Source organism: Devosia sp. (assembly GCF_028290435.1).
In the GTDB taxonomy this organism is placed as follows: Bacteria; Pseudomonadota; Alphaproteobacteria; order Rhizobiales; family Devosiaceae; genus Devosia.
Genome location: NZ_JAQGJV010000024.1, coordinates 1 through 57,671 on the forward strand (window position 1 = coordinate 1; position 57,671 = coordinate 57,671).

Here is a 57,671-nt window from a genome sequence, read left to right on the forward strand (position 1 = left end):
TACCACTGGAACGGATCATAGGGTGCCGGCGACGGGAACAGGTAAGCCTGCTTCAGCGTGTCCGGAATATTGTGCAGATTGTTCTTGGCCAGGTAGTAGCCGTCGCCAGGCAGGTTGATGCCGATGACAGGGAAGTTCTCCTTGGCGATCGCCAGGATCTGCTTCATCAGCTCGCTGCGCTTGGCGGCGTCGCCCTCGGCCCGCAGCTGGGTATAGAGGTCCATCTGCTTCTTGGCCCAATCGGCCGGCTCTTCGGCGATGTCGGGCGTGGTGCCGTTATACCAGGCCTGCCAGCGGAAGGCCCAAACGCTTTCGGGGCTGTAGGGGAAGTAGTAGCGCGGCTCCTGCATGACCTCGAGGCCACCGTCGCCAGTCCATATCTGGGCGTCATAATCGCCAGTCGGCCGCTTGTCGTAATAGAGCGTGCGGTCGATGCTGTTGATCTCGAGCTTGATGCCTGCCGCAGCGAGCTGCAATTGCATCATTTCGAGCATATCCACCCATTCCGGATGCAGCGCGGCGATGGTGTCCACAGTAACCACCAAAGGCGAGCCGTCGGGCATGGTATAAAAGCCATCGGCATTCTTGGCCCCGAGCCCAGCCGCCTCGAAGCGCTTGGCAGCGTCCTCGAGATCGAGCGCGGTATATTGCGTGCTCATCTCTTCGTCATAGAACGGGGATTCGGGACGCGGCGCCACCTGCGATGGCGTGCCCTGGCCGGTAAAGGCCACGTCGACGATTTCCTGGCGGTCGATAGCCTCGGAAATGCCGATGCGGAAATCCTTGTTGCCGAAAATGGCCCGGCGCGCCGGATCGGGATGGTTCAGGTTGAACTGTAGCACCATGGAATTGGAGAACGAGGACACTTCCGTGCCCAAGTGATAGCCGCCCGCTTCCTGCCCGTCGAAAAAGATCGGCTGGTTGATGATGGTGTTGATGTGGCGATCCTGGAAATCGATCTCGCCATTGAGCGCCATCAGCGTCAGCTCTTCGAGCGAGTCCGAAACGCGCATTTCGAGCGTGTCGATGTAGGGCAACTGGTTACCCGCGGTATCGACCTTCCAATAGTAGGGATTGCGCTCGAAGGTGACGCGGGCGCTGTCGCCCTTGAGCGGCTCCTTGACCATCCACGCATTCATGAAGGGCAATTCGGGATTGGCCCAGCGGATGGTTTCAGTCGCCCAGGAGCAGCGGTCCTGCATATAGAGCTCCCAGGTGTCGAACCCAGCGGCCTTGGCATCAGCCGCGGCGTTCGGATTGGTCTTGGGATAGAACTGCCCGCAATAATCTTTGCTCAGCGACACGATGGTCAGGCCGTTGACGCTGGCCAATTCGTCGAGCAGCACGCCATTGGGCTTTTCGAAGACGAATTTGAACGTGGTGTCGTCCACCACTTCGATAGTGACGGGGTTCTGCGGGTTTTTCACGAAACCGCCGCCGCCCGCATAGGTCGCCTCATGCAGCAGGTCGACCGCGAAGGCGATGTCGGCGCTGGTGAAGGGCTTGCCGTTGTTCCACTTGAGCCCGGCGCGCAGGTGGAAGGTATAGGTCTTGGCGTCCTCGCTGATCTCCCAGCTTTCGGCCAGGTTGGGGATGACCTTGTTCCAGTCGCGGTCATAGCGGACTAGGCCATCATAGGCGATCGTGCGGGCGATCCAGGCATTGTCGCCGCCACCGCGCAGCCCCGAATGCCAGGTGCCGCCATATTTGCCGACGCTTTCCACCGGTGTCACCACCAGCGGATTGGTGGGCAGGCGTTCGGCGACCGGCGGCAGCGTGCCGTCCGCGACCAATGGATCGAGTATCGGCGATTGTTGCTGGCCCAGCGCTACGGTGCTCAGCATCAGAACGGCGGTGAGTGCGCCGGTAACGACGCGGCCGGCATATGCGCGTGGCCAAAGTCGGCTGTTCATCATGGAAATCCTCTCCCTCGTGGCCGTCTGTTCCCCGGCCCGGCGCCTTGTGGCACGCCGAGCAAGTTAGCCGCCAATTTGCGCTTTCGCAAGTATTTTGCGCAAATCACGCAATTTACGCAAATTTGCATGATTTGCGTTGAGGAGTCAGGAGGATAGGGTGTGGATGGGAATGGCGACGCGATAAAGAGAGATTCGGAAGGCGGAATTTTTGATCGGAATATTGAGCGGAAATCACCGTCTCCACGTTCGCGATGTCACCCCGGCGCAGACCGGGCCCATCTCGATTTGGCCCCCTACCCGCAAGGTGGTTGTGAGGGTACTCGAGCTGGCGGCGTGACGATTGATCTTGAGATGGGCCCCGCCCTACGCCGCGGTGGCATCGAGTGTATTTGACAGCCCAGGCAGAGTTCAGCTTTCGGCGAGGATAGTCCTCTAAACCGGAAACACCGTCTCCCCCGCCACGATCGACACCCCAACCTCAAGCTGCTGCACCGCCGCCTCGCCTTCCATATGCTGGGCCAGCAATCGCACCGCGCCCCGCCCGATGGCCTCCCGGTCGACGCGGACCGTGCTCAGCCGCGGGGTCGCCATGCCGGCGATTGGCAAGTCGTCAAACCCGATGATCGAGAAATTGGCCGGTAGTGAACTGTCGCTGCCATAAAGACCCTCCAGCATTTCCACGGCCGCGATGTCGTTCCAACTGAACAGCGCCGTCACATCGTGCTTGCCGGCCAGGATGTCGGCCAACAGGTCCGCGGTCGCCCGCTCCGCCGTGTTGACGATACTGCCCACCGCTCCCGGCGTTGCCGCAATAGCTGCCTCGAAGCCGCGCTGCCGCTGCAAAATTGTGGGCCGATATTGGTGCGTATAGTGCAAAATGCGCCGATGCCCCGCGTCCAGCAGGCGCCGCGTCGCGAGGAATGCGCCGTAAAAATTGGCCGGCGCCACCGAACTGACCCGCATCTGCGGATCGCTGCCATTGACCAGCACCACCGGCACATTGGCCTCGGCGCACCAGGCGGCCAGCCCGTCCCAGGCGTCAATCCCGGCCAGCAGCACGCCATTGGCATCGGCCTGCGCGATCTGGCGCTTGATCAGGTCGAGCGTCACCACCGACTCATTGACCAGCCGCACGTCCAGCATCATGCCGGCGTCGGCCGCCGCCGTCTTCATGCCTTCCAGGATACCGAAATAGAACCCCGACAGCCCGCTGGTGGCGCTGCCCAGCGGAACCAGGGCCACGGCCCGCTTGTCAGCGGTGATCCCAACCGCATGCTTGCTTTTATAACCAATGGTGCGCGCCATCCGCTGCACGTCGCGCCGCACCGCCGGGCTGATGCCGATCTCGTTGGCGAGCGCCCGCGAGACCGTGCTGACCGACACGCCCAGCCGCTCAGCTATATCTGCCTGGTTTGCACGCCGCGTCGGGGCCATTCACTCAACCTGTCCATTCCGAACAAATGCTGCTCTTGCAATATTTGCGTTTTTTGAGGTGTACAAGCGGAAATGCTTGGGTGGGGGCGGCTTGTCTTCGCTGGCGGAACCCCGGACTATGACTCAATAGACCGCCTGATCGCCTGCGATTCTCGCGGAACAGCGCCCTGACCCCGTCCATCCAATGATGCAAGATAACGCGATATCGCCCTCTACACCCAAAGCCGGCACACCAGCAGAAGTATTGATTCTTCGTCCGCGCGATGGCGGACACACGATTGCCCACCAACAGCCACTCAATGGAGAGGGCCAGCGGAGCATGCAACAGTGGAGCAGTGCTGAACGCGACGCACAGGCCATGCCGCCGGTCGACGCCGCCACGCGGGCGCGCTGGCGCGGCATGCTCGGCACGCTGGCCGAAACCATGGGCATGTGCGACGGGCGTATCTGGAGCCTGTCGGGCAACGAAGCCGAGGTCATCATCGCCTACGGATCACCCCTGCCCGGCGAAGGCATGCGGGTGGCCGTCAAGGGCTCGCGGCTGCTGTATCAGGACGTGGTGCGGGAGCGCTCGACGCTGGACGTCGCCAGCCCTCAATGGTCGGGCAGTTCCGAGGCCGCCCAAGGCATCAAGGACTATCTGGGCCTACCCATCACCTGGCCGAACGGCACCCTATTCGGGGTCATCGAGGTTCTGACGGCAGAACTGCGGCCGTTCACCTCGCTGCACCGGCGGCTGGCAACCCAGGTTCGCGACAATATCGATGACCATCTGCGCAACATCGCCGTCCTGGCCGAGCGCACCCGGATGGCGGGCGAAAGCCGGCGCCAACGCGAAATCGGCCTCTTGGCCGCCGACATAGTCGACTATGGCGCCTGGGACTATGAAATCGGCGCCGACCTGCTGCTGGGCGATGCTGGCTGGTATCGCCTGCTCGGGCTCGACGGCGCCGAGCCGCTCGCCTCCCTCGATGATTTCAAACGCCTCATCCACCCCGACGACAAGGCGCGCATCACCGATGCCAACCTGCTCGGGCTGACCGAGGATGCCGGCGGCGCAGCGTCCAGCGTGGTTTTCCGCCTGATGCGGGCCGATGGCGAGACCCGCTGGGTCCGCTCCTCGGCGCGGGTGCTGGATGGCGCGCCGGCGCGCACCGTCGGCGTGATGGTCGACGTCACCGATAGCCACATGACCGATGCGGCACTGCGCCAGGGCCGTGTGGCACTGCTCGAGGCCGAGGGCGTCATCAAGGACGTCCGCGAACGCCTGCAACTCGCCGCCGGAACCAGCGGGCTGGGCATTTGGGAATTCAATATCGATACCAGCACGCTGCAGGGCGACGCCAGCCTCTGCGCCATCTTCGGCGTCAAGGCCGGCAGCTTGACCGGCGCCAATGCGTTCCACAGTCGGGTGCATTCCAAGGACCGCCACCTGCTCGATTTCAAGGCCATGGCACAGCGCATCCAGGAGCCGCGGGAGCTGGAATTCCGCGTCGTGCGCCCAACCGGAGAAATCCGCTGGGTCTCCTGCACCGTGCACCTGAGCGAGGCCAGTGCGTTATTGCCCAAGCGGTTGCGCGGCTTCGTGCTGGACGTGACCGAGGCGCAACGCGCCAATGAGGCGCTCAACCGCACCAAGGCGGCGCTGCACGACACCGAAAAGCTGGTACGGCTGGCCAATTGGCGCTTCGACCGCGCCACCCAGCAGTTTTTCGCCTCCGACATGCTCTATGAGCTCAATGACAGCGACCCCGACGCGCCGGCGCTGACCCAGGCGGACCTCGAACAATTGCTCTCGCCGCAATCCCAGGATGGCGCCACTAACGCGGTCCAGCATTGCCTCAAGACCGGCAAGCCCTATGCGCTGGATGTGCAATATCTGCGGCCTGACGGCACCAGTTTCCTCGCCAGCGTGCGCGGCCATGCCGAGCGCGACGCCGGGGGTGTCATTATCGGGGTCGTCGGCACGTTGCAGGACATGTCGGAACGCGAAGAGGCCAGTGCGCGCGTCGCGGCCCTGGCGCAGGCCCTGCCGCTCGGCGCGATCTACAGTTTCGAATGGACGGACGCTCATTTCATGCTGACCGATGCCAGTGCCGGCATCGAGGCCCTGATCGGCGTATCCGCCGAAACCTTGATGGCCGATCGCGATGCCTTCCCCAAGACCATGGTCAAATCCGAGCGCCGCTTCTACTTGGCCGAATTCGAGCGCGCACGGCAGTCCGGCGAGGTGTTCGACTGCCGCTTCAATATCGTGCGGCCCGATGGTACCACCGTCTGGCTGCATAGCCGCGCGGTGCCCCATATTCGCCCGGACGGCACCACCGGCTGGGATGGCGTGTTGCGCGACATCGCTACGGAACGCCAATCGAGCGACGCGCTGCGGCAGGCCGAGCAGAAGATGGTCGCCATGGAACAGGCCAAGGACGACCTGCTGGCCACCATGAGCCACGAAGTCCGCACGCCGATGAACACCGTGGTCGGCATGACCCGGCTGGCGCTGCAGACCGAACTGGCGCCCAAGCAGCGGAACTACCTCGACAAGATCGACACCGCCGCCAGGAGCCTGCAGGCGATCGTCAGCGACGTGCTGGATTTTTCCAGGATCGAGTCCGGACGGCTGGAGCTGGACGATAGCGCATTCACCCTTGAGGCGGTGCTGGATACCGTATCCGCCGCCACCGCGCCAAGGGCCGAGGAAAAGGGCCTCGAGCTCGCCTTTGCGGTCGACGCCGACGTGCCGCGCAGCCTGAAGGGCGATCAACAGCGGCTGTCCCAAGTGTTGGTCAACCTCGTCGCCAATGCCGTCAAGTTCACTGAAACCGGGGAAGTCGTGGTCTCGGTGGATCGCCTGCTCGGTGATGGTGGAACCCCGCTGCTGGAGTTCAGCATCCGCGACACCGGCATCGAGCTCGATGCCAACCAGATCGCCAGCCTGTTCCGCCCGTTCGAGCAGGCCGCGTCGCGCAGCTCACCGCGCCATGGCGGCAGCGGGCTGGGCCTGAGCGTCTGCAAGCGGCTGGTGGAACAGATGGGCGGCACGATGGACGTCCAAAGCCAGCCGGGGCGCGATACCACTTTCCGTTTCACCATCGCTCTGCGCCCGGTGGACGAAGCCATCGCGTCTCCCGCTTTGGCGCTGAGCAATCGCCACGTCCTCATCGTCGACGACAATGCCAGTGCCCGCACCATCCTGTCGGACATGCTGGATGAGTTGGGCATGACCCCGCAGACCGTGGCCTCGGGCAGTGATGCCCTCACCGCCCTGAACACAGCGGCCGAGGGGGCCGAGCCCTTCGATCTCGCGCTGATCGACTGGCGCATGGCCGGCATGGACGGGCTCGAACTGGCCCGCCGCCTGCGCGCCGACGTGGCGCTGAAAAATCTCCCCGTCGTCCTGATGGCGACCGGCTATGGCCGTGAGGACGTGTTGCGCCGGGTCGATCAGCTTGGCCTGCAGGGCCTCCTGGTCAAGCCGGTGACACAATCCATGATGCTCGACGTCATGGCGGATATTTTCTCGCCGGCCGGCACGGGCGCCCGCAATGGCCTGCAACCGGCCGACACCGCCGCCGCCCAGGACAAGGCTGCCCTGACCGACCGGCGCGTGCTGCTGGTGGACGACAATACCCCGACCCGCGAGGCCATCACCGACCTCCTGGAATTGGCCGGGGTCACGGTCGACACCGCCGCCAGCGGCAGCGAGGCGCTCGAGCGGCTGGCCCGCCGCGCCTATGACGCCGTGCTGATGGATATGGCGTTGTCCGACATGGCCGGGCGCGAAGTCACGCGCCGCATCCGCCGCAATCCGGCCTGGACGCGCCTGCCCATCATCGCGCTGACGGGCGAAGACGGTCTCGAAGACCGCGATACCGGGCGCGGGGCCGGCATGACCGCCCACATCGTCAAGCCGGTCGAGGAGACGCGGCTCTATCGCGTCCTGGCCGATATCTTCGCCGGCACCAAGCCGGTCGCCTCCGTGGTGGCGCCCGATTTCGACACCGCCCTGCGCCGCCTCCACGGCGATGCGGACCGCCTCGAGCGCCTGATGCGCGGCTTCGTGCGCGACTTCGCCGATATCCCCGCCAAGCTGGGCAATCTTATCGGCACCGACGACCTGCCCGAAACCGAAGCGCTGGCCCAACTGGTCAAGACCACCGCCGCCGCGCTGGAGGCACGCCAGCTCACGGCTGCCGCTACAGAACTGGAACAGGCGGCCCGCGACGGCGACCGCGATATCGACACGCTGGCGCTGGAATTCCGCCGGCATCTGCAAGCCGTGCTCGACACGATTGGCACCAAGCTGGCGCTCGACGCCCAGCCCCATTCGGGCGTCGAGCGCGAGACCGCCCTCGCCCTGATCGCCACCGTCGAGCCGCTGGTCGCCCGCGGTGACGATGCCGCCGATCCCATGCTGAAACAGCTCTCCGCACTGCTGGACGGACAGGCAGAAGCCGCCATGATCGACGCCGTCCGCAGCGCCTATGACGACGTGAAATTACCCGCCGCTTTGGCCGGCCTCGCCCGGCTCAAGGCCGGCCTCGTGCACGGGTAGGGTAGCCGGCGTTCACAGCCGTAACTCCCCCACCCGCCGGGTGGGGAAGCGAAGCGGCCGCTGTGCCGCCACCCGCCACGCTGCCAATTACCGCATATTGAGAACAATCACGTGGTCGCTGGTGGGATCGGTATCCTCACGCAGCTTGGCGACCTCCGCCGCCGTCACCGCCGGCGCATCATTCCCCCAGCTCGAGCGAATGAAGGTGGCGATCTCGGCGATCTGATCGTCGCGCAGCAACACCCGGAACGGGGTCATGCGGTAGGAGTCCGGAACCCCGTCCACCACCATGCGCCCAGCCCCGTTGAGCAGGATATTGATGATCGACTCCGCATTCTGCCCGATCACCGTCGGGTTGCCCGCCAGTGGCGGCTGCAAGGCGCCACGTCCCAGCCCGTCGCGTCCATGACAGTTCGAACACTGCGTTAGGTACAGCGACGAGCCCGGCGCCGTCATGTCATTGCCAGCAAACGCCACCTTGGTGGCATCGTCATAGGTCCACTGCGGATCGGCCCCGCGCGGCGGCAGCGATTTCAGATAAACCGCGATGGACTTGAGATCCTCATCGGTCATGAACTGCGTGCTGTTGTTGAACGCCTCCAGCATGGTGCCGAACACGGTGGCATGCTTGTTGCGGCCGGTCTTGAGCAGTTGCACGATATCGTCCTCGCTCCAGCGCCCCAGGCCCGTCGCCTGATTGCCGCGCAGGTTGGAGGCATGCCAGCCATCGAGCAAAGCGCCTGACAGATACGCATCGCTGCTCTCGTCCAGCGCCACTTCCTGGATCGCCAGACCACGTTCGGTATGGCAACTGCCGCAATGGCCTGCGCCCTGCACGAGGTACGCACCACGGTTCCATTCCGCGCTTTGCTCCGGCTTATTCTCATAAACCTTGGTCGGCGCGAAAACGACGTTCCAGAACGCCAGCGGCCAGCGCATGTTGAGAGGGAACGGAATGCCGGTTTCCTGGTTCGGCTTGGCCACCGGCTCCACGGCGAACATGAAGTAATCGTAGAGCTTCTTGATGTCCTCGTCGGTCATCTTGGAATAGGAAGGATAAGGCATTGACGGATAGAGGCGATGCCCATCCTTGGCGACGCCACGACGCACCGCATTGTCGAAATCGGCCAGCGTGTAATTGCCGATGCCGGTTGCCTTGTCGGGGGTGATATTGGTCGCATACATCACGCCCAGCGGGCTGCCCATCGGCAGGCCCCCGGCGAACGGCGCCTCCCCTGGCAGCGAATGGCAGGCCACGCAATCGGCCAGCCGAGCCACGTAGCTGGCCTCTTCAACCGGATATTGCGGCGCGGTAACCGCCGCGACCCCATCGAACGGGCTGGACGGCCGCTGGTTGAGCAGGAACGCCAGGCCCACAAACAGCACGATGCCGACGACAATAATAATGCCGATAATACGCAGGATTTTCACGGTATCCCCTTCGCCGTGATGAAAACCAAACCGGCGGCCGCCCAGGCCGCCGGCATCTATCGCAAGCTTAGGACCAGCTCATGTCCTGCGTCCGGAACGGCATCTGGCGAATGCGCTTGCCGGTCGCCGCGAAGATGGCATTGCCCACTGCCGGCCCGATCACGCCCGCCGGCGGCTCGCCGATTTCGTTGAAACGCGGATTATCGCTGAGGCCGCCGAAATGTACGTTGATCTGCGCCGGCATGTCGGCCATGCGCAGCATCGGATATTCGTCGAAATTGCCCTCGACGATCTGGCCGTCCTTGATGTTCAGCCCTTCATTGACCGCCATGTTCAGCCCGAACATGGTGCCGCCCTCAAGCTCGGTGCGCACCGCGTCCTCGTTGACGATGCGGCCGGTATCGAAGGCCAGGTCGATCTGCAAAATCTTGAGCACGCCTTCCTTGCTAACCTCGACCTTGGCGACCGTCGCCACCGTCGTGCCGGCGTCGGCCTTGCCGCCCATGCCCCAATTGGCGATGGCCACGCCACGGCCCTGCCCCTTGGGCAAAGCCTCACCCCAACCGGACTTGGCCTTGACCTCGTTGAGGCACTTGGCCCAGCCGATATCGGCCCATTTGCCGAAAATATTCAGCCGGTATTCCATCGGATCGATGCCCGCCGCCACCGCGCATTCATCGAGGAAAGTCTCGACGAAGAAGGCGTTGGAATTGTAGCCGGGACCGCGATACGGGCCGGTCAGGATATGGAACGGAACCGTCTGCGACTCGATCTGCACATTGGGCAGCATCGAGGTGATGGCGGTATCGTTGATGCCCGAGACGAAGAAGCCCGGACCACCCGAAACCCGGCCCTGCAGCGCCGTCGGATATCCATCATCGCCCAGCGCCGCCCACAGACGCCCAGCCATCAACGGACGATAACGCCCCTGACGCGTAGCCTCCTCACGTGACCAGATCACATGCACTGGTCGGCCGGGGAAGTGCTTGGCGACCGCGACAACCATGCGCGCATCGTCGGAGAACACGCGCCGCCCGAACCCGCCACCCACGAAGGTCTGGTGGAAGAACACGTTTTCGGGCTTAACCCCGGTCTCGTCGGCCGCCACCATATAGGCCATCTGCGAATGCTGCGACGGATGCCAGAAATCCACCCGCTCGGGCGTGACCATGGCCGTGCCGTTGAGCGGCTCCATCGGTGCCTGCTCGCAATAGGGAGTCAGATAAGTCCCCTCGACGGTCTTCTTGGCGGCCTTGAACACCCCCTCGAAATCGCCGGTGCTGACTTCCACCTTCTCGCCCGGCTTGTCGAGCGCCGCGATGGCCGCGTCGTTCATCTGCTGGGTGGTTTTCCACTGCGCGCCCGGGCCGTCATCCCACTCTACCGGCAGCGCATCGAGCGCCGTGCGCGCCTGCCAATAATGCTCGGCGATCACCGCCACTGCATGCTGGGCCGTCGACACGCCAAACGGGAATGGCGGCTTGAGATCGGTGGGAACATTGTCACCCGGCTTGACCGCAACCACGGCCAGCACGCCCGGCATGGACTTGACCGCATCGGCGTCAAAGCTTTTGAGCGTGCCGCCCATCACCGGCGACTGGCGCAATGCGGCATAGACCATATTGGGCTGAATGACGTCGACGCCATAGATCAGGCTGCCATTGACGATCTCGGGAAGCTGCACCTTGCCCGGGTGTTTCTTGCCCAGAAACACCCATTGCGAACGGTCCTTGGGCTTGGGCTCCTCGGCCAGCTGAATGGCGGCGGCGGCCGTTACGAACTCGCCGAAGCCACCCGACTTGCCCGAAGCATGCTTCAGCATGCCTTCGGTGATGGTGATTTCACTAGCCGGAACGCTCCAAGCAGCAGCAGCAGCAGCCCTGAGCCGCTCACGCGCACTGGCTGCAACCTGCAGATACGTGTCCATGCGCGCCGGACCGGTCGAACGGCCGCTGAAATAGGCCAAAGCACCGCCGACCTTGGGGCCCGAATAGACATTCTCCTCCAGATAGTCGCGATTGGTGGAGGCGTATTGCGGCTTGATCTGGTCCCAGACCGGATCGAGCTCTTCCTTGATATAAGCGGCAATCTGGGTGAGCGTGCCGTTGCCGATATCCACCGCCGTAGCGCGTACGATGACGCTGCCATCGGCATTGATGGTCAGCCAGGGGGTGAATTCAGCGCTGCCCGTCGTATTGGGCAGGTCCCATGGACTGACATCGACCGTGGCTGCCTGGGCGCGCGTGCCGATAACCAGGGCGCCGCCCAAAGCCAGCGAAGAGATGATAAAATTGCGCCGCGTCGTCTTGATCTCGTTCATGATCGCACCCTCAAGCTTTCATCATGTCGGCGGCCTTGTGGATGGCCGCCCGGACGCGCGTATAGGTGCCGCACCGGCAGATATTGGACACGTACTGGTCGATATCCTCGTCCGTCGGGTTGGGGATTTCCTCCAGCAGCGCCGCCGCTGCCATCAGCATGCCCGACTGGCAATAGCCGCATTGCGGCACGTTGAATTCCACCCACAGCTTCTGCAGCGGATGGCTGGAATCGGGGCTCAGGCCCTCGATCGTGGTGATCTTGACGCCCTCGGCGGCTTCCAGCGGAAACTGGCAGGAGCGCGTCGCCACGCCGTCGATATGCACGGTACAGGCGCCGCATTGGGCAATGCCGCAGCCGAACTTGGTTCCGGTCATCCCCAGATGGTCACGCAAGACCCACAGCAGCGGGGTCTGCGGATCGGCGTCGACCTCGGTCGCCTTACCGTTGATCATCAAATTTACAGCCATAAAAACCTCCTCAACAGGCAAACATCGCAGGTCATACTTTGTTCGAAGCTTAGAACCATTCTTAGAACCAATCCAGATTAGGGTCCCTTGATTTACCAATAAGCGTCAGTGGGAATGGCCCTCTTTGCAGATGATGACTTGGGGAGTAGACTGCGTTATTGATTGAATACTTTCGATATGTTCATCCGAATATATCGGTCTTTGAGCAACAGTCATAAGCCCTGGCGTCCCCAATCGCATTTGGGCTAGGGTTTCGCTGCCTCGGGAGGGGCATCGGTATGCGCATAGCCTTGATAGCTCTGATTTTTATGGCGCCTTTGTCGTTGGGGGCGCTTCCCGCCAGCGCGCAGGAAACCTCCCCCGGCGGACAATTGGCGCAGGCCTGCACCAGTTGTCATGGCCTGCAGGGTCGCAGCCTCGGCGCTGTGCCCAGTCTGGCCGGACGACCCGCGGCGGACCTGGTGGCCTTGCTCAAAACCTTCCGCGACGCCCCCAACGAAGCCACCATCATGAACCGCATTACCCGCGGCTATACCGACGACGAGATCGCCGCTTTGGCCGCCTATTTCAGCGCCATGAGCCCCACACCATGATCAAATTATCGCGCCGCGATTTCGTTGCCGCAGCCGCTGCCGGTCTTGCCGCGCCCCTGCTGATGTCCGGCCCCGCCCGCGCCGCTACGGCCGCCAAGGTGGTGGTTATCGGCGGGGGCTTTGGTGGCGCCTCGATCGCCCGCTATCTGCGCCGCAACAGTCCCGACCTGTCGGTGACCCTGGTCGAGCGCGACAAGCAGTTCACCACCTGCCCGTTCAGCAACGGCGTCATCGGCGGGCTGTGGTCCATTGCCGACGTCACCTTCACCTATGACGGCATCGCTGCTGCCGGCGTCACCGTGGTGCACGATACCGCCACTACCATCGACGCCGACAAGAAGACCGTCGCCCTGGCTGGCGGCACAGTGCTGGATTACGATTACCTGGTGGTGTCCCCCGGCATTCAATTCGTCTGGGACAGCATCGAGGGCTACAGCGCCGAGGCCGCCGAGATCATGCCGCATGCCTGGCAGGCCGGCCCGCAGACCACATTGCTGCGCAACCAGCTCGAAGCCATGGACGATGGCGGCCTCGTGGTGATCGGCGTGCCGGCCGTGCCGTTCCGCTGCCCACCCGGCCCCTATGAGCGCGCCACCCTCATCGCCAATTACCTGACCCAGAGCAAACCCAAGTCGAAGATCATGATCCTCGACGCCAATGAGAGTTTTGCCAAGCAGCCTCTGTTCGAGGAAGCCTGGAAGAACCTTTATCCGGGCATGGTGGAATGGATTCCCGGCTCGCAATCCGGCATCGTCATGTCGGTGGATACGTCGACCATGACCGTCTCCACCAGCTTTGACGATTACCAGCCGGCCGTCGCCAATATCATTCCGGCCCAGCGCGCCGGCCAGATCGCCATCGACGCTGGCCTCGACGCCGGTCAGGGGTTTTGCGCGATCAATCCGGCGACCTTCGAATCCACCGTCCACAAGGGCATCTATGTGCTCGGTGACGCCACCATTGCCGGCGCCATGCCGAAATCGGGGTTCAGCGCCAACAATCAGGCCAAGGCCTGCGGCGCAGCGATCCTGGCCGATATCGCGGGAACCGAGTTCACCCCGGCCAAGTTGATCAATGTCTGCTACAGCTTCGCCAAGGCCGACTATGCCTTCGAGGTGGTCGACGTGTTCGAAGTGGCGGGCGACACCATCAATCTGGTGTTCGACGACAACCGGTTCACCCCCGAGGGCGCATCGGACGAGGTTCACCAAAGCGAGGCGAAATACGCCCATTCATGGTACGAGAACATCACCGCCGAAATGTTCGGCTAGCCGCCATGCTGGCGGCCATGCTGCTGGCGCCCGGCGTGGCGCTGGCACAGGCCGGCATAACCCAGCCGCTGACCGATGTGCCCGGCGACGTCGCGCGCGGCAAGGCTGTGGCGGTCAATTCGGACCTGGGCAATTGCTCGATCTGCCACCACATTCCGGTGGCCGAAATCCCCGATGGGGCCAATGGCGATATCGGGCCACCGCTGGATGGCGTCGGCTCAAGGCTCACCGCCGCCGAACTGCGCCAGCGCATCGTCAATCCCAAGGCACTCGATCCCGATACGCTGATGCCGGCCTATTTCACCACCGAGGGTCTGACCCGAGTGCAGACGCAATATGCCGGCAAGACCATTCTGAGCGCCCAGCAGGTGGAAGATTTGATCGCCTTCCTGCTGACCCTGAAAGGCAATTGAGATGATGGAATACGACAATAGCGCGAACTGGAGCCGCCGCGGCGTTCTCGCCGGCATCGGCGCCGGCGTCATGCTATTGGCCATGCCGGTGCGCGCCGACGACGCCAGCGTCGCCCAGGCCATCAGCGACACCTTTGGCGATACCCCGCGCCAGGATGGCAAGATCGCGCTCAAGCTGCCGCCCCTCGCCGAAACCGGCAATACCGTGCCGCTGACCGTGACCGTCGACAGCCCCATGAGCGACACCGAGCGGGTCAAGCGCGTCGTCGTCTTCGCCAATCGCAATCCGCGCCCGCTGATCGCTGCCATGATGTTCGGCCCCAAGGCGGCGACCGCCGAATTCAGCACCAATATGCGCCTCAGTGGCACACAGGACGTCATCGCCATGGCCGAACTCAGTGATGGCACGATCTGGCAGGCGCAGGTGCGCGTGCTGGTCACCGTCGGCGCCTGCGACAGCCTGCAATTGCGGTATTAGGAGACACCCATGCCCAATACCCGCATCCGCGTTCCCAAAACCGCCAAGGCCGGCGATGCCGTGGAAATCCGCGCCATCATCCAGCACCCGATGGAAAACGGCTTCCGGCTCGATAGCCAGGGCACTGCCATTCCGGTGGAGATCATCACCGATTTCTCCTGTTCCTATGACGGCGGCCAAGTGTTCAGCGTCAAGCTGGAGCCGGGCCTCTCGGCCAATCCGTATTTCTCATTCTTCCTCAAGGCGACCACATCCGGCCCGGTGGATTTCCGCTGGGTCGATCAGGACGGCACGATAACCACTGCCACCGAGCAGCTCGAAGTGACATGAACCGCGCCCTCGTCGCCATCATGGCTTGTGCCGGCATCGTGGCGACCTTCGCCGCGGTGTTCGCGGCCGACCAGGTGCCGGCGCAAAAGCCCATTTCGGGCTATGACTTCATGACCACCGAAGTCCAGCAATTGCAGGACGACGATTTCGCCAATCCCGGCCTGCTCTGGGTTGAGGAAGGCCAGACCATCTGGGACGACACCAAGGTCGCCTCCGGCAAATCCTGCGCCAGTTGCCACGGCGATGCCACCACCGCCATGCGCGGCGTCGCCACCCGCTATCCCGCTTATTCGGCCGAAGCCGGCCACGTCATCAACCTCGAACAGCAGATCAACCAATGCCGCCGTGAGCGCCAGGGCGAGCCCGATTTCCCCTACGAATCCGAACCCCTGCTCTCGATCACAGCGTTCGTTTCCACGCAGTCCAAGGGCCTACCACAGTCCGTGGCGATCGTCGGCCCGGCCGCCGAAAGCTTCGAACGCGGCAAGGCCTTCTTCTACCAGCGCCGCGGCCAGCTCAACCTCTCCTGCGCCAATTGCCACGAGCAACACGCCGGCGACCACCTGCGCGGCGAATCCATCAGCCAGGGCCAGCTCAACGGCTTCCCCATCTACCGCGCCCTCTGGCAAACCATGGGCTCCACCAACCGCATGTTTGCCTGGTGCAACGAAGCTGTACGGGCCGAGCCCTATCCAGCGGGATCGCAGGAGTACGTCGACCTGGAACTTTTCGAACGCTGGCGCGGCCAAGGACTGAACATCGAAACGCCCGCGGTTCGCCGCTAGCCCAGATTGGCAAAATCCCCCGGCGTATCGAAATCCGCCAGTACGTCTGCGGGCGCGTCGATCAAATACGCCCCTGCCAGCAACGACCGCGCGCCCTTATCCCCCTCAAGCCGCGTTAGCGCATCGAAATGAACCGGCGCAAAAGCCGCCGGTGGACTGGGTTGCCCCGCTGGCAAACGCGACGCAACGACGCTCACATTATTGCCAAGTGCGCCAACCACAGCCTCTAAATGCGCCACAGTGACGAACGGCATATCAGCTAGGCACACCATAATGGCCTGCGGGTTCCGCCGCATGAATGCCGTCACGCCCAAGGCCAGCGACGATGCCTGCCCCCGCCCGCTATCGGGATTGACCACGACCTCAAAGCCCCTGCCCGCGAACTCGGCCTGCAAAACCGCATCACCCTGCCGGCACACCACGAGCTTATGGGCAAACGCCGCGCCCGCGACCGTATCGGCAAAATGCAGCGCCAGCGGCTTGCCCCGCAGCGGCGCCATCAGCTTGCTGCCCTCTCCGAACCGCTGCGACAGCCCGGCCGCCAGCACCAGCAGCGCCGTGCCGCCCAGCTCGACCACTAGCCGTCCAGCCGCATGCGCGCATCGGTGATTTCCGCCAGCACCGACAGCGCCAACGACGACGACGTCCGCGTTGGGCCAAAAAACCCGATCGGCCCATGCAGGCGCTCGATCCGCTCATCGGCCACGCCCGCCGAATGCAGCCGCGTCACCCGCGCCGCATGCGTGCGCCTGCTCCCCAGCGCGCCGATATAGAACGGGTCGTAGCTCAGCGCGCTCTCCATCAACCGGCTTTCCTTGAACCGGTCATGCAAGAGGAAAATCACCGCCGTATAGGGATCGACCGGCAGCGCCGGCATGGTGGCGCCATTGAGCACCGTCACCTCCGCCCCCACCTGTCCCGCGGCAGCCGAGCCCGCATCGGCGGTCATATAAGCGCACACCGGCAGTCCCGCCGCACGGCCCAGCCGAGCCACGGCCACCAGTTCGGGGCCCTCCCCGATCAGGATCAGCTTGGTCAGCGGATGATAATGCCGCACAAAATCAAAACCCTGCCATTCGCTCCGATCGCGATTGCCGGACCCTGCCAGATAATGCGCAGTGCCCGTCCCCGGATTCAACGCCACCGAAAACGCCGTCCGCGCAGCCAGCTGAGACAGCGCAAGATCAACCAGTTCAACCTTGGGCCGCACATGCACATGCACATCGATGCTACCCCCACAGGGCAGCTTGATATCGAGGAACGGCGAGCCGGTGCCGAAGCGCAGCACCTCGTCCTTGTTGGCGCCGATAGCGCGGATCGCCTCGCCGGCCACCGCCGCCTCGACGCAGCCGCCCGACACATAGCCGCAATAGCGGCCATCGGCCAACACAGCCATTTGCGCCCCGAGCGCTCGCGGCGCCCCGCCCGATATTTCGATAATCGTCAGCAGCGCGCCCGCAATGCCCTGCGCCCGCCCCATATCGAGTAATTGAAACACCGATGCCGGATCGTCCGGGTCGAGCCCCACATCATAGGGCACGCCAATTTCGGCCTCCTGCCGCAGGGCCTCGAGACCGGGTCCACCTTGACGGCCCGCCGGAGCAGTTTCGCGCTGGGTCAGGATATCGGACATCCTCTATTGGTAAGCCGAGCGTGCCGCGTTGGAAAGATCACCGACCTGCCATTTGCCAATGATCAATATTCGATTTGCACCAGCAGGATGAATGCGGCCGCACCAACGAAATCAGGGCACGCCACATTGGCGCGCCCTGACAAAATCCCTCGAAGTCCGGCGCTATGCCTTACTTCTGGATGCAGGTGTCGACGGTGTCCTTGGTGCATTCATCAAGGCCGGTGAACACCGGATCTTCGACCGGCTTGCCTTCGATCAGGTCGATCATCACCGATGGGGCCTTGTAGCCCATTTCGAACGGACGCTGGCCGACGAGCGCGGTCACGAGACCTTCCTTGGCGATGGCAACTTCGTCGCCGATCGTATCGGCAGCGCCGATGGCGAAGTCGTTGCTGGCGATCCGGTCAGCCAAGGGCTTGAACAGGTCGCGGTAGGGCTGCGGCGCCCCAAACAGCGGCCAGCCGCCCATGATGCCGAAAGCATCGAGGTCGGGATTGGCCGCCAGGATATCGCTCATGGCCTGAACGCCCTTGGCGCCATCGTCATTGGTGAACACCGGGCAACCGGCAACTTCAGTCCAGCCGCCTTCGCCAGCCAGAGCCGCAAGGCCCTTCTGGCCGGTCAGGGCGTCGCGCATGCCCTGGGCGCGCTGCAGGATATTGTCGGCAGCAGCATTGCCTTCAATGGTACAGATCGTGCCGCCGGTCGGCTTGGCGGCCTTGATGTATTCGCCGATCTTCTGGCCCATCAGGTAGTTGTCGGTGCCGAGATACGTCTTGCGCAGGGCGACATCGGCCTTGGTCAGGTCGGCGTCGAGCGTCATGACCGGAATAGTCGGGGCGGCGCTCTTGAGCGTATTGGCGATCAAGGGGGCATTGGAGGGCGAGATGGCGACGGCCGCCGTATCAGGCTTGCTCAGAATGTCCTGCAGGATCTGGGCTTCGCCGGCTTCATCGGATGTCGATGCGGGGCCGGTATAGAAGCACTCATATTCGCTGTCGGTGTTTTCCGAATTCCACTTCAGGCAGCCCTGGTGGATGGCTTCGAAGAACGGATTGTCGAGGCCCTTGACCACAATGACCAATTGCTTCTTGGCGGCGAAGGCCTGGCTGCCGCTCAGGGCGAGCGCGGCCACGGCCATAAATAGAACGATCTTTTTCATGTTTCCTCCCGATGATTGGCAGAAACCGTCCGCGGAACGAAAATATTCGTCTTCGCGGCCTCCTCGGTCTCCGGCGCACAGCTAATATCGCCCCGCTATCGCCGTCAACGAAACAATGACTTTATTTCCTAACCGTTAAGTTGACGCCCGCTAGCTCCTTTGCATAAGCTGGGCAACGTCTTCGTCCTGGGAGGAGAAGCCGGACAGCTTAGTCGCCTGCCAAACCCGCCGTCTTGAGCGGGATCGGTGGCGTGCGCGCAGAGGAATACAGAGTGGCGATACTGGAACTGGCAAACGTCTCCAAGCATTTCGGCGCCATCCAGGCGGTTAACGACGTGTCGTTTTCGCTGGAGGCGGGCGAGGTCGTCGGCCTGATGGGCGATAACGGGGCCGGCAAATCCACCCTGGTCAAAATGATCGCCGGCAATTTCTCGCCGAGCGAAGGCACCATGCGCATGGACGGCCAACCGCTCAACATGCACCGCCCCGTCGATGCGCGCCGCCATGGCATCGAAATCGTCCACCAGGACCTGGCGCTGTGCAACAACCTGACGGCCGCCGCCAATGTGTTCCTCGGGCGCGAAGTGCATCGCTGGTTCGGCCCGCTGCGCGTCCTCGACTATTCCCGCATGTACAAACGCTCCGCTGAAATCTTCGCGGAATTGAAATCGGAAACAAGGCCGCGCGACCTGATCAAGAGCATGTCCGGCGGCCAGCGCCAGGCAGTCGCCATCGCCCGCACCAGACTCTCCGACGCCAAGGTCGTGCTGATGGACGAGCCCACCGCCGCCATCTCGGTGCGCCAGGTGGCCGAAGTGCTCAACCTGATCCGTCGGCTGCGCGACCAGGGCGTCACCGTGGTGTTGATCAGCCACCGCATGCCCGACGTGTTCGACGTCGCCGACCGGGTCATCGTGCTACGGCGCGGACGCATGGTGGCGGATCGCAGAATTGCCGAAAGTTCACCCGAAGAGGTCACCGGCCTCATCACTGGCGCAATAGAACGGGTCTAGGCACATGACAATCACACTCGATCAGACAATCGCGCAAAAGACCCATACGCCGCTGGCCTTGTTGCTAAGAAGCCAGGTGTTCTGGGTCTTCGTCGCCATCGTCGCGGCCTGCATTTTCCTGTCCTTCGCGACGGACTCGTTCGCCACCTCCAAGAACATCTTCAACATCACCCGCAACGTCACCTTCACCGCCATCATCGCGCTGGGCATGACCATGGTGATCATCATCGGCGGCATCGACCTGTCGGTGGGTTCGGTGCTGTGCCTCTCCTCGATGATGCTGGCCATCACGATGCATGCCGGCTACGGGCTGGAAATCGGCATTACCGTCGCCATCGTCACCTCGCTGGCGGTGGGCGCTTTCAACGGGGTGTTGATCGCCTACCTGGGCTTTCCGCCCTTCGTGGTCACGCTGGGCATGCTGTCGATCGCGCGCAGCCTCGCCATGGTGGCGTCCAACAATACCGTGGTGTTCGAATTCGGCCCCGATCATGCGCGCCTGCTCGACCTGGGCGGCGGCGCCTGGCTGTTCGGCATCGCCAATCCGGTCCTGTACATGATCGCGCTGGCCATCATCGTCGGCTTCATCCTGCGCTGGACCAAGTTTGGCCGCCATCTCTACGCCATTGGCGGCAATGAAAGCGCCGCGATCCTGACCGGCGTGCCAGTACGGCTGATCAAGGTGGCGGTCTATATGATCTCGGCCCTGTCGGCGGGCATTGCCGGCATCATCCAGACCGGCTGGCTGGGTGCCGTCACCACCAATATCGGCACCGGCATGGAGTTGCAGGTCATCGCCGCAGCCGTCATCGGCGGCGCCAGCCTCGTCGGCGGCGTCGGCACCGCCATCGGCGCCCTGATCGGCGCGGCGCTGATCGAAATTATCCGCAACAGCCTGGGCCTTTTGGGCATCAACGCCTTCTGGCAAGGCGCCTTCATCGGCGGCTGCATCATCATCGCCGTAGCCTTCGAACGGGTCCGGCAACTACGCTCGTCGGAATAGGCCGCGGGCGTCGGTGCCTGCTACGTCACCCTCCCCACCCACGGTCACCCCGGCGCAAGCCGGAGCCATCCCGAGATCGCGTCAAGCGCCGCCAGATCGCACCGACAACGCTTCCGTTGTCGCCTATTTGAGATTGTAGCGCTGCCGCAATTCGTCCGCCTGTTCCGGCGTCAACGGCCTGATGGGCATGCCGCGCAGCATGAGGAACAGCTTGGCCGTTTCCTCCAGTTCCTCGGTGGCATATTGGGCATTGGCCAGCGTCGTGCCGGCCACCACCGGTCCGTGATTGGCCAGCAGCACTGCATGATGCGCGCCCGCCAGCTTGCCCACCGCCCGCGCCAGGCTAGGATCCCCCGGCGGCAGATACGGCACCAGCGGCAACCGCCCCACCCGCATCACATAATACGCCGTCAGCGGCGGCAGCAGATCATCCGGATCGAGCCCCTCGATCACACTCACCGCCACCGAATGGGTCGAATGCAAGTGCACCACCGCGCCCGCATCCGCGCGCTCGCCATACATGGCCAGATGCAGCACCGCCTCCTTGGTGGGCTGCCCGCCGCCGATATGCTGGCCCTGCGCATCGAACCGCGACAGTTGCGCCGGATCGAGTTCCCCCATTGAGACATTTGTCGGCGTCATCAGCCAGCCGCCATCGCCCAGTTTGACACTGATATTGCCGGTCGAGCCAAAAGTCAGCCCCCGCTCAAACAGCGATTTGCCGACCTTGGCAATCTCCTCGCGCACCAGGTTTTCCGCATGGCGGATCGAGTCAGTCATCGAGCATATCCCATGCGGTCACAAAGAAATCCGGAGCACCAAAATTGCCCGATTTGAGCGCCAGCGCCAGATCGGCCCCACCTACGCTACGCGTCCACGGCACGCCGGGCGCAATCTCCGGCCCGATCTGCAACGCCCGCGCCCCCAGCGCCTCCACCACCGCCCCGGAAGTTTCGCCACCCGCCACGATGAACCGGGAGAATCCTCGGTCCCTCAAAATCACGCTGACCTCCGCCAACAGATGCTCCACCAGCGTCCCCGCGCGGTCGCGACCCAATTGCTGCTGCACCGCCTTGACCGCCTCGGCATCGGCTGTGGAATAGACCAGCGGCGGCTGCCCACCGGCGCTAGCGATAACCCACTCCGCAATGGCCGCCGCAGTCTGCGTGTTGGACGCGATGTCCAAGGGCACGATCCGCAGCGCCGGGCACCCCGCCGCGATGGCGGCTGCGACCTGCCCCTGCGTGGCCACCGAGCACGATCCCGCCAAAACGACAGCTCGTCCTGCAGGCGCCGCCATCCGCACCGGCAACTGCGTGGTGCCAATCCGGCCCTGCTTCCGGAAATTGTCCGGCAGCCCCATCGCAATGCCCGAGCCGCCTGTAATCAGCCGCGCATCCTCCAGCGCCGCGCCGAGCACCCGCAAGTCCTCGTCCCGCACCGCATCGGCAATCATCAGTCGATGCCCCGATTGCCGCGCCGCCTCCAGCGCCGCCCGCACCGCATCCGCACCCTGCTCGATCACCGCCAGCGGCACCAACCCCACCTTGCCCTGCGACTGCCGCTGCAGCACCCGCACCAGATTGGCATCATGCATCGGCGTCAGCGGATGATCCTTCATCGGCGACTCCGACAGCAGAACCTGCCCCACAAACAGATGCCCCATATAGATCGACCGCCCCGCCGCCGGAAATGCCGAACACGCCACCGCAATCGGCGCCTCCAACAGCTCCAACAGCGCCTCCGCCACCGGCCCGATATTGCCCTCGTCGGTAGAATCGAAGGTCGAGCAATATTTGAAAACGATCTGCTCCACCCCGCCCGCCAGCAGCGCCCGCGCCGAAGCCAGCGACAACTCCACGGCCTCGCCCGCCGCGATAGTGCGCGATTTCAGCGCCACCACCACCGCCTCCGCATCACCAAAATCGGCGCCCTCCGGCGGCACGCCGATATACTGCACCGTCTTCATGCCGTTACGCGCCAGCATCAGCGCCAGGTCGGTAGCCCCGGTCAAATCGTCCGCGATAGCTCCAAGCAGCATGCTTAAAATCCCAAAAATCAGGCAGTCGCGCCCGTAATGATCTCATAGCCGGTATCGATGATTTCGCGCGTTTCCGGCCGCTCGCGCTGCCCCAGCAGCTTCTCGATCGCCGTCTTGCCGATCAAAAACCTATTGGAGCGCACCGTGGACAGCGGCGTCGGCAGCGCCTGCCCGACGTCCAGCCCATTGAACCCGAACAGCGCCAAATCCTGCTTCGGCTTGATGCCCGCGCCCAGGCAATGAAACACGCCACCCGTCGCCATGTCGTCATTGGAAAACACCACGACATCGAGGTCGCGCCGCCGCGCCAAAATCTGCGCCAGCATATCGCGCCCCGCCCCGATCGAACTCGGCCCCTCGAACCGGCAGGTCTCCACTAGCTCCACCTTGGCCTCGCCCAGCGCCGCCACCAGCCCGTCATGGCGCAGCCTGGCGCGATGATCGCTCGTCCAGTCATGCCCCACATAACCAAACCGCCGATACCCACGCCCCAGCAGATACTGCCCCGTATCAAACCCCGCCTGCCGGTGCGACAAGCCCACCGCCAGATCAATGGGCTGGCTGTCGATTTCCATCACCTCGGCAATGCGTACGCCACTGCCCACCAGCATCGCGCGCGCCATATCGGTATGGTCCAGCCCGGCAATCACCATCGCCTCGGGCTTCCACGCCAGCAACGAGGCGATCAACTCCTGCTCGGTATCGAGGTCATAATCGCTCACCGCGATCACCGCCTGAAACCCTGTCCCCTCCAGCGCCGAACGAATACCGCCCAGCACTTCGGGAAACACGATATTGGTCAACGACGGCACGATGACCCCCACCAGCTTGGAGCCCGACGACGCCAGCCCGCCAGCCAGCCGGTTGGGCACATAGCCCGTCTCGCGCACCGCCGCCATCACTCGCTCACGCGTGTCCGCGCCGATCGGCCCATGATTGCGCAGGATGCGCGACACGGTTATTTCGCTGACCTGCGCCAGCAGCGCCACATCGGCCAGCGTCACCCCGCGTTGTCGTCCTGCCAGCCGTTTGGCGCCCATGGCTTTAAGTCTGTCCTCGGCAAAATTGTTGACTTGGCGGGCCGAGCGTGGTCATGATCGCCGCCAAATGACAGCGCTAACATAAACGCCAAACCAATCGACCGCAACCGCTTATGCGGCCTCGTTCGCAGCAAAAGGACACCGGGCATGACCGCCACTATCGCCGTAATCGGCCTGGGCTCGATGGGCTTGGGCATGGCCAAATCTCTGCTCCGCGCGGGCCACACCGTGAGCGGTTATGACCCCACAGCCACAGCAGTGACCGCCCTTGCAGCCGAAGGCGGCCGCGCCGCAACCGACCCCGCCGACGCCACCCGCGATGCCACCATCGCCGTGGTCGTCGTCGTCAACGCCGCCCAAACCGAAACCGTGCTGTTCGGCACTGACGGCATCGTGGCGACCATGGCGCCCGGCAGCGTCATCATCTCCTGCGCCACCATGGCGCCCGCCGCCGCCAAGGCCTTCGGCGCCCGCTGCGCCGAACGCGGCCTGCTTTATCTCGACGCCCCCATGAGCGGCGGCGCCGCCCGCGCCAATACCGGCGAACTCACCTTCATGGCCTCCGGCACGCCCGAGGCTTTCGCCGCCGCCCGTCCCGCCCTCGATGTGATGGCTGGCAAGGTTTACGAGCTGGGCGACGAGGCCGGCATCGGCGCCTCCTTTAAAATCGTCAATCAGCTCCTCGCCGGTGTGCACATCGCCGCCGCCTGCGAGGCCATCACCTTCGCCAGCAAGCTCGGGCTGGATATCGCCAAGGTCTATGAGGTCATCACCGCCTCGGCCGGCAATTCCTGGATGTTCGAAAACCGCGTGCCGCACATTCTCGATGGCGATTACGCGCCCAAGAGCGCCGTCAATATCTTCACCAAGGATCTCGGCATCGTCAGCGATATCGGCCGCGCCGAAACCTTCCCGCTGCCCATCGCCGCTTCGGCCTTGCAACTGTTCCTGGCGACCGCCGCCGCCGGCATGGGGCGCGACGACGACGCCTCCCCGGCCCGCCTCATTGCCCAGATCACCGGCGTGGACTTACCCGCCGCCAAAACCAACTGACTATCGGAGATCTTTCATGACCAAGCGCATCGTCTTCACCGGCGGCAGCGGCAAAGCCGGCCGCCATGTCGTGCCCTACCTGCTCGACAAGGGCCACAAAGTGCTCAATCTCGATCTGGTCCCCTTCAACCACCCCGGCGTCAACACGCTAGTGACCGACCTCACCGATAGCGGCCAAACCTTCAACGCTCTTTCCATGCATTTCGGCCTTGAGGAATTCGCCACCGGCATCGGTCCCGCCCCCATTGACGCCGTGGTGCATTTCGCCGCCGTCCCCCGCGTGCTGCTGCGCCCCGATAACACCACCTTCACCGCTAACGTCACCTCGACCTACAACGTGCTCGAAGCCGCCGTGAAGCTGGGCATCAAGAAGGTCATCATTGCCTCCAGCGAAACCACCTATGGCGTCTGCTTTGCCGAGGGCGACAAGGACTTTCATAGCTTCCCGCTCGAGGAAGACTATGACAGCGACCCGATGGACTCCTACGGCCTCAGCAAAGTCGTCAACGAAAAGACCGCCCGCGCCTTCGCCATGCGCAGCGGCATCGACGTCTATGCCCTGCGCATCGGCAACGTTATCGAGCCGCACGAATACACCATGTTTCCCGGCTTCCTCGCGGATCCGGCGTCGCGCAAGCGCAATGCCTGGAGCTATATCGACGCCCGCGATCTCGGCCAGATTGTCGATCTCTGCATCGCCAAGGATGGCCTCGGCTATCAGGTGTTCAACGCCGTGAATGACCAGATCACCGCCAACGCGCCGACCGAGGGCTTCCTCAAGCAATGGGCCCCCAATTCGCCGATCACCCGTGCCATGGGCGAATATGAAGCACCCATCTCCAACCGCAAAATCCGCGACGTGCTCGGCTTCAAGGAACAGCACAACTGGCGACAATACGTGGCTTGATCGCCGGACGGTCAGTAGCTAGATTACTCTGATGCTTGACCATTCGTCCGCCCCGTATTTGCCGTCCGCTGTCCCCATGGATGCGCTGAGCGAAGTCCTGCAGGACTTCCGCCTAAGCGGCGTCAGCTATGGGCGCTGCGAGTTGCAGCATCCATGGGGCATTGGTTTTGCCGAACAGCCGCTTCTGCGCTTTCACTTTGTCAGCAAGGGTCCGTGCTGGATTCACACCGATGAATTTGGCTGGCAGGAGTTGAACGACGGCGATCTGGTACTGCTGCCGCAGGGCAATGCCCACCGCCTGGCCAGCGCCCCCGATGTTGCGGGCGACACGCTCAAGAGCTGCCAGGTGACCCGCTTCGGCGGCAATGTCTGCGAGATGGTGCAGGACGGCCCCGGGCCCACGAGCACTCTGTTTGTCGGCTCGATGGCGCTGGGCGCCCGCGCACTGCATCCGCTGATCAGCCTGATGCCCTCGATCATCAAGAGCCGCGACATAGCCGCTAACGATCCTATGGTCGGCCCTTTGCTGGCCGCCATGACCGCGGAAGCCGCGCAGCCCCGCATGGGTGGCGCCACCATTCTGTCGCGCATGGCAGATTTGCTGACCGCGCGGCTGATCCGCTGTTGGGTCGATTGCACCAGTTCTTCGACCACCGGCTGGCTGGCCGCCATCCGCGACGTCCATGTGGGCCGGGCTCTGGCCGCCATGCATCGCGATCCCGGCAACAACTGGACGGTGGAAAGCCTCGCTGGCGTCGCCGGGCAATCACGCTCCGTCTTCGCCGAACGCTTCAGCGCGCTGCTGGGCGAAGGCGCCGCCCATTACCTGACGCGCTGGCGAATGCAATTGGCCCAGGAATGGCTCGGCCAGAGCGGCACGGCGGTGGCCGAAGTCGCCGCCCGGCTGGGATACGAATCCGAAGCCTCCTTCGCCCGCGCCTTCAAGCGCACCACCGGGACCTCGCCCGGCGCGGTCCGGCGCGAACCTTCCGGACAAACGGTCATAGAATTCGGACTTTAAGATACATATCGTCCGACAAAGCTCGTTTATGAAAGCCCTCCAAACGTTGGAGGCTCTTCTATGACTGACACAACACTTCCGCTGGACGGCGCGGCCTCTGCCGACGACCACTGGAGCACCAGCACCAAGCTCGCCGTCGTCTCCATGGCGGTCGCCACCTTCGCGCTGGTTTCGGCCGAGTTCCTGCCCGCTGGCCTGCTCACCCCGATGGCCGCCGATCTCGGCATCAGCGAAGGCACCGCCGGACAAGTGGTCACCGCCACCGCCAGCGTTGGCGCGGTCGCCGCGCTATTCGCCAACGTCGCCATCGGCAAGCTGAACCGCAAGACCGTACTGGTCGGCCTTAGCGCCCTCGCCATCATTTCCAATATTGTCGCCGCCACGGCGACTGACTTCTGGATTTTACTCCTCGGCCGCGCCGGTCTCGGTATTGCCTTGGCATCCTTCTGGTCACTGTCCGCCGCCGTCGTGGCACGGCTGGTCGGCGTCGGCTCGCTGGGCCGGGGCATGTCCATCATCTTTGTCGGCGTATCGCTCGCCACCATCGCCGCGCCCTCGATCGGCGCCGTGGTCAGTGACTGGTTCGGCTGGCGCACCGCGATGGCCGCAACGGCGGGCGCGGCAGCCATCGCCATGCTGCTGCAAGTGGTCAGCCTGCCCACTCTCCCCGCTGACAAAGCCACCAGCCTCGGCGAAATCTTCGGGCTGATGCGGCGGCGTGGCGTCCAGCTCGGCATGCTCGCCGTGCTGCTGCTGGTCACCGGGCATTTTGCCGGCTTCGTCTATGTCCGCGCCTTCCTTGAACAGGTCACGCAGCTTCCCACCACATCCGTCGCCTGGGCATTGCTGGGCTATGGCGTCGCCAGCGTCATCGGCAATATCGCTGGTGGCCGCATGGCCGATGCCAATGTGCGCGTCGGTCTGGTGGTCACCGGCGTCACCCTGGCTGCAGCAACGTTAGCCCTGCTGCTCTGGGGCACGCATAGCGGCACCGCCTTCAGCTTCGTCGCCCTCTGGGGCTTCGCCTTCGGCACCGCGCCCATCGTGCTGCAGACCAATCTGTCACGCGCCGCGCTCGATGCGCTGGAAGCCTCCGGCAGCCTGATGGTGGTCTGCTTCCAGGTCGCTATCGCCGTGGGTGCAATGATCGGCGGCTACATCGTGGACGGCTATTCCGTCATCGGCACGGTGGCATTCGCCGCGATCATGGCCGCCCTGACCATGGTTCTGGCCCTGTTCCAGCCCCGCAAATAAGCAAATTGCCGGCAGCGTCACCGCCGCCGGCACATCATTCCTACGCCGCCAACTTCAGCACTTGCGCGTCATTGTTGCGCAACCGCGTCAGATGCAGTTCCACGAAATTGTCCGGCACCGCCGCCTTGACGCTCGGCCGCACCGCCAGCGCCTGGCGCCAAACCGACAGCTTGGGGAACCCGTCGAACAGCCCCGTATGCACCACCGTCTCCAGCGCGTCGAGCTGCCGGAACGCCGGTGCGAACACCGTATCCACATAGCTCAACTGCTCGCCCGCGAAGAACGGCCCGGTCACCGTATCCTCCAGCCGCTTGAACTTTGCCAGCACGCCCTGCCGCGCCGCGTCCAGTTCGGTCACATCCTTGGCGCTGTTGAACTTGAAAATATCGCCCAGCAGCTGCGAGCCATATTCCATCCACGACCGGTGCTGCGCCCGCTCCAGCGGATCCGCCGGATGCAGCTTCACGCCCGCAGCCGTTTCCTCGAGATACTCCAGAATAACCGCGCTTTCGAACACGATGGCGGGCTCATGCCCGTCGCGCTCGACCTTGAGCACCGGCACCTTGCCCAGCGGCGACAGCGCCAGGAACCAGTCGGGCTTGTTGGCCAGGTCGATATAGGTCACGTCGAAATCGACGCCCTTCTCCTTGAGCGCGATAACGGCGCGCTGCACGAACGGACAGGTCGGAAAGCTGATGAGAGTAAGTTTAGCCATAATAGCCCTTTGGAGACGAAGAGGGAGAGGGCCGCAAGGCTACCAGTTCCGCCGCTCCGCCCGAAGGCATGGCCATGCGTTATTCGGTGCCTTTACGTAACCAACTTCCATTTCAGTACCGCTTGGCAAAATGAACCTGCTCCCCTGCAGACGACGCATGCACAACCGCCCCTTGCTTGTTGCCACCGCTCAGCCAGAATGCCCTCGTGAACCAGCCCGACCTGTCCATTCTGATCATCGACGACAACCGCATCCGCGCTTCGATCATCGAGGAAGGCCTGCGCGAGGCTGGCTATAGCCGGGTCGCCGTGGTGATCGATATCGACGCCGTCGCGCGCGTGGTCGAGCAGGTCGCCCCCGACGTCGTCATGATCGATCTCGAAAATCCCAACCGCGATCGCCTTGAACATTTTTTCTCCCTGTCCCGCGCGCTCGAGCGCCCCATCGCCATGTTCGTCGACCGCTCCGACACTTCCTCCATCGAGGCGGCGGTCGCGGCGGGCGTGTCGGCCTACATCGTCGATGGTCTGCGCAAGGAGCGCGTCAAGCCGATCCTCGATATGGCAATCAGCCGCTTCAACGCCTTCTCGGCCCTCAAGCGCGAATTGCGCGAGGCCCGCAGCGAGTTGGAAGACCGCAAGGTCATCGAGCAGGCCAAGGGCATCCTGATGCGCTCGCGCAATATCAGCGAGGCCGAGGCCCATGCTTTGCTGCGCACGACGGCGATGAACCAGAACAAGCGCATGGCCGATATCGCCCAAAGCCTGATTACCGCCGCCGGTCTGCTGGAGCCTTGAGATGAGCCACACCATCATCACCGCCGGCTTCATGCCGCTGACCGATAGCATGCTGCTGGTGGTCGCCGAACAACAGGGTTTTGCCGCCGCCGAGGGCCTGTCGCTGCGCCTTATGCGCGAAACCTCCTGGGCCAATATTCGCGACCGCGTCGGCGTCGGCCATTTCGATGTCGCCCACATGCTCGCGCCCATGCCGGTCGCCGCCAATCTCGGCCTGTCGCCGCTGCCGGTGCCCTTCATCGCGCCGATGGCGCTCGGTCATGGCGGCAATGCGGTCACCGTCAGCCTCGATCTGTGGTCGCGGATGCTCGCGCATGGCGCCACCGACGACCTTGATCCCGCCACAACCGGGCTCGCCCTCGCCGCGACTGTCCGCGCCTCGGCCAAGCGCCTGCGTTTCGGGGTCGTGCATCAGGACTCCTCGCACAATTACGAGTTGCGCTATTGGCTGGCCGCCAGCGGTGTCACCCCCGATCGTGACGTGGAAATCGTCGTCCTTCCACCGCCTTTGCTGCCCGATGCGCTGGCCTCCGGCGCCATCGACGGCTACTGCGTCGGCGAGCCCTGGGGCGGCGTGGCCGTCCGCGCCGGAACTGCGCGCATCGTCACCACAAAATCGCGCATCTGGCGCTCCAGCCCCGACAAGGTCCTCGGCATGCGCGCCGCCTGGGCCGAGGCCAATCCAGATACATTGGCTGCGCTGATCCGCGCCCTGCACCAAGCCGCCCTCTGGTCCAGCAACCCCGCCAACCTGCCCGAAGCTGCGCGGATCATGGCCCAGCCGCAATTTCTCGACCAGCCAGCCGATCTGATTGCCGGCGCCCTCACCGGCCACCTCGCCATCGGCGCCGATGCCTCCCGCCAGGTCGAGCGCTTCTACGTGCCGTACGCTGGCGCCGCCAATTTCCCCTGGAAAAGCCACGCCGCGTGGTTCTACGCGCAGATGGTCCGCTGGGGCCAGGTGCAGGCCAACCCAGAAAACCTGGCGCTGGCCGCCGCGTCATTCCGCCCCGATCTCTACCGCGCTGCCCTCGCGCCGCTGGGCGTTCCGGTGCCTCAGGACGACTACAAGATCGATGGCCTGATCACCGAGCCCACTGAGCTGGCCACCCCCGCTGGCCCCCTGCTGCAATTCCCCGACGGCTTCTTCGATGGCGCCCGCTTCGACTGGTCCGCACTGCTTTAGCTGCGCCCAACTTCAAGTGACGCACGATCCCGGAGAGCCCCCGATCCCCCCTCCCCCTTGAGGGGAGGGCCGGGGTGGGGGTGGCTCGCCACCAGAGTGGAGCTCCACTCCCGCTCAACCTTCCCCCCCACCCTAACCCTCCCCTCAAGGGGGAGGGAACGCCCCCGGTGGCCCCGAACTGTTGTGCAAAACCCAAATGTCGATTGATCTCCCAACGCCTGTTTCCACCCGCCCGAGACATTGCCTACAATATAATCACACAGCCATATCGATCAATTTATAACCCATATGCCGCCCATTTGTGCGCACGCGCACCCATCCCGCGCCGCACCAAATCCCCTAACCCACTGGTAAACCTAACCCCTCCCAACTGGCACGTCCCTTGCAACATCCAATCCGAAGCGAGCAATCGCATCATTTTGGCGTCCAATGACGGGCGCCGCAGATAGGCAAGGCTGCCAACAGGATTCCCCCGGCTCGTCCCGGCGGTTTTCCCGTTGGCGGCCTTTTCGTTTTGGCTCAACGCAACAGGGGACGACAATGTATCAATCCACCATCGACCAGTTCGCCGACACCGCCGCCGCAAAAGTCCGTGCCATTCGCGATAATCCCGTTGGCTTCATGATCGGCTCAGCCATGGCCGGCGCCTATGTGGGCCTCGCCATCATCCTCATTTTCAGCCTCGGCCAATTGGTCGATGCCTCCATTCGCCCGCTGGTCATGGGCGCCAGCTTCGGCATCGCCCTGTCGCTGGTCATCTTTGCCGGTGCCGAACTGTTCACCGGCCACACCATGATCATGACCATCGGCGTCCTGCGCGGCACCGTGCCCATGTCGGGCCTCGGCCGCTCCTGGGTCATGACCTGGGTCGGCAACCTGATCGGCTCGGTTCTCGTAGCGGCCCTCTTCATCATGGGCGGTGGCGGCCAAATCCTCAAAACCGGCGCCGACATGATCTTCGTCACCGCCGCCGCCAAAATGCACGCCGCCCCGCTCGAACTGATCGCCCGCGGCATTCTCTGCAACTGGCTCGTGTGCCTGGCCATCTGGAGCGCCGCCCGCGCCAAGGATGATGCCGGCAAGGCTATTCTGATTTTCTGGTGCCTGTTCGCCTTCATCGCCAGCGGCTACGAACACTCGGTCGCCAATATGACCGTCTTCGCCATCGCCCTCTTGGCCCCTCATCCCGATACCGTCACCCTGGGCGGCGCCATCTATAATCTGGGCTACGTCACGCTGGGCAATGTGATTGCCGGCGTGGTTTTCATGGGCGGCGCCTATTGGCTGGCCAATGGCAAGCAGGCCCGCCTGCCCAGCGCCGTCCCCGCAGCCACCGTCGCGGCGGAGTAAGCCCAAATGGACAGCGATTTCAGCCCCGAGCAGCGCCGTTATCTCGAAGGCCTCGTTGCGGGCATGAACGCGGCCCGTTCGGCCGGAGGTGGCGCGGCCGCCCCGGCCGAACCGGTCGGCCCCGATGCGCCCCACCTCAAGGCCATGGCGCGCACCGAGGCCGAGGGACGTACGCTGGTCGATCAGGAAAACTTCAAGCGCGACGAACACCCCCACGATGCCTATGCCCGCATGAAGGCGCAGGCGCAAAGCGGGCAATATCCCAAGCCGCAGGACAATTTCCGCTGGCGCTTCCACGGCCTGTTCTATGTGGCGCCCAACCAGAATTCCTATATGTGCCGCCTGCGCCTGCCCAATGGCATTCTCAATCATTGGCAATTGGCCGGCCTCGCCATGCTCGCCACCACCCATGGCGGCGGCTATTCCCACATCACCACCCGCGCCAATTTCCAGATTCGCGAAATTCCCGCCGAAAAAGCCGTCAGCCTGATCGAAGCCATTCAGGACCTCGGCCTCCACACCAAAGGCTCCGGCGCCGACAATATCCGCAATGTCACCGGCACCCCGACCGCCGGCGTCGATCCCCAGGAATTGCTCGACACCCGCCCCTATGCGCGGGAATGGGCCTATCACGTGCTCAACAACCGCACGCTGCATGGCCTGCCGCGCAAGTTCAACGTCGCCTTCGACGGCGCCGGCAAGATCGCGGCGCTGGAAGACACCAATGATATCGGCTTTCAGGCCGTCGAGGTCGTCGACGGCGGCGGGGTCGAGCCCGGCGTCTGGTTCCGCCTCGCGCTGGGCGGCATCACCGGCCACCAGGATTTTGCCCGCCCCACCGGCGTCTATCTCAAGCCCGCCGATGCCACCCGCGTCGCCGACGCCATCGTGCGCGTCTTCATCGACCATGGCGACCGCACCGATCGCACCAAGGCCCGTCTCAAATACCTGCTCGACGCCTGGGGCTTTGAAAAATTCCTCGCCGCCGTCGAGGACACGCTCGGCACGCCGCTGACCCGCATCGCCGACGACCTGGTCAAGGATCGCGCACAGCCCGACCGCCTCGCCCATATCGGCGTGCATGCCCAACGACAGAGCGGCCTCAACTGGATCGGTGTCGTGCTGCCCAGCGGCAAGCTCACCGCCATCCAGATGCGCGGCCTCGCCGAAATCGCTGCCGAATTTGGCGATGGCGATATCCGCCTCACCGTCTGGCAGAACCTGCTGCTGTCGGGTGTCCCCGATGCCCACGTCGCCGATGCCGTCGCGGCCATCGACGTGCTGGGCCTCGCCACCACCGCCACCCCAATCCGCGCCGGCCTCGTCTCCTGCACCGGCAATACCGGCTGCAAGTTCGCCGCCTCCAACACCAAGGGCACCGCCGAATTGATCGCTACCCAGGTCGAGGCGCGCCTCACCATGGACCAGCCGGTCAATATCCACCTCACCGGCTGCCACCATTCCTGCGCCCAGCACTATATCGGCGATATCGGCCTAGTCGCCTGCAAGATCACCCCGGGCGAGGACCAGGAGCCCATCGAAGGTTTTCACATCTATATCGGCGGCGGCAGCGGCGCCGATGCCAAGATCGGCCGCGAAATCTTCCGCGATATCCCCAATGAGCAATGCCCCAGCGCGGTCGAAAGCCTGCTCGGCGCCTACCTCAAGCACCGCGACCACGATGCCGAAAGCTTCTTTGCCTTCGCCAATCGCCACGATATCGCCACCCTCAAAACTCTCGCCAGCGAGCCTGCCTGATGAGCATCCACGTCTCTGCCCCCATCGAGATCATCCCCGCCAGCGCGCCGTTCAGCGAACTCCAGCGCAAATGGCTCAATGGCTTCTTCTTCGAAACCCTGCTGAAGTCCCAGCCTCCGATCGCCGAAGTGTCGGCGCCGAAAGAGGACACCAGCACGCCCTGGAAGGACCCGTCCCTGCCCATCGACGAGCGCATGGCCATGGCCGCGCCGCGCCCGCTCAAGCAGCGCATGATGGCCGCCATGGCCCAGCAGGATTGCGGCCAGTGCGGCTATAGCTGCGCCAACTACGCCAGTGCCATCACCGAACAGGCCGAACCGCGCCTCAATCTCTGCGTCCCCGGCGGCAAGGCCACCGCCCGCATGCTCAAAACCCTCGTCGAAGAAATGGGCGGCGGTGTGCTCGATCCCGAAGAGGCCAAGCCCGTCAAGCCCGAGGCCACGACCCTACCCGGCCGCTCCCGCACCCATCCGGTCGCCGCCCGCCTCCTCTCGCGCCGCCGCCTCAACGGCGAAGGCTCGGAAAAGACCACCATGCATGTCGAAATCGACCTGTCGGCCTCGGCGCTGGATTACGAGGCCGGCGACAGCCTCGGCGTCTTCGCCAAGAACCCGTCCGAGCTCGCCGACTCCATCCTTGCCGCGCTCGATATCCCTCCCGATTTCCCCATCGCCGACCGCACCCTCCGCGAGGTGCTGATCGAGGACACTTCGCTGGGCCTGGCGCCCGACTCCCTGTTCACCTTCATTTCCCACCTCACCGGCGGCGAGCGCCGGAAGAAGGCCCAAGCCCTGGCCCGCGGCGAAGACCCCGATGGCGATATCGCCACCCTCGACGTCCTCGCCGCCCTGCAAAAGTTCCCCGGCATCCACCCCGATCCCGAAGCCCTCATCGAAGTGCTCGAGCCGATGCAGCCGCGCCTCTATTCGATCTCGTCCTCGCCCAAGACCGTCCCCGGCCAGGTCACCCTCACCATTGACGTCGTCCGCTACGACATCGCCGACCGCACCCGCCACGGCTGTGCCTCCACCTTCCTCGGCCACCGCGCCGATGCCGGCCAAGACGTCCTGGTCTATGTGCAAAAGGCGCACGGCTTCGCCCTGCCCGCCGACCCGAGCACCCCGATCATCATGGTCGGCCCCGGCACCGGCATCGCCCCGTTCAGATCGTTCCTCGAGGAGCGTCAGGCGATCAATGCGCCGGGCAAAGCCTGGCTGTTTTACGGCCACCAGCGCGAAGCGACCGATTTCTTCTATTCCGACGAGCTGGAAGCGATGAAGAAATCCAGCATGCTGGCAAATTTGTCCCTCGCCTGGTCCCGCGACGGCACCCAAAAAACCTATGTCCAACACAAGATGATCGAAGCCGGCGCCGAGCTCTACCAATGGCTCACCGCCGGCGCCCACTTCTACATCTGCGGCGACGCCAGGCGCATGGCCAAGGACGTCGAAGTGGCGCTGACTACGATCGTCATGACCCATGGCGGCCTCGACGACCAACAAGCCAAGACCTTCGTCACCGACCTCAAGAAAACACAACGTTATCAAAGCGATGTCTATTAGGAGCGGGTGTCCCTTACTCAGACCCGGGGTCTACATCAGCCCGCCGAAACGAGGCCGCTCAGAAATTCCTGGCTAGTGATGACACTGGCCCGGCGGAGCAGGATTTTTTCCATCAGCACGCGATGCACTTCGGCGTCGTTGTCGGCGCAGCAGTCGGACAGGATGGTGATCTCGTAATCCATGTCAGCCGCCATGCCGGTGGTCGACAGGATCACCCCGCTGGTCGAAATGCCCGCCAGCACGATGTGATTAACCCCATGCGCCTTGAGGATAGTCGCCAGATCCGTGGTTCCGAAGGCGGAGACTCGGCGCTTGGTAACGACGGCTTCCTCCTGGAGGGGCTTGAGCGCGTCGATGACCGTTGGATTGACGAAGCGTCCCGATGCCTTCGCAGCGGAAAAGCTCTTGTTGCTGGCTCCAACCTCGGGATAGCCGGGGCGAAAGCCCACCACGACGAACACCACCAGCATGCCGGCGCTACGCGCGGCGGCGAGCACCTCAGCGACCCGCGGAACAAGGGTGGCGTCGGCAATACCGGCGACGATCTCATCTTGGAAATCCATGACGAGGAGAGCCGAGGGCTGGGTTTTCAAAGCGTTTTTCCCTTGTAGGAGACCAATGGGGCAGCGCCTTCGGTGGCGCTGAAATCCACGAGGTGCCCGATCACGATCAGCGTGCCGAACCGCTCGATGGTTTCTTCCACCTGGCAATCGATCACGCCGGACGCGCCGACCAGTATAGGTGCACCAGTCACCAGCTTCGTCCAACTACCGAGCTGGAACCGCTCGGCACCTTTGAGGTCGCCCTTGCCGCCGAACGGTCCGGCGAGCTCTGCTTGCTCGGTGCTCAGATAATTGATGGCGAAATGACCCGCCTCAAGAATGGTCGCCAGCGCCGAAGTTTTCTTGTCGACCGAAATCATCATCATCGGCGGTTCGGCACACAGATGGGTCGCCGATAACGCCAGAAACCCGCGCGGTCCGTCCCCCGCCTCTGCGGTCACGATGGCGGTGCCGACGGCTCGCAGGCCGACAGCTTGCCAGAAGGTGCGAATGTCGATGACCCGTTCGGGCGCAGCAACGTCAGACATGTGAGGTACTCTTTATGGGTTGGACAGTCGGCAGCACCGCCGCCGAATCCAGCATATCAGGCAGTGCTTTGGGTCCAAAGCCTGAACGCCGACAAGCGCGGTCCCATGCGCCGCGGACCTGTGTGCTCATGTCGATCGCTTGGCCGCTCAAGCGGCTGAGGATCAGCCAAAAACGGCCACACCGGTGCTCAGTCGTTGCAGGACTCCCGTCAGGGCGACGGCCATGATCAAGCCAATGCCTAGGGCCGCGACGCCCAGCCAGAGCCCGAGTTTGCCGAGAGTGGGCCGCAGCAGGGCGGACGCTGCCTGCTCAATTCCGCCGTCGTTGACGAGACGGCGGAGGCACGCCAGGTGACGATCGACGACGACTAGCAGGCCGGCGATGGCCACAAATAAAGGAACTGGGCGCTGATCACGTGGTCAACCATCGCGAGCCGCTGGTCGAGCAGGTGCGGGCCCTGGGGCTCAAATATGTCGATCACATCGCCATCTTCAACGACATGCGGCACAGGGCAGCCGCAGTGGAGCTGATCCGGCCACAGGGTGGAATTGTGGCGATCGATGATACGCATCTGCCGATGCCGATGGGCGAACTCAAGACCAAGGCCGCAAGCCTGCATTGGGAACTGATGTTTACCCGATCCATGTTCGCAACGCCGGACATGAGCAAACAGCACGAATTGCTCAGCTTTGTGGCCGATGAGATCGACGCGGGACGAATTCGCACCACCCTCGCCGAAGTTCTGTCGCCAATCAACGCCGCCAATATGCGCGAGGCCCATCGGCTGGTCGAAACCGGCGCCGCCCGCGGCAAGATCGTCGTCGCCGATTTCCCGGCATGAAGCTCCGACGTTGTGGAGAGCGCCGGTCAGATTGCGAACGGCGCTTCTCACTCGGAAATCGATGACTTACGTAGCCGTTTGGCTCTCCAACTGCTAGGCGCCGATACGCTTGCCCGAGACCCTGTCGAACACATGCGCACGGCTCACGTCCGGACGGACGTGGAACGTGGCATTGAGGGCAATATCGGGGCGGTCGCGGAACACGCCGATCAGCAATTGCTTGCCGACGCGCAACTGGACGTGGGTATCGGCGCCGGTGGGCTCGATCATGAAGGCCTCGGCGGGTAGCCCGGCGGGGTCGAGATAGATGTGTTCGGGGCGAATACCGAGTTGAACTGGCGTTCCGGCTTTCACATTGACGTTCGACGGCAGTGGCCAAATGGCTCCGTCATCTGCTTGCAGCACGAGCTGATTGTTCTGGGTTTGCACGACGCCGTCGATGAGGTTCACTGAGGGCGAACCAATGAACGAGGCGACAAAGCTGTTGGCCGGCGTATCGTAGATTTCGAGCGGCGTGCCTATCTGCTCGATCACCCCGGCCCGCATCACCACGATCCGGTCGCCCATGGTCATAGCTTCCATCTGGTCGTGCGTCACATAGATCATCGTTGCGCCAAGCCGCTGGTGCAGCGCCTTGATCTCGCCGCGCATCTGCACGCGCAGCTTGGCGTCGAGATTGCTGAGCGGCTCATCGAACAGGAAAACCTGCGGGTTGCGCACGATGGCGCGGCCCATGGCAACGCGCTGGCGCTGCCCGCCGGAAAGCTGGCGCGGATAGCGATCCAGCAGCGTCGACAGATCCAGGATCTCGGCCGCGCGATTGACCATCTGCTCGATCTCGTCCTTGCTGCGCCGCGCCAGCTTGAGCGAAAACGCCATATTGGCGCGCACCGTCATGTGCGGATACAGCGCGTAGCTCTGGAACACCATGGCGATGTCGCGCTCCTTGGGCTCGAGGTCGTTGACCACCCGATCGCCGATTTCGATGTCACCGTCGCTGATGCTTTCCAGCCCCGCGATCATGCGCAGCAACGTGGACTTGCCGCAGCCGGACGGGCCGACCAGCACGACAAATTCGCCATCCGCCACGGATGCGGAAACGCCGTGCAGCACTTCGAGGTGGCCGTAGTTCTTGACGACATCGGTGATTGTTACATTGGCCATTTCGGGTTCCCCTGCGAGGTTTTGTCGGACGGTCGCCTAGCGACCGCCCATGCCGGCGTTCAGCGAAATGCTGTTGTAGATGAGCTTTTGCAGCACGACGGCGAGGATGACGCCCGGGATCATCGACAGCGTGGCACCGGCCATGATGTAGTTCCAGGCCGTGGTCTGCTGCGTCTGGAACAGGGTCAGGCCAACCGGCAGCGTCGCATTGTCGGCGCCGGTCATCACGATCAGCGGCCACAGGAAGTTGTTCCACTGCGCGATGAACGTGAACAGCGACAACAGGCCGATAGCCGGCATGGAGAGCGGGATGATGATGCTGATCAGAATGCGCAGCCGCGATGCTCCATCGATGCGCGCCGCTTCCTCCAGTTCCAGCGGAATGGACAGGAAGAACTGGCGCAGTAGGAACGAGCCGAACGTGCCGAACGCCACCGGCAGGATGACGCCCTGGAAGGTGTTGATCATGCCCAGCTTGTTGACGATCAGGAAAAGCGGGATGATCAGCATGATCCCCGGCACCATCAGCGTCGCCAGATACGCCATCAGCAGTTTATCGCGACCGGGAAATTTTAGCCGTGCGAAGGCGTAGCCCGACAGGCACGACACCAGCACGGTGATCACGGTCACGCTGACCGAAATAATCACGCTGTTGAGGAAGAATCGGCCGAACGGCAGCGTCGTCCAGGCTTTGGCGAAGTTGTCCCACTCGAACACGGCGGGGAGGATGCGCACCGGGATGGCCAGCACTTCGGCATTGCTGCGCACCGCATTGGACACCATCCAGAAGAACGGGAACAGGAACAGCAGCGCCACCAGCGCCAGCGCGCCGTGATTGAGAATATCGAGCGCCAGCGTGCGGCGGGCGTTCGCCTTGGCCTTGGTTTTAGTTGTCATAATGCACCCACTTGCGCTGGAGCCAGAACTGGAACGCGGTGAGCGCCATGATCATGGCGAACATGACCCAGGCAATGGACGAGGCGTAGCCCATCTGGAAATTCTGAAAGCCCTTCTGGAAGATCGAATAGCCCAGCGTCGCCGTCGCCGAACCCGGCCCGCCGCGTGTCATAACGTAGATCTGGTCGAACACCTGGAGCGAGGTGATCGCCGTCATCACCGTGCCGAAGAACAGCGTCGGCGAGATCAGCGGCAGGCGAATTTTCCAGAACCGGTCCCAGGCCGAAGCGCCATCGATACGGGCGGCTTCCATATAGCTTGCCGGCACCATGTCGAGCGCGGCGTTGAACAGCACCGTATTGTAGCCGACCCCGGCCCAGAGCGAGACGATGATCACCGCCTGCATGGCCAGTTTCTGGTCGGTCAGAAGATTTGGCAGGTGGATGGCGAGCGAGCCCGTGACGAAGTCGAAGAAGCCACCGGGCGCAAAGATCAGCATCCAGACGATGGCGACAGCGATGCCTGGGGTGAAGGTTGGGAGGAAAAAAATCACCCGGAACCATCGCTGTCCCATCTTGAGGCTGGATATCCAAACCGCCAGCCCCAATGAGATAATGATGTTCAGCACCAGATATTCGAAGGTGAAGAACAAGGTGTTGCGCACCACCGGCCAGAACTGCGGGTCGGCGGTGAACAGCTTTATGTAATTGGCGAAGCCGACGAACTGAGGCTGCCCCAGCAGCTTCCAATTGGTGAAGCTGAGAACCACCGATGCAATGATGGGCACGACCAGAAACAGCGTAACGCCGATCAGGCTTGGCAGCAGGAAGAAGAACGCCGTTCTTCCCTCGCCCCGGTCCAGCCGGTTTTTACGCTTTCTGGTCACCGCCCTGGTGGCGGCGATTCGTTCGACGACAGCCATCGGACTTTCCCTTCTGGCGACAGTTCAGCACGTCTGAATGTCAGGATGACGCCTGGCCGGTTGCCCGGCCAGGCACAGTAAGGGCTTTAGGGGAGCTGGCTCTGGATGTCGGCCAGCACGCCGTCAGTGGTGTTGTCGCCGTTCAGGGCCAGCGGCATATACTGGGTGATCAGGTTCTCGAACTCGTTCCAGGTGTCGTTGAGGCGGAAAGGGGTGGCGTGCGCGAACGAGTATTCCAGCGTTTCGCGGGTGCCCTTCACGTCCTTGGCTGCCACATCATACCAGAAATGCTGCTCAGCCAGGCGACCGGGCAGCGCACGGCCGGCGGATGCGAGGATTTCAGCGGCCTTCGGTCCGGTCAGAACCTGGAGCGCCTTATAGGCTTCCTCCTTGTGCTGGCCGGCAGCGGCGATGCCGAAGCCGGAACCGGCGGTGATGAAGCGGGAAGGGCCATCGCCGCGTGGCAGGGGCGCAATGCCCATTTCGAAGCTGGCGCCCTTGGCGGCCGAGATCATCGACCATGGACCGTCAATATACATCGCCGCATTGCCCGATGCGAACCGGCCACTGGCCTGCACCGCACTGGCGCCCGAAGCAAACACCGGCGAGGCCTTGTCGACGGCGGTCAGGTCGACATACTTGCCCACAGCGGCGGTATAGCCGGCATTGGTCAGATCGAACTGGTTGGAATCGTTGAAGTACTCAGCGCCCATGGCGACCGGGCCGGCAATGTAATCGAACGCCTGGGTGGCGTAGCCAAACTTGTCGCCTGAGGTCAGCTTGTCGGCTGCAGCCTTGAAGTCGTCAAAGGTCCAGTCCATCGCCGGCTCGGCGAGGCCCGCGGCCTTGAACATGTCGCGGTTGTAGAACACCAGCCACGGACCGACGTCGTAGGGCAGACCGTAAACGGCACCGTCATGGGACAACCCGCTGACGATGGATGGCTCGAAGGCTTTGATGTCAAACGAGTCCGTCGCGAAATGGGCGTCGAGCGGTTCCAGAATGGAATAGAAGCTCGGCATGCGCATGGACTGCATGGCGACGATATCGCCAATCTCGCCCGATGACGCCAGCACCGGCAGGCGCGTCCAGTAGTCGGTCCAGCCCGAAATCTGCGGGGTCACCTTGATATTGGGATATTCCTGGGTGACCAGATCGGCGAGGCTCTGCCACAGCGCCTGATCGCTTTGGTCGCCCCACATCTGCCAGGTGAGATTGACCGGGGCGTCCTGCGCCTGCACCTGCATGGCGAAGGCAGAGGTTCCCACCAAAGCGGCAGTTGCCAGAATAAGAGACAGTTTCACGATAGTTCCTCCTCAGTGACTATGATGGTGTCGATGTTTGTGTAGGCACGGTGTAAACGTCTGCTCCTCTGCCCGCCGGACCATGCTCCTCAACATGGCGACGATGGCTGGCCGGATTATTCGGCTGTCAGGACCTCCAGGTCGGCGATCACGTCGATCAGCGCATGGCGCTGTCGCTGCCAGCATTCGGTGTCATGACCGGGCTCCAGAATGGCGGTCATGCGCCCAATGAAATCGGGCGGCAGAAGGGCGAGATCCTTGGCAATCGCCAGGTTCCAGCCATCGCCCGGGTAGTAGGTCCGGTTGACGGCGAACACGACCTGAAGGATCGCATTCGCCAGCTTGCCGGTGAGGCCGACCAGAAACACCAGATCGCGCCGCATCACCTTGCTGGCGTAGTGATAGTCACTCGCCCAGTAGCGCAGCACTTCGAGGTGCTGGCTGATCAGCGATGTCCGCAGCGCGTCCGGATAGACGGCCAACTGGTCCTTCCAGCCCGCGAGAATGCCCTGCGGATCGACGATGATCTGCTGGTGGGCGAGATCGGTGGGCAGGTGATAACCCCAGATCGTCCACTCATAGGTCTTGGTCTGGCCCTTTCCGGCAATCCACGCATCGAGGTCGGCCTGCACGCTCGCATAGCTGCGCGCCCACACGCCATCGAGGCGCAGTCCCTTGGCTTCCCAGCCTTGCAGCGCGGCATCGAACTGACGCCACGCGCTGGTTTGCTGCAAAACCGGCCCCTGGTAGCGGTCGCTATAGACGCGAAAATCGAAATCCGACTGCGCGTCCGAGCGCTGCTTGGCGCGCGAGCCGCCAAGCGACACCGCGCCATTCCCGTCCTCGGCCAGATTGGCGATGAGGGGAGTCATGCTGGCAAACAGGTCTTGCTCGATGCTCATCGCGACACCGATCAGTCCTTGAGGAACAGCTCGATAACCGGCACGACGACGTTCGGCTTGATCACCGGCAGCTCGAGCGTGAGAATGCCATTGCCCACCGCGACGCCGATATTGGAGTCGACTTCGGCCTCGGGATCGAGCCAGTGAATCTCGCTGGCATCATGCAGGAACTGCGCGTACTTCACCTTGCCGCCCAGTCCATCGATATGGATGTGGCGGAACGGCCAGGTCTGCACATGCAGGTAGAGGCGATTGCCCACCTGGGTGAATTTGCAGCCATTGGGTGCAACAAAATTGGATGCCCCTGCCCCATAAATGGCGCGCTGGTTGACAGCCATCCAATCGCGATAGACGCCCAGCGCATCCTCGGCCCGCACATCGAACGTGCCGCGTCCGGTGGGACCGACGTTCATCAGCAGGTTGCCGCCGAGCGAGACCGTATCGATCAACAGGTTGATCAGCTGCCCCGCATCTTTCCAGGTCGTCTCGTCGCGGTGATAGCCCCACGAGCCGCTGAAGGTGTGGCAGACTTCCCAGCGAACCGGCTTGCCCTGTGCGGTCGGCGCCACGCGCGGTGTGTACTGCTCCGGGGTCGCCAGATCCTTGGGATGGTTGCCATCGGTGGGCAGGTCGAGGCGGTCGCCGACGATGATATTGGGCTGTAGCTTGCGCACCAGACCGATCAGGTCTTCGCTTTCCCAATCGTTGCGGCCCTTGCCGGGCATGCCGCGATATTCGCGATTGGGATAGCTGAAATCGAACCAGATGACTGCGATTTCGCCAAACCCGGTCAGCAGCTCAGTGACCTGATTGCGCATGTATTCGGCATATTTGCGCACGTCGCGCGACTTGTTGATCTCGATCGCGTCGGGATGGTTACGCTGGGGATGAATGGCATCGATGGGGAATTCCTCATGATGCCAGTCGATCACCGAATAGTAGAAGCCGACCCTAAGCCCCTCGGCGCGGAACGCTTCGACATAGGTCTTGAGCAGGTCCCGGCCATAGGGCGTGTTGGTCGCCTTGTAGTCGGTGAACTTGCTGTCCCACAGGCAGAAGCCCTCGTGGTGCTTGGCGGTCAGCACCACATATTTCATGCCCGCTTCCCTGGCGCGGCGCGCCCATTCGCGCGGGTCATAGAGGTCGGGGTTGAAGTTCTCGAAATACTTGGCGTAGTCCTCGTCCGAAATCTCTTCGCGGTGCTTCAGCCACTCATGGCGCGCGCCCTGCGCATACAAACCGAAGTGAATGAACATGCCGAAACGGTCTTCGGTGAACCAGGCCTTGCCACTCGAACCGTCGATACGGCCGGCGTTTCCCACAGCGCTATCCATTGTTTCCTCCATCTGCCGGTTTCGCATCTTCATAATCGAACCGGTTCGATATCAAACTGATTTAGGATGCGATCCGAGTCAAGTCGGTTTCGACAGCTGTGATCATTTCGAGAATTGCCTTGCAGAATGCCGCACGAATGCTCATCATTCGGCACTTCCCAACAGGCAAGCGTACGTATTCGCCGACGCCAGAATTTATAGAAGCGGTTCGACACAGTAATGGCTACCATCCGCGATGTTGCCAAACTCGCCGACGTCTCGGTGTCGACTGTGTCGCTGGCTCTGAGCAATCCCGGCCGCGTCAGCCAGAAGACGCTGGAGCGCATCCGCGAGGCGGTGCAGACCGTGGGCTATGTGGTTGACCCGCTGGCACAAAGTCTGGCGCGCGGGCGCAGCCGCATGATCGGCCTTGTGGTCGGCAATGTGGGTAATCCGTTCTTTGGCGACATTCGCCGCGAGCTCGAAAACTACGCCATCGAGCACGACCATTTCGTGCTGATCACCGACTCATCGGGCAAGCCGGATCGCGAACGCGCGCTGGTCGAGCACCTGTCCGGCCTCAAGGTCGCCGGGCTCGCTCTGGCCCCGTCCGGGTATGATCAAGCCTATGTGGATTTCGTGCAAAACATCAAAATGCCGACGGTGTGCTTTGACCAAAAGGTCGCCGGCATCGACCGCGACTTCGTCGGCTCCGACAACCGACTGGCCGGCGCCATGCTGACCGAACACCTGCTGCAACTCGGCCACCGCCGCATCGCCTTCATCGCCGGCCCAAAACACATGCACACCGCCTCCGAGCGCCTGCGCGGCTTCATGGACACGATGGGCAGCGCTGGCGTCGAGGTGAACCCCAATTTCATCGTCGATGGCCAGTTCACGCGAAGCGCCGGTTACGAGGCAGCCATGCGCCTTCTGGTCCAGCCCGAACGCCCCACCGCCATTATCGGCGCCAACAACGCCGTGGCGCTCGCGGCTCTGCAGGCCATGCAGGAATTGGGCTTCAACTGCCCGGACGACATCTCATTGGCGATGATTGATGACGTGCAATGGAGCAGCGTGATCACGCCGCGCATCACCATGGTGATCCAGGACACGTTGAAGCTCGGCGGCATCATCGCCCGTCGCATCCTGCACCGCATCATGAGCCCGGAAGGCGCCGCCGACCCGGCACAGGACTTTGTGCTATCGCCCAAGTTCGTACCCGGCAATTCCTGCAAGAAGCTCTGAGCGTCAGCGAACCTGTACAAAAACAAAAAACCCCCGGTTTCCCGAGGGTTTTGAATGGTAGCGAAGCCCAGATTTGAACTGGGGACACACGGATTATGATTCCGCTGCTCTAACCAACTGAGCTACTCCGCTCCAGGAACCTGTTTCGGCGAGCCGAACGGTCGAGCGCCTAGAGTGCGCGCCGACTTCTTAAATTTGTGATGCGGCACTGTCAAGCGCAAGGCGTGGCCTGTTCAATTGTTTAAGGTATGCCAGTGATCACGCACGAGGGCTAGGTCCTGCTCAAATTTTGCCTGCTCCACAGCAGCCAGGTTTCGATCCGGGATGCGCAGCAGGTAGGACGGGTGGTTGGTGACGAACAATACCGTGCGGTCCTCCATGGCGATCGGCGCGCCGCGCAGTTTGGATATAGTGGCGGTCTTGCCCAGAATGCTCGTTGCGGCCGTGGCGCCAAGGGCAACGATCACCTTGGGTTTGACGAAGGCCCGTTCCAGATTAAGCCAGAATTTACAAGCTGTTACCTCCCCGGCGTCGGGGCGCCGGTGAATGCGTTTCTTGCCGCGCGGCTCGAATTTGAAGTGCTTGACGGCATTGGTGACGTAGACGCGGGAGCGGTCGATGCCGACCTTTTCCACCGCAGCGTCGAACACCTTGCCGGCTGGGCCGACGAAGGGTTTGCCGGCCAGATCCTCCTGATCGCCCGGCTGCTCTCCGACAAACATGATGTCGGCGTTTTCGGGGCCTTCGCCAAACACCGCCTGCGTGGCGTGCTCGTAGAGAGGACAGCGTTGGCAGCCCTGCACTGCGGCACGGGCGTCGGCGAGGCTCGTGATCTCAGATTGTTGTTCTTTATCAATGGCCTGCCGCTCTGCACGCTTGAGGTGGTGCGATGGCGGCTGGCTGGCTGTGCGTTCGATCATGGCTTGCTCCGCTTCCTTGGCGCCTCGGATCAGAGCAGGAATGAGTTCGGCTTCGGGGAGGTTGCGCCAGTATTTGACCGCCATTTCCGATTTCATCATCGCCACCTTCAGGCGGGCGGGGTTGAAGATGGAGGCGAAGTAGGTTTTCCAATCCTCCTCCACGGCATCATCGGGCGGCACATCGGCCTTGGTGCCGCCGTCGCCGAAGGCCAGGGTTTCCCCATCCCAATAGGCGGAACTGTACGGCGTAACGATCGCCCACATCATGCCGGTGAACCGGCGCTCGAAAAATGGCGCAGTCATTTCAAGCACATAGTGATCGGGTTCGAACCAGGCGGCGAACCGTTCGAGGCCTGAATCATCGACTATCGACTTGAACCGGATGAAGGCTTTCATCTTGTGGCTCTCGCGCCGAACGGCACTTTCCATCCGGGTCAGCCGGACGATGTCGGGGTGAGATGCGACCTCGATAATCCCGCGATCGGCTTGCAGGCGCCAGAGCAGACGGTAGAGCAGGTCGAACCGCTCTGGATCGCTATGGCATACCGCCGTGCGCGCCAGCGCCATGAAGGCTGGCGGGACGGCGCCGACGGGGTGGTTTTTACCAGCATGCTGGATTTCTTGCTCAGTTTGCTCGAACAGGCCGGGCTCCGACTTCGGATCACGCCAGATGACCTCTTCGGGCGACACACCTCCCCGCAGCAATTCGCGCGCTTGACCGCGCCATTCGTCAAAATCGTTCAGCGATTGCAGGATGACGGTTCGCATCAGAACAGTCTCAACTGTTCCGGCTGCGGTTCAAGCCTGGCGCGCAGTTTGTGATCGTCGGTCAAGCCCCCCGGCGTCCAGTCCACGGTTTCGACGAAGGGGCGGACCTTGTCGATCGAGCCGGCGATGAGTGCCAGATCGTCCAGGCGTAAACTGTGATGGCGGCGCGTGGCGATGATGCGCTCGACGCTGCGAGTGCCGAGACCCGGAACGCGCAGCAGCAGTTCCTTATCGGCGCGGTTGATGTCGACCGGAAATTTTTGGCGCTGTGTGAGTGCCCAGGCCAGTTTTGGATCGATGGCGAGATCGAGCAGGCCATCGCTGCCGCCGGAGACAATTTCGGGCACGTCGAAGCCATAAAAGCGGATCAGCCAATCGGCCTGATAAAGGCGATGCTCGCGCATCAGTGGCGGGGCCTTGAGCGGCAGGCGGGCGCTGCTGTCGGGAATGGGCGAGAACGCCGAATAATAGACGCGGCGCAATTTGTAGCCGGAATAGAGCCCAGCGGCGCGGGTCAGGATGGCGTTGTCGTCGGCCTTATCGGCACCGACGATCATCTGCGTCGATTGGCCGGCGGGTGCGAACTTGGCGGGTTGGGCCTTGGCCTTCCTGTCCGGCTTGGCCTCGGCCAGCTTGCCGCGGATATTGGCCATGGCGGTGCGGATTTCGCCCGGGCGCTTTTCAGGAGCGAAGGTTTCGAGCCCCACATCGGTGGGCATTTCGATATTGGTGGAGAGCCGGTCGGCCCAACGGCCGGCTTCCGCGAGGATTTCCGGGGCGGCATTGGGGATGACCTTGAGGTGGATATAGCCCCCGAAGCTGTGGTCCTGCCGCAGGCTACGGGCGACGCGGACCAGTTCCTCCATCGTGTAGTCGGGCGAGCGGATGATGCCGGAGGACAGGAACAGGCCCTCGATATAGTTGCGCTTGTAGAAATCCAACGTCAGCCGAACCACTTCCTCGACGCTGAACCGGGCGCGCTCGACATTGGAGGACGAGCGATTGACGCAATAGACGCAATCGTAGACGCAAAAATTGGTCAGCAGTATCTTGAGCAGCGAGATGCAGCGACCGTCGGGCGCATAGGAGTGGCAGATGCCGCTGCCCTCGGTCGAGCCGATGCCACCGCTCTGGCGGCTGTCGCGCTTTTCCGTGCCGCTCGAGGCGCAGGACGCATCGTATTTCGCGGCGTCGGACAGCACGGCCAGTTTGCGGCGAAGCGTGAGCGCAGCCATATCAGTTCCCGGTTTGTTCACGACTAGTCATAGCGTGAGTCAACGTGGCGCGCATTGCAAAATGACACGTGTCGGCGGATTGTGATGTGGAAGAGCGAATTGCCGCTGAACCCAGCCCAAACTGGATGTCACCCCGGCGCAGGCCGGGGCCCAGCCCGAGATCGATCAACGCGCCGCCAGATGGCGGGACGACCTTGCGGCTGCGTGGCGGCATCTCAAGATGGGCCCAGGCCTTCGCCGGGGTAACATCGAGTTTGTGGAGGCTTCTGATGCCCAGCACTGCACGCATGAGCGTTCAACAATCAGCAACAGCTCGTTGCAATTAGCCTGCTTCTGCTACCTGCGCCGTTGACCTACATCTTGGGCAACGACGCCAAGCGCCAATTCAGGAGACCGACATGACCTTGCAACTCTCAGGCATCCATCACCTCACCGCCGTCACCGCCGATGCTCCCCGGAACCTCAAGTTCTACACCCAGACCCTGGGCATGCGGCTGATCAAGAAGACCGTCAATCAGGACCAGACCGAGGCCTATCACCTGTTCTATGGTGATGGCGTTGCCTCGCCCGGCGCCGACCTGACCTTTTTCGATTTCGACGCGGCCCGCGAAAAGCGCGGCAACCACACCGTCAGCCGCACTGGCCTGCGGGTCGATAGCGAGGACACTCTGAACTGGTGGAAGAACCACCTGCAGAGCAACAATGTGGGCACCAGCGCCATAAAGGAGCGGGCCGGTCATTTGTCGCTCGACTTCGAGGATTTCGAAGGCCAGCGCTTCCGTATGGTCACCGATGGGGTCAATACGGTCATTCCCTGGGCCAAGTCCCCGGTGCCGGCTGACAAGCAGATCATTGGCCTGGGTCCAATTACCCTGGCGGTGCCGGCTCTGGAGCGCACCGAGGTGGTGCTGACCCAGGTAATGAACATGCGCAAGGTGCGCACCTATCCGGCCACCAGCACACTGGGTGAAACCCATGTGTTCGAGATGGGCGAAGGCGGCCCTGCTGCCGAGGTCCATGTCGTGGTCGACCCGACCCAGCCGGCGGCCCGTCCGGGCGCTGGTGGCGTGCATCACGTGGCCTTCCGCACCCCGGACCAGGATAGCCTGCGCCAGTGGATCGCCCGCGTCAGCCAGGCTGGGCTGCGCTCCAGTGGGGAGGTCGAACGGTTCTATTTCACCTCGCTCTACTTCCGCGAGCCCAATGGCATCCTGTTCGAAATCGCCACCGACGTGCCCGGCTTCGCGGCCGACGAGCCGATGGAGAGCCTGGGCGAAAAGCTGTCGCTGCCGCCATTTTTGGAGAGCAGGCGCGCCAGCATCGAGGCTAACCTCAAGCCGCTCGACTAGACTGCTGGAAAAGATCGTTGCAAACTGTGGCCGTCGGGAAACTCCCGGCGGCCAATTGCCGTTCTTTCACCGTTAATTAGCGTTTCCGGCCGGTAGATTGATGTTTCCGCCGGTTGGTCCAAGAAGTTTTCAGCCTATGCCAAACGACGATCCGATCTCTCCGCAAATTTTGTCGGACATGCTGATGCGCATGTTCGAGTTCGCGCCCGTGGCGATGACCATCACCACCAGCGACGTCGCCAATTCGCGCTACGTCAAGGTCAACGACGCCTATCTGAGGCTGACCGGGCTCAAATGGGACGATATCCGTGATCGGGAACTGACCTCGTCGGGAGCCGCCATCAACAGTCCGGCCCGCGACGAGCGCCGGCGGCTGCTCGATGTGGAGGGCGCCTATCAATCCCAGGAAGTCGACATCAAGCGTGCCGACGGCACGGTCATTCCAACCCTGATCTCGGCGCAGCGCACCGAGGTGGGCGACCGCTCCTATGACATCGAGATCCTGATCGATATCTCGGCGCGAGCCAGCCTGCAGCGCGAACTCGACCAGGCCTTGATCAAGGCAGCGCGCACCGATGCGCTGACGGGCCTGCCCAACCGGTCCGCCTATGACGCCTACATCGCTGCCTGCATCGACCAGGAGGACCATTCGAGGACCGCCCTGATGCTGGCCTTCATCGACCTCAACAGCTTCAAGCGCATCAACGATACGCTGGGCCATGCCATTGGCGACAAGGTGCTCCAGACCGTGGCGCAGCGCTTGCGCGACGGCTGCCGCGCCGGCGATTTCGTGGCGCGGCTGGGTGGGGACGAGTTCATCGTCGTGCTACCTATTCCCCAGGAAAACCTGGCGGCGGCATTTCCGGCGTTTCAGCGCATGATGGAAGCCGTCTTCACGCCGATGGACCTGGAAGGGCGGCGCCTGAACATCGGCGCCGCGATCGGCACGGCATGCCTCGACATCAAGACCGACACGGCCGAGACCCTGCTCAACCGCGCCGACCAGTGCATGTATGAGGCCAAATCGACCGGCGGCATGCTCCACATCGTCGTGGACGATTTCCTGCGTTCGCTTCGTCGGCCGGACAAATAAACGATGATGGCCCCCGGTTTGCACCGAGGGCACCTGCTCATGCTGAAGCGGCGGCCTATGGGGCGGCTGGTGCATCCGGCTTGGCCTGCGTGGCCGTATCGGGCTTCAGCAGCGACGCGGTCTTGATCAACCCCATGAATTCGGCGCGATAGCCGCTGGCATCGGCACCGCGGCCGGTCTGGGCCAGCATGGCGATATCGCTCCAGCTCATTGACCCGCCGTAGTTGGAGCCCTTGAGCTTCTGCCCGAAGGCGGCGACGGCGGCGGCGAACTTCATGTCGGGGCTGACCGCATCGATATTGCCATAGACCACGCTAGGCGTGACCGGGACTTCGAGCAGCTGGCTGACATCCTCGTTCGGCAGCTTGTAGCGCATCTTGAGGAAGGCGATTTCGGTCGGCGCGTTCGTCGTTGCCACCGCCGCAGGGTCGGCCGCCGGCTGGGTGTCGTAGCGCAGCGGATCGACCAGGTTGGCGCCGGAGCCGGCCGGGGTGATCTCGTAGATCGCGGTGACGGTGTGGCCCGCGCCGATATCGCCGGCATCGACCGTGTCGTTGTTGAAATCCTCGCGGTTGAGGGCGCGGGTTTCGTAGCCGATCAGCCGGTATTCGGAGACCATGGCGGGATTGAACTCGACCTGGATTTTGACGTCCTTGGCGATCATGTCGAGCGTCGAGCCACCCTCCTCCACCAGCACCTTCTGGGCCTCGCGGAAATTGTCGATATAGGCGGCATTGCCATTGCCGTTCTGGGCCAGCGCCTGCATCGTCGCGTCATCGAGATTGCCGCGGCCGAAGCCAAGTACGGAGAGGGTGACGCCCTTGTCGCGCTTGGATTTGATGAAGGTTTCAAGATCATCAGGATTGTCGATGCCGACGTTGAAATCGCCATCGGTGGCCAGGATCACGCGGTTGGTGCCATCGGTGACCTTGGCCTGTTCGGCCAGCTGATAGGCCAGCTCGATGCCCTCGGCACCGGCCGTGCTGCCGCCGGCTGCGAGATTATCCAGCGCGGCCAGGATCTTGGCCTTGTCATCAGCCTTGGTGGGCTCCAGCACCACGCCGGCCGAACCCGCATAGGCTACGATCGAGACCGTGTCCTTGGCGGAAAGCTGATCGACCAGCAGCGCAAAGGCGCGCTTCAGCAGCGGCAGCTTGTTGGGCTCATCCATCGAGCCGGAGGTATCGATGAGGAAGACGAGGTTGCTCGGCTTGTCCTCGCCGGCTGGGGGCACGTAGCCCTTGATGCCGATATGGAGGAGCTGCGTCTTGGGATTCCAGGGGGTGTGGAACACCGCCATGGTGGGCTTGAACGGCACCGCGGCGCTATCGGCCGGGGCGTAGTCATAGGGGAAATAGTTGATCAACTCTTCCAGCCGCACCGCGTCGGGCTCGGGCACATAGCCGTCGTCGAGCATGGAGCGGACGTAGGAATAGCTGGCGGTGTCAACATCGATCGAGAAGGTCGAGACCGGCTCGTCGGCCACCACCTTGAGGCGCGATTCATCGAATTGGGTGAACTCGTCGCCGCTCGGCTCGGTCGCGATCTGCGCGGGCATGGCGTAGAAATCGCCTTCGGGCGCAACGATGCCGGCCGACGGGGCCGCGCGGGTCTGCATGCGGCTGAGCGATCCGCCCACGACCGAGGCTGGCGGCGGCGCCATTTCGTTTTCGCTAGCCAGCATGTTGGCCTGCCCCGACGCTGCGCTATCCTGTGCCATGGGCTCAGGCTGCACCATGGGCGGCTTGGCAGGCACCGCTTCCGCCTTGGGCGCTGCCGTCGGAGTGGCGGGCGTCTGGGCAACGGGCGCCGTGGTAGTGAGCTCCGCCGGAGTATCCGTGCGCTCGTCGTTGGGCTGCTTCGTCGCGACCGGGTTGGTCTCTGTCGGCAGCGTCGTCGGCGGCGGCGTCAGTTTCGGGACCGCATCGGCCACGGGGTTGGTATCGACCGGCACGCGATCAGCCGGGCTCATCGCGGTGGAATTGTAGAGCTGATAGCCGAGCGGCAGTAGCAGCAGAGCAATCGCGGCGGTACCGATGGGGAGACGCATGTCCATGATCGATTTCCCTTTCAAGGAAGTGATGATGGAACTGAGACGGCTGGGCCGGCGAACTCCTTGGGTCGCGGTTGAAGTATTTTTTGCGGTTTCGGTTTTGGCGGCTTCGAATGCCATCATGCTGGCCGCCAGCGCGCGCTTTTTCGCGGCGTCGGACGGGGCCGGTGCCTTGATGTCTTTCAGCGCTTTGAAGCCGTCGTTCATGTCATTGCTCATAACAAACCCCTCAGGGTCTTTTTCGCCTCGTGAATGTGCCAGGAGACGGTTGCTTCCTTGCAGCCCATGATTTCGCCTGCCGCTGCGTGGCTCAGCTCTTCGGCATAAACCAAGAGGACTGCATCGCGTTGCTGCTCCGGCAGGCGGCGCACCGCGTCCCAGAGCTGGCGGCTGGTTGCCGCTTCTTCTTGGTCGGGCGGGGTGTCCTCGGGGCTCACTTCCGCCAGGGCGTCATTGCCTCTATTGGCCCGGCCGCGGGCCCGCTGCATGTCGCGCACGGCGTTCAGCGTGATCCGGTAGAGCCAGCTTCCGAACGCCGAGCGTCCGTCGAAGCTCTTGATGACGCTGCCAAGCTTGACGCAGACGTCCTGCGCTATGTCCTCGGCATCGCTGCGATGGCCGCTCCACTTGTAGGCAGTGCGATAGATCAGGTCGTAGTGGGCCTCGATCAAGGCGGCGAAGGCCTCGCTGTCGCCCTTTTGCGCACGCGCCACCAGCGCCCGAACCTGTGTCGCGGCGTCGGCGATCGGTGGTGCGGCAGACAGTCCCATCACCTCGGCATACACTCTGCTGGCCTTAACCTAGCGTCCCTTATAGTGCTAAGACGCCGGGGCTCACCCATTCCTTGGGTGCATTCCAAAGATTTATTGAGGCACCGCCATGAGCCCCCTGAACAGCAATCGCCTCGTCCTGCTGATTTTCATCGTGCTGGGGATCATCACCATCGGCGCCACGCTGGTGTCGAACTTCGGCATGTGGGGCTATTACGACCGCACCGAGGCCGAGCAGCACATCGCCCCCGAGGATGCGATCCCGCTGCCCAAGCCGATGCCGGGCCAGGAAGTCCCGGCTCCGGCGCCAGCGCAGTAGCTTTAGGCTGCGAAAACCTGCGGCACGGCTTCGGCGATGAAGCCGCCGCCCCAGACTTCGGATGTGGCGCTGTCATCGGCGTAGAACACGCAGGCCTGGCCGGGCGAGATGCCGTATTCGCCCGAGACCAGCGTCACGAACACATCGCCATCGCGCTGCTGGATTACGGCCGGCTGTGGGCCGCGGGTGGAGCGCACTTTGACCTCGAGCGGCGCGCCATTGCCGGAGGAGAGTTCGGCGAGTGGCGTTCCGCCGAGCCAGTTCACATCGCGCAGACGCACGGTGTGGGTCTTGAGCGCTTCGCGCGGGCCGACGATGACGCGGCCGGTCTTGTGCTCAAGCTTGATGACGTAGAGCGGTTCGGCCGCCGCCACGCCCAGGCCCTTGCGCTGGCCGATGGTGTAATTGACGATGCCCTCGTGGGTGCCGAGGACGCGGCCATCGAGATGGACGATCTCGCCGGTCGCCACGGCTTCGGGATGCATCTTGCGGATGATATCGGCATACTTGCCCTGCGGCACGAAGCAGATGTCCTGGCTGTCGTGCTTTTCGGCGATCTCGAGGCCCATTTCACGGGCGAGTTCGCGAACTTCGGCCTTGCCCATGCCGCCCAGTGGGAAGCGCAGGTAATCGAGCTGGTCCTGGGTGGTGGCGAACAGGAAATAGGTCTGGTCGCGCTCGGCATCGACCGGGCGGAACAACTGGCGGCGGCCATCCTCGCCAAGCTTGGACTGCACGTAATGGCCGGTGGCCAGCGCATCGGCGCCAAGATCCTGTGCCACCGCCATCAGGTCGACGAACTTGACGCTCTGGTTGCAGGCAATGCACGGCACCGGCGTTTCGCCCTGCTGATAGGCATTGGCGAAGGGCTGCATCACCGCCTTCTTGAAACGCTCCTCATAGTCGAGCACGTAATGGGGAATGCCCAAAGTGGCCGCAACGCGACGCGCATCGTGGATGTCCTGCCCGGCGCAGCAGGCGCCTTTGCGAAACGTGGCTTCGCCGTGATCGTAAAGCTGGAGCGTCACCCCCACCACGTCATAGCCCTGGCGGGCCAAAAGGCCGGCGACGACCGAAGAATCCACGCCCCCCGACATCGCGACGACGACGCGCGTGTCTTCGGGACGCTTGGCAATATCAAGCGAGTTCAACATTTTCCTGTATGTATCCGGTTGGGTTCAAGGGCCAGCGGATAGCTGTGGCGGCGCTTTTACGCTTTTCGCCCGTCCCCCGCAACCACCCGGCAGCTTTTGCCGCAAGGCCAACATTTGCTGCCGCGTCCAACGCGACCTGCGGCTGCGCCTATCGCGCGCCTGTTCAACAAACCACTGATAATGAACCGAATTTCTGAGGTCGACCGACTTGGCAAGGCGCTTGCATTGTCTGGTTTGGATTAGTCTCAGTAAAGGCCGCTATCGTGGCAAGTCATCTCACCGTTACCACCGCTGCCAATCCCGGGGTCGCCGTCAAAGGCCTCAATGCGCAGGCCAGCGCCAGTGCGCCTGCCAACGACGTGTTCGCCGCGCTGCTGGGCAATAATGCGGCGGTCGAGGCAACCAACGAGCCGGCCAAGACCGCCACGGTAGCGCTCGCTGCCGGCGGCCTGGTCGAACTGGCTCTCGGCCAGGACGGCGGCACTGGTGAAAAACCCGACGAAACCCCCGATCCCGTCGCCGTGCCCGTCGACGCGGTGGTGCCGATCCAGCAGCCCGTATCGCCCCAAACCCTGCTGGCCGGGATCATCGATGGCCTGACCGCCTTGCGCGCCGCCGCGCAGAACGGGCAAGTGCCCTCGGCCGACGATCTAGCCAAGCTCAACAAGAGCCTCGAAGCCCTGGCCGGTGCCTTGGGCCTGTCGCTCGACGACCTGCCCAGCATGGACGATTTGGCCGCGATGGCAGCCAAGCCGCTGACGCCCGGCGCCACACCGGAAGATCAGTTGATCGCCACGCTGGCTCCCCTGACCCAGGGTGTGCTGGCCGACGCCACCAAAACCGCCGCCACCGATCCGGCCGCGGCTGACCAGCTCCAGGCAATCGGCGACAAGCTTGCAGCCCTGCTGAAGGGTCTGAGCGGCGGCGCCGTCGACCTCGACGCCATGGCGGGCAATGATGAGAAGGCCCCGCTCGGGCCTGAGCTGCAGGCGGCTCTCGATCGCCTGCTCAAGCCCGCCGCCGCCACCATCGCGGCAGCCAGCACAACGCAAGTGTTCACGGCGCCCAAGCTCGAAATCACCGAGCCAACCTTGGCCGGCAAGCCAGCGGATGCAACCGCGACGACAGACGCGCCCGACACTTCGGCCACGCCAGTATCAACCAAGACCATCGATCCGGTGGTCAAGGCCGATGCGGACACCGCCCAAGCTCAGGATCAGCGCGGCAAGCTCAAAGACGCCAAGCTCGACGCCGTCGTGGCCGCCAGCGCCAAGGCCGCCGATACGGCGCCCGATGTCACCACCGTACCAACCACCATCCACACCGCAACGCGCATCGAGGCAACGCCCGGTCCGCGTCCGGTGATCGCCGGCTACCAGACCAGCCAGCAGCAGCTCAACCTGCCCCAGATCGCGTTCGAACTGGTGCGCCAGGTCAATGATGGCAATTCGCGCTTCCAGATGCGGCTCGATCCGCCCGAACTGGGCAAGATCGACGTGCGGCTCGATATCGACCGCACCGGACAGGTTACCGCCCGCCTCACAGTGGAAAAGGCCGAAACGCTCGACCTGATGCAGCGCGACCAGCGGGGCCTGGAAAAGGCCTTGCAGCAGGCCGGCCTCGACAGCTCCAAGACCAATCTCGAATTTTCGCTGAAGCAAAACCCCTTCGCCGGCAACCAGCAGGGCCAGGACCGCGGTGGGAGCCAGCCAACCTTTGGCGGCGATAGCGTGGCCGAAGCTGATGAGGCGCCGGCCCCCCAGATCAACCTCTACCGCGCGAGCCTGTCGGCAAGCGGCGTCAACATTATCGCCTAGGAGCACACCATGGCAGTCAGTCCCATCGCCGGCAGCAGCGGCACCAATCCCAACGCCCCTGCAGTCGCGTCGCGCGCCGGCATCGCCGACAATTTCGACACCTTCCTGAACATCCTCACCACCCAGCTGAAAAACCAGAACCCACTGGACCCGATGGACACCAACCAATTCACCCAGCAATTGGTGCAGTTCACCGGCGTCGAGCAGCAGCTCAAGTCCAACACCTATCTTGAGGCGTTGATGAACGCGAGCCAGAGCTCGAACAAGACTGATGCCGTCTCCTACATCGGCAAGGAAGTAACGGCCTCGGGCACCACCGCCACGCTCAAGGCCGGCGGCGCCTCCTGGGCGTACAATGCCGCGGCTAACGCATCCGATGCCAAGGTCACCATCAAGAACGCGGCGGGCCAGGTGGTCTATTCGGAAAGCGGTTCGCTCAATGCCGGCCCCGGAAACTTCCTGTGGGACGGCGTCGGCTCGGACGGCCAGACCAAGCCGGACGGCGTCTATACAATCACCATCGATGGCAAGAACCTGAACGGCGCCAACGTTGCCGTCAACACCTCCACCGTGGGCGTCGTCTCGGCCGTGGACTTCTCCGGCGCCGAACCGATCCTGACCGTCGGCTCCTCCAAGATCCGCCTGTCGGACGTGACTGCCGTCAAGATTCCGACTGCCACGCCACCGACGACCTGAGCCGACGGGGCTTGAGACTGAAGGGCGCCCTGAGGGGCGCCCTTTTTGTTGGGTGCAGCGGCTTTTCCTAAGACCGGGCCAGACGTCACCCCCTCCCAGCCTCCCCCATCAAGGGGGGGTCTGCCGGTGGTTGGGACTCGATCCAGTTTAACGAGTGGAGAGAAACCTCCCCCTTGATGGGGAAGGTAGGAGGGGGTGTTCTGAGGGCCCCTATCTATCGGGTGAAGGGCAATTGACCACCCCTGCGCTCCGATTCATCCCCCTGAAATCCCAGATCATTCTTAACCTGTTGTAAGTTTCCCCTTAGTCGAATTTTAAGGGCAGT

51 protein-coding genes and 1 tRNA gene are annotated in these 57,671 nt (G+C 63.3%); 25 read left to right on the forward strand and 27 right to left on the reverse strand.

Annotated features, from left to right (window positions below; translation table 11 throughout):
• A partial coding sequence (locus JWP26_RS06490) for an ABC transporter substrate-binding protein (RefSeq protein WP_299724890.1) occupies positions 1 to 1,913 on the reverse strand: 1,913 nt, incomplete at its 3' end.
• Positions 1,914 to 2,348: 435 nt separating this feature from the next.
• Positions 2,349 to 3,350, reverse strand: a complete 1,002-nt coding sequence (locus JWP26_RS06495) for a LacI family DNA-binding transcriptional regulator (RefSeq protein ID WP_299724892.1) — start codon at positions 3,348 to 3,350, stop codon at positions 2,349 to 2,351.
• Between the two features lie 319 nt (positions 3,351 to 3,669).
• Here JWP26_RS06495 and JWP26_RS06500 point away from each other — a divergent pair, with 319 nt between their 5' ends.
• Positions 3,670 to 7,905, forward strand: coding sequence for a response regulator (locus tag JWP26_RS06500; protein WP_299724894.1), 4,236 nt, complete (start codon positions 3,670 to 3,672; stop codon positions 7,903 to 7,905).
• Between the two features lie 87 nt (positions 7,906 to 7,992).
• Here JWP26_RS06500 and JWP26_RS06505 read toward each other — a convergent pair whose 3' ends face one another.
• From JWP26_RS06505 to JWP26_RS06515, 3 genes are all read right to left on the reverse strand, one after another.
• Entirely contained in the window at positions 7,993 to 9,336 is a 1,344-nt protein-coding gene (locus JWP26_RS06505) for a cytochrome c (protein ID WP_299724896.1), read from the reverse strand.
• Between the two features lie 67 nt (positions 9,337 to 9,403).
• A complete protein-coding gene (locus JWP26_RS06510; protein ID WP_299724898.1) occupies positions 9,404 to 11,656 on the reverse strand; it encodes a molybdopterin cofactor-binding domain-containing protein in 2,253 nt (750 codons plus the stop codon).
• A gap of 10 nt (positions 11,657 to 11,666) precedes the next feature.
• The gene (locus tag JWP26_RS06515) at positions 11,667 to 12,125 is read right to left on the reverse strand and encodes a (2Fe-2S)-binding protein (RefSeq protein WP_299724900.1); all 459 of its coding nucleotides are present in this window, start codon (positions 12,123 to 12,125) and stop codon (positions 11,667 to 11,669) included.
• 323 nt (positions 12,126 to 12,448) lie between these two features.
• Here JWP26_RS06515 and JWP26_RS06520 point away from each other — a divergent pair, with 323 nt between their 5' ends.
• Genes JWP26_RS06520 through soxA form a run of 6 tightly spaced genes read left to right on the forward strand, consistent with a single transcriptional unit; the run spans position 12,449 to position 15,995 of the window.
• Entirely contained in the window at positions 12,449 to 12,718 is a 270-nt protein-coding gene (locus JWP26_RS06520; protein ID WP_299724902.1) for a c-type cytochrome, read from the forward strand.
• A complete protein-coding gene (locus JWP26_RS06525; RefSeq protein ID WP_299724904.1) occupies positions 12,715 to 13,989 on the forward strand; it encodes an NAD(P)/FAD-dependent oxidoreductase in 1,275 nt (424 codons plus the stop codon). The genes JWP26_RS06520 and JWP26_RS06525 overlap by 4 nt, the downstream gene beginning before the upstream one ends.
• A gap of 5 nt (positions 13,990 to 13,994) precedes the next feature.
• On the forward strand, positions 13,995 to 14,402 hold the full coding sequence (gene soxX, locus JWP26_RS06530) for a sulfur oxidation c-type cytochrome SoxX (protein WP_299724906.1): 408 nt from the start codon (positions 13,995 to 13,997) through the stop codon (positions 14,400 to 14,402).
• A 1-nt stretch (position 14,403) separates the two neighbouring features.
• The gene (locus JWP26_RS06535) at positions 14,404 to 14,880 is read left to right on the forward strand and encodes a thiosulfate oxidation carrier protein SoxY (RefSeq protein WP_299724908.1); all 477 of its coding nucleotides are present in this window, start codon (positions 14,404 to 14,406) and stop codon (positions 14,878 to 14,880) included.
• 9 nt (positions 14,881 to 14,889) lie between these two features.
• Positions 14,890 to 15,210, forward strand: a complete 321-nt coding sequence (gene soxZ / locus JWP26_RS06540) for a thiosulfate oxidation carrier complex protein SoxZ (RefSeq protein ID WP_299724910.1) — start codon at positions 14,890 to 14,892, stop codon at positions 15,208 to 15,210.
• On the forward strand, positions 15,207 to 15,995 hold the full coding sequence (gene soxA / locus JWP26_RS06545) for a sulfur oxidation c-type cytochrome SoxA (RefSeq protein ID WP_299724912.1): 789 nt from the start codon (positions 15,207 to 15,209) through the stop codon (positions 15,993 to 15,995). The genes soxZ and soxA overlap by 4 nt, the downstream gene beginning before the upstream one ends.
• Here the strand turns inward: soxA and JWP26_RS06550 are convergent.
• The 3 genes from JWP26_RS06550 to JWP26_RS06560 all read right to left on the reverse strand — a co-directional run bounded on the left by JWP26_RS06550 (position 15,992) and on the right by JWP26_RS06560 (position 18,790).
• Complete coding sequence (locus tag JWP26_RS06550; RefSeq protein ID WP_299724914.1) at positions 15,992 to 16,573, reverse strand: nucleotidyltransferase family protein; 582 nt, start codon at positions 16,571 to 16,573, stop codon at positions 15,992 to 15,994. The two genes, soxA and JWP26_RS06550, sit on opposite strands and share 4 nt — an antisense overlap.
• A complete protein-coding gene (locus tag JWP26_RS06555) occupies positions 16,573 to 17,628 on the reverse strand; it encodes an XdhC family protein (protein WP_299724916.1) in 1,056 nt (351 codons plus the stop codon). Before JWP26_RS06555 ends, JWP26_RS06550 begins: the two co-directional genes overlap by 1 nt.
• Positions 17,629 to 17,797: 169 nt before the next feature.
• Positions 17,798 to 18,790 (reverse strand): substrate-binding domain-containing protein, encoded by a 993-nt coding sequence (locus JWP26_RS06560; RefSeq protein ID WP_299724918.1) that lies wholly within the window; start codon positions 18,788 to 18,790, stop codon positions 17,798 to 17,800.
• A gap of 272 nt (positions 18,791 to 19,062) precedes the next feature.
• On the opposite strand from JWP26_RS06560, the gene JWP26_RS06565 reads away from it, so the two are divergent.
• A complete protein-coding gene (locus tag JWP26_RS06565; protein WP_367184081.1) occupies positions 19,063 to 19,803 on the forward strand; it encodes an ATP-binding cassette domain-containing protein in 741 nt (246 codons plus the stop codon).
• A gap of 4 nt (positions 19,804 to 19,807) precedes the next feature.
• Positions 19,808 to 20,806, forward strand: a complete 999-nt coding sequence (locus tag JWP26_RS06570; protein ID WP_299724922.1) for an ABC transporter permease — start codon at positions 19,808 to 19,810, stop codon at positions 20,804 to 20,806.
• A gap of 123 nt (positions 20,807 to 20,929) precedes the next feature.
• Here JWP26_RS06570 and otnC read toward each other — a convergent pair whose 3' ends face one another.
• From otnC to JWP26_RS06585, 3 genes are read right to left on the reverse strand one after another with little or no spacing between them, the layout of a single operon-like run.
• A complete protein-coding gene (gene otnC / locus JWP26_RS06575; protein ID WP_299724924.1) occupies positions 20,930 to 21,586 on the reverse strand; it encodes a 3-oxo-tetronate 4-phosphate decarboxylase in 657 nt (218 codons plus the stop codon).
• A complete protein-coding gene (gene otnK / locus JWP26_RS06580) occupies positions 21,579 to 22,847 on the reverse strand; it encodes a 3-oxo-tetronate kinase (protein WP_299724926.1) in 1,269 nt (422 codons plus the stop codon). Before otnK ends, otnC begins: the two co-directional genes overlap by 8 nt.
• Before the next feature lie 17 nt (positions 22,848 to 22,864).
• Positions 22,865 to 23,887 carry a LacI family DNA-binding transcriptional regulator gene (locus JWP26_RS06585; RefSeq protein ID WP_299724928.1) on the reverse strand — a complete coding sequence of 341 codons (1,023 nt, stop codon included), beginning with the start codon at positions 23,885 to 23,887 and terminating at the stop codon, positions 22,865 to 22,867.
• 147 nt (positions 23,888 to 24,034) lie between these two features.
• On the opposite strand from JWP26_RS06585, the gene ltnD reads away from it, so the two are divergent.
• The 4 genes from ltnD to JWP26_RS06605 are packed head-to-tail and all read left to right on the forward strand — an operon-like array spanning position 24,035 to position 28,122.
• A complete protein-coding gene (gene ltnD, locus JWP26_RS06590) occupies positions 24,035 to 24,940 on the forward strand; it encodes an L-threonate dehydrogenase (protein ID WP_299724930.1) in 906 nt (301 codons plus the stop codon).
• Positions 24,941 to 24,956: 16 nt separating this feature from the next.
• The gene (locus JWP26_RS06595; RefSeq protein ID WP_299724932.1) at positions 24,957 to 25,847 is read left to right on the forward strand and encodes an NAD(P)-dependent oxidoreductase; all 891 of its coding nucleotides are present in this window, start codon (positions 24,957 to 24,959) and stop codon (positions 25,845 to 25,847) included.
• Between the two features lie 31 nt (positions 25,848 to 25,878).
• Positions 25,879 to 26,868: an AraC family transcriptional regulator gene (locus tag JWP26_RS06600; RefSeq protein ID WP_299724934.1), complete on the forward strand. Its 990-nt coding sequence runs from the start codon at positions 25,879 to 25,881 to the stop codon at positions 26,866 to 26,868.
• A 60-nt stretch (positions 26,869 to 26,928) separates the two neighbouring features.
• Positions 26,929 to 28,122, forward strand: a complete 1,194-nt coding sequence (locus JWP26_RS06605; RefSeq protein ID WP_299724936.1) for an MFS transporter — start codon at positions 26,929 to 26,931, stop codon at positions 28,120 to 28,122.
• Between the two features lie 40 nt (positions 28,123 to 28,162).
• Here the strand turns inward: JWP26_RS06605 and JWP26_RS06610 are convergent, their stop codons facing one another.
• Positions 28,163 to 28,840: a glutathione S-transferase family protein gene (locus JWP26_RS06610; protein WP_299725060.1), complete on the reverse strand. Its 678-nt coding sequence runs from the start codon at positions 28,838 to 28,840 to the stop codon at positions 28,163 to 28,165.
• A 203-nt stretch (positions 28,841 to 29,043) separates the two neighbouring features.
• Between JWP26_RS06610 and JWP26_RS06615 the strand changes: the two genes are divergently transcribed.
• The 5 genes from JWP26_RS06615 (at position 29,044) to JWP26_RS06635 (ending at position 35,490) form a co-directional block, all read left to right on the forward strand.
• A complete protein-coding gene (locus tag JWP26_RS06615; protein ID WP_299724938.1) occupies positions 29,044 to 29,634 on the forward strand; it encodes an ANTAR domain-containing response regulator in 591 nt (196 codons plus the stop codon).
• Between the two features lies 1 nt (position 29,635).
• Positions 29,636 to 30,820: a CmpA/NrtA family ABC transporter substrate-binding protein gene (locus tag JWP26_RS06620; protein ID WP_299724940.1), complete on the forward strand. Its 1,185-nt coding sequence runs from the start codon at positions 29,636 to 29,638 to the stop codon at positions 30,818 to 30,820.
• Between the two features lie 540 nt (positions 30,821 to 31,360).
• The gene (nirC, locus tag JWP26_RS06625) at positions 31,361 to 32,170 is read left to right on the forward strand and encodes a nitrite transporter NirC (RefSeq protein WP_299724942.1); all 810 of its coding nucleotides are present in this window, start codon (positions 31,361 to 31,363) and stop codon (positions 32,168 to 32,170) included.
• A gap of 6 nt (positions 32,171 to 32,176) precedes the next feature.
• Positions 32,177 to 33,928, forward strand: coding sequence for a NirA family protein (locus JWP26_RS06630; protein ID WP_299724944.1), 1,752 nt, complete (start codon positions 32,177 to 32,179; stop codon positions 33,926 to 33,928).
• On the forward strand, positions 33,928 to 35,490 hold the full coding sequence (locus JWP26_RS06635) for a sulfite reductase subunit alpha (RefSeq protein ID WP_299724946.1): 1,563 nt from the start codon (positions 33,928 to 33,930) through the stop codon (positions 35,488 to 35,490). The genes JWP26_RS06630 and JWP26_RS06635 overlap by 1 nt, the downstream gene beginning before the upstream one ends.
• Positions 35,491 to 35,525: 35 nt before the next feature.
• Here JWP26_RS06635 and JWP26_RS06640 read toward each other — a convergent pair whose 3' ends face one another.
• The 3 genes from JWP26_RS06640 to JWP26_RS06650 all read right to left on the reverse strand — a co-directional run bounded on the left by JWP26_RS06640 (position 35,526) and on the right by JWP26_RS06650 (position 36,970).
• Positions 35,526 to 36,083, reverse strand: a complete 558-nt coding sequence (locus JWP26_RS06640; protein WP_299724948.1) for a cysteine hydrolase family protein — start codon at positions 36,081 to 36,083, stop codon at positions 35,526 to 35,528.
• A complete protein-coding gene (locus tag JWP26_RS06645) occupies positions 36,080 to 36,580 on the reverse strand; it encodes a flavin reductase family protein (protein ID WP_299724950.1) in 501 nt (166 codons plus the stop codon). The genes JWP26_RS06640 and JWP26_RS06645 overlap by 4 nt, the downstream gene beginning before the upstream one ends.
• A gap of 162 nt (positions 36,581 to 36,742) precedes the next feature.
• Complete coding sequence (locus tag JWP26_RS06650) at positions 36,743 to 36,970, reverse strand: hypothetical protein (RefSeq protein ID WP_299724952.1); 228 nt, start codon at positions 36,968 to 36,970, stop codon at positions 36,743 to 36,745.
• An 11-nt stretch (positions 36,971 to 36,981) separates the two neighbouring features.
• Here JWP26_RS06650 and JWP26_RS06655 point away from each other — a divergent pair, with 11 nt between their 5' ends.
• A complete protein-coding gene (locus JWP26_RS06655) occupies positions 36,982 to 37,422 on the forward strand; it encodes a zinc-binding dehydrogenase (RefSeq protein ID WP_299725062.1) in 441 nt (146 codons plus the stop codon).
• 93 nt (positions 37,423 to 37,515) lie between these two features.
• Here the strand turns inward: JWP26_RS06655 and JWP26_RS06660 are convergent, their stop codons facing one another.
• The 6 genes from JWP26_RS06660 to JWP26_RS06685 all read right to left on the reverse strand — a co-directional run bounded on the left by JWP26_RS06660 (position 37,516) and on the right by JWP26_RS06685 (position 43,945).
• A complete protein-coding gene (locus JWP26_RS06660; RefSeq protein ID WP_299724954.1) occupies positions 37,516 to 38,586 on the reverse strand; it encodes an ABC transporter ATP-binding protein in 1,071 nt (356 codons plus the stop codon).
• A 36-nt stretch (positions 38,587 to 38,622) separates the two neighbouring features.
• Entirely contained in the window at positions 38,623 to 39,483 is an 861-nt protein-coding gene (locus JWP26_RS06665) for a carbohydrate ABC transporter permease (RefSeq protein ID WP_299724956.1), read from the reverse strand.
• Positions 39,473 to 40,405: a carbohydrate ABC transporter permease gene (locus JWP26_RS06670; RefSeq protein WP_299724958.1), complete on the reverse strand. Its 933-nt coding sequence runs from the start codon at positions 40,403 to 40,405 to the stop codon at positions 39,473 to 39,475. Before JWP26_RS06670 ends, JWP26_RS06665 begins: the two co-directional genes overlap by 11 nt.
• 86 nt (positions 40,406 to 40,491) lie before the next feature.
• Complete coding sequence (locus JWP26_RS06675) at positions 40,492 to 41,709, reverse strand: sugar ABC transporter substrate-binding protein (protein ID WP_299724960.1); 1,218 nt, start codon at positions 41,707 to 41,709, stop codon at positions 40,492 to 40,494.
• A 116-nt stretch (positions 41,710 to 41,825) separates the two neighbouring features.
• On the reverse strand, positions 41,826 to 42,611 hold the full coding sequence (locus JWP26_RS06680; protein ID WP_299724962.1) for a DUF4037 domain-containing protein: 786 nt from the start codon (positions 42,609 to 42,611) through the stop codon (positions 41,826 to 41,828).
• Positions 42,612 to 42,622: 11 nt separating this feature from the next.
• Positions 42,623 to 43,945, reverse strand: a complete 1,323-nt coding sequence (locus JWP26_RS06685; RefSeq protein WP_299724964.1) for an alpha-L-fucosidase — start codon at positions 43,943 to 43,945, stop codon at positions 42,623 to 42,625.
• Positions 43,946 to 44,164: 219 nt separating this feature from the next.
• On the opposite strand from JWP26_RS06685, the gene JWP26_RS06690 reads away from it, so the two are divergent.
• Positions 44,165 to 45,172: a LacI family DNA-binding transcriptional regulator gene (locus JWP26_RS06690; protein ID WP_299724966.1), complete on the forward strand. Its 1,008-nt coding sequence runs from the start codon at positions 44,165 to 44,167 to the stop codon at positions 45,170 to 45,172.
• A 55-nt stretch (positions 45,173 to 45,227) separates the two neighbouring features.
• On the opposite strand, the gene JWP26_RS06695 is transcribed toward JWP26_RS06690, so the two are convergent.
• The 3 genes from JWP26_RS06695 to JWP26_RS06705 all read right to left on the reverse strand — a co-directional run bounded on the left by JWP26_RS06695 (position 45,228) and on the right by JWP26_RS06705 (position 48,095).
• Positions 45,228 to 45,304 (reverse strand) — tRNA-Met (locus tag JWP26_RS06695).
• Between the two features lie 101 nt (positions 45,305 to 45,405).
• On the reverse strand, positions 45,406 to 46,860 hold the full coding sequence (locus tag JWP26_RS06700; protein ID WP_299724968.1) for a UdgX family uracil-DNA binding protein: 1,455 nt from the start codon (positions 46,858 to 46,860) through the stop codon (positions 45,406 to 45,408).
• The gene (locus tag JWP26_RS06705) at positions 46,860 to 48,095 is read right to left on the reverse strand and encodes a putative DNA modification/repair radical SAM protein (RefSeq protein ID WP_299724970.1); all 1,236 of its coding nucleotides are present in this window, start codon (positions 48,093 to 48,095) and stop codon (positions 46,860 to 46,862) included. The genes JWP26_RS06700 and JWP26_RS06705 overlap by 1 nt, the downstream gene beginning before the upstream one ends.
• Before the next feature lie 398 nt (positions 48,096 to 48,493).
• Between JWP26_RS06705 and JWP26_RS06710 the strand changes: the two genes are divergently transcribed.
• Both JWP26_RS06710 and JWP26_RS06715 read left to right on the forward strand, forming a co-directional pair.
• Positions 48,494 to 49,444: a ring-cleaving dioxygenase gene (locus JWP26_RS06710; protein ID WP_299724972.1), complete on the forward strand. Its 951-nt coding sequence runs from the start codon at positions 48,494 to 48,496 to the stop codon at positions 49,442 to 49,444.
• 136 nt (positions 49,445 to 49,580) lie between these two features.
• Entirely contained in the window at positions 49,581 to 50,537 is a 957-nt protein-coding gene (locus JWP26_RS06715; RefSeq protein ID WP_299724974.1) for a sensor domain-containing diguanylate cyclase, read from the forward strand.
• Between the two features lie 55 nt (positions 50,538 to 50,592).
• Here JWP26_RS06715 and JWP26_RS06720 read toward each other — a convergent pair whose 3' ends face one another.
• Positions 50,593 to 52,593, reverse strand: a complete 2,001-nt coding sequence (locus tag JWP26_RS06720) for a VWA domain-containing protein (RefSeq protein WP_299724976.1) — start codon at positions 52,591 to 52,593, stop codon at positions 50,593 to 50,595.
• 212 nt (positions 52,594 to 52,805) lie between these two features.
• Positions 52,806 to 53,375, reverse strand: coding sequence for an RNA polymerase sigma factor (locus JWP26_RS06725; RefSeq protein WP_354042528.1), 570 nt, complete (start codon positions 53,373 to 53,375; stop codon positions 52,806 to 52,808).
• Positions 53,376 to 53,469: 94 nt separating this feature from the next.
• Here JWP26_RS06725 and JWP26_RS06730 point away from each other — a divergent pair, with 94 nt between their 5' ends.
• The gene (locus JWP26_RS06730) at positions 53,470 to 53,679 is read left to right on the forward strand and encodes a hypothetical protein (RefSeq protein WP_299724978.1); all 210 of its coding nucleotides are present in this window, start codon (positions 53,470 to 53,472) and stop codon (positions 53,677 to 53,679) included.
• 2 nt (positions 53,680 to 53,681) lie between these two features.
• Here the strand turns inward: JWP26_RS06730 and mnmA are convergent, their stop codons facing one another.
• Positions 53,682 to 54,833: a tRNA 2-thiouridine(34) synthase MnmA gene (mnmA, locus tag JWP26_RS06735; protein WP_299724980.1), complete on the reverse strand. Its 1,152-nt coding sequence runs from the start codon at positions 54,831 to 54,833 to the stop codon at positions 53,682 to 53,684.
• 263 nt (positions 54,834 to 55,096) lie between these two features.
• On the opposite strand from mnmA, the gene JWP26_RS06740 reads away from it, so the two are divergent.
• Positions 55,097 to 56,650, forward strand: a complete 1,554-nt coding sequence (locus JWP26_RS06740; RefSeq protein WP_299724982.1) for a flagellar hook-length control protein FliK — start codon at positions 55,097 to 55,099, stop codon at positions 56,648 to 56,650.
• A 9-nt stretch (positions 56,651 to 56,659) separates the two neighbouring features.
• Positions 56,660 to 57,346, forward strand: coding sequence for a flagellar hook assembly protein FlgD (locus JWP26_RS06745; protein ID WP_299724984.1), 687 nt, complete (start codon positions 56,660 to 56,662; stop codon positions 57,344 to 57,346).
• Positions 57,347 to 57,671 lie beyond the last annotated feature (325 nt).

Bases quoted from the DNA above. Each gene is read 5' to 3' on its own strand.
- JWP26_RS06495 (WP_299724892.1), bottom strand. From the start codon at position 3,350: ATGGCCCCGACGCGGCGTGCAAACCAGGCAGATATAGCTGAGCGGCTG.
- JWP26_RS06500 (WP_299724894.1), top strand. From the start codon at position 3,670: ATGCAACAGTGGAGCAGTGCTGAACGCGACGCACAGGCCATGCCGCCG.
- JWP26_RS06510 (WP_299724898.1), bottom strand. From the start codon at position 11,656: ATGAACGAGATCAAGACGACGCGGCGCAATTTTATCATCTCTTCGCTG.
- JWP26_RS06515 (WP_299724900.1), bottom strand. From the start codon at position 12,125: ATGGCTGTAAATTTGATGATCAACGGTAAGGCGACCGAGGTCGACGCC.
- JWP26_RS06525 (WP_299724904.1), top strand. From the start codon at position 12,715: ATGATCAAATTATCGCGCCGCGATTTCGTTGCCGCAGCCGCTGCCGGT.
- soxX (WP_299724906.1), top strand. From the start codon at position 13,995: ATGCTGGCGGCCATGCTGCTGGCGCCCGGCGTGGCGCTGGCACAGGCC.
- JWP26_RS06535 (WP_299724908.1), top strand. From the start codon at position 14,404: ATGATGGAATACGACAATAGCGCGAACTGGAGCCGCCGCGGCGTTCTC.
- soxZ (WP_299724910.1), top strand. From the start codon at position 14,890: ATGCCCAATACCCGCATCCGCGTTCCCAAAACCGCCAAGGCCGGCGAT.
- soxA (WP_299724912.1), top strand. From the start codon at position 15,207: ATGAACCGCGCCCTCGTCGCCATCATGGCTTGTGCCGGCATCGTGGCG.
- JWP26_RS06555 (WP_299724916.1), bottom strand. From the start codon at position 17,628: ATGTCCGATATCCTGACCCAGCGCGAAACTGCTCCGGCGGGCCGTCAA.
- JWP26_RS06560 (WP_299724918.1), bottom strand. From the start codon at position 18,790: ATGAAAAAGATCGTTCTATTTATGGCCGTGGCCGCGCTCGCCCTGAGC.
- JWP26_RS06570 (WP_299724922.1), top strand. From the start codon at position 19,808: ATGACAATCACACTCGATCAGACAATCGCGCAAAAGACCCATACGCCG.
- otnC (WP_299724924.1), bottom strand. From the start codon at position 21,586: ATGACTGACTCGATCCGCCATGCGGAAAACCTGGTGCGCGAGGAGATT.
- otnK (WP_299724926.1), bottom strand. From the start codon at position 22,847: ATGCTGCTTGGAGCTATCGCGGACGATTTGACCGGGGCTACCGACCTG.
- JWP26_RS06585 (WP_299724928.1), bottom strand. From the start codon at position 23,887: ATGGGCGCCAAACGGCTGGCAGGACGACAACGCGGGGTGACGCTGGCC.
- ltnD (WP_299724930.1), top strand. From the start codon at position 24,035: ATGACCGCCACTATCGCCGTAATCGGCCTGGGCTCGATGGGCTTGGGC.
- JWP26_RS06595 (WP_299724932.1), top strand. From the start codon at position 24,957: ATGACCAAGCGCATCGTCTTCACCGGCGGCAGCGGCAAAGCCGGCCGC.
- JWP26_RS06600 (WP_299724934.1), top strand. From the start codon at position 25,879: ATGCTTGACCATTCGTCCGCCCCGTATTTGCCGTCCGCTGTCCCCATG.
- JWP26_RS06605 (WP_299724936.1), top strand. From the start codon at position 26,929: ATGACTGACACAACACTTCCGCTGGACGGCGCGGCCTCTGCCGACGAC.
- JWP26_RS06620 (WP_299724940.1), top strand. From the start codon at position 29,636: ATGAGCCACACCATCATCACCGCCGGCTTCATGCCGCTGACCGATAGC.
- nirC (WP_299724942.1), top strand. From the start codon at position 31,361: ATGTATCAATCCACCATCGACCAGTTCGCCGACACCGCCGCCGCAAAA.
- JWP26_RS06630 (WP_299724944.1), top strand. From the start codon at position 32,177: ATGGACAGCGATTTCAGCCCCGAGCAGCGCCGTTATCTCGAAGGCCTC.
- JWP26_RS06635 (WP_299724946.1), top strand. From the start codon at position 33,928: ATGAGCATCCACGTCTCTGCCCCCATCGAGATCATCCCCGCCAGCGCG.
- JWP26_RS06645 (WP_299724950.1), bottom strand. From the start codon at position 36,580: ATGTCTGACGTTGCTGCGCCCGAACGGGTCATCGACATTCGCACCTTC.
- JWP26_RS06660 (WP_299724954.1), bottom strand. From the start codon at position 38,586: ATGGCCAATGTAACAATCACCGATGTCGTCAAGAACTACGGCCACCTC.
- JWP26_RS06665 (WP_299724956.1), bottom strand. From the start codon at position 39,483: ATGACAACTAAAACCAAGGCCAAGGCGAACGCCCGCCGCACGCTGGCG.
- JWP26_RS06670 (WP_299724958.1), bottom strand. From the start codon at position 40,405: ATGGCTGTCGTCGAACGAATCGCCGCCACCAGGGCGGTGACCAGAAAG.
- JWP26_RS06680 (WP_299724962.1), bottom strand. From the start codon at position 42,611: ATGAGCATCGAGCAAGACCTGTTTGCCAGCATGACTCCCCTCATCGCC.
- JWP26_RS06685 (WP_299724964.1), bottom strand. From the start codon at position 43,945: ATGGATAGCGCTGTGGGAAACGCCGGCCGTATCGACGGTTCGAGTGGC.
- JWP26_RS06690 (WP_299724966.1), top strand. From the start codon at position 44,165: ATGGCTACCATCCGCGATGTTGCCAAACTCGCCGACGTCTCGGTGTCG.
- JWP26_RS06700 (WP_299724968.1), bottom strand. From the start codon at position 46,860: ATGCGAACCGTCATCCTGCAATCGCTGAACGATTTTGACGAATGGCGC.
- JWP26_RS06705 (WP_299724970.1), bottom strand. From the start codon at position 48,095: ATGGCTGCGCTCACGCTTCGCCGCAAACTGGCCGTGCTGTCCGACGCC.
- JWP26_RS06710 (WP_299724972.1), top strand. From the start codon at position 48,494: ATGACCTTGCAACTCTCAGGCATCCATCACCTCACCGCCGTCACCGCC.
- JWP26_RS06715 (WP_299724974.1), top strand. From the start codon at position 49,581: ATGCCAAACGACGATCCGATCTCTCCGCAAATTTTGTCGGACATGCTG.
- JWP26_RS06720 (WP_299724976.1), bottom strand. From the start codon at position 52,593: ATGGACATGCGTCTCCCCATCGGTACCGCCGCGATTGCTCTGCTGCTA.
- JWP26_RS06730 (WP_299724978.1), top strand. From the start codon at position 53,470: ATGAGCCCCCTGAACAGCAATCGCCTCGTCCTGCTGATTTTCATCGTG.
- mnmA (WP_299724980.1), bottom strand. From the start codon at position 54,833: ATGTTGAACTCGCTTGATATTGCCAAGCGTCCCGAAGACACGCGCGTC.
- JWP26_RS06745 (WP_299724984.1), top strand. From the start codon at position 56,660: ATGGCAGTCAGTCCCATCGCCGGCAGCAGCGGCACCAATCCCAACGCC.